This window comes from Streptomyces sp. R818 (assembly GCF_056172735.1).
Map to the genome: position 1 here is coordinate 1,417,657 of NZ_JAOCNE010000003.1, position 57,671 is coordinate 1,475,327.

A 57,671-nucleotide genomic window follows, 5' to 3' on the forward strand; every position below is an offset into this window, starting at 1 on the left:
GCGATCTTCACCTGCTTCAACCAGGCCGACGTCCTCATCTCCGACGTCTCCTCGGTCGTCTCGGACTGGCTGGCCAGCGAGAAGCCGTACGCCGTCGCCAACACCTCAGGGCTCACCGAGGCCGAGTTCCGCGCCGGTTTCCCGACGGTCAGCGCCGCGACGATCCTCGCGCCGGACGCGAAGGACGTGCCCGCCCTTCTCGCGGCCGTGCGCGGCGAGAGCGACGACGTGTACAGCGAGGCCCGTCTTGAGCTCAAGGAGCAGCTCCTGGGCCCGACGGACCCGCCCTCCATCGACCGCTTCAACGGCGCCGTGCGCGCCCTGTGCGGGCGGGCCGACGAGCGCCGCGCCCGGATGGCGGCGCGCGGCGACACGGAGATCCCCGCGCAGCGTGAGGACTCCGTCGAGGAGCAGGTCGCCGACGCGGTCGCCTCGGAGACGGCCCCGGAGTCCGAGGACGCGGACGCGCTGACCGCGTAGTACCCGCGTACGCGTACGGGAGAGGGCCCGGGGAGTTGATCTCCCCGGGCCTTCTCCCGTACGGCTGTCGGGCCCTGCTGCTGCCAGGCCCTGATACGGCTGTCAGGCCCTAGAAGGGCTTGAACTCGTCGTACGCCTGCTCCGCCTCGTCCCGCTCCGCCTGCCGGTCGCGGCGGCGCTGGGCGGCCGGACGCGGGGCCTCCATGCGGTGGTCCTCACCGCGGCGGCCGAGCATCTCGGCGCCCGCCATCATGGTGGGCTCCCAGTCGAAGACGACCGCGTTCTCCTCGGGGCCGATGGCGACGCCGTCGCCGTTGCGCGCGCCCGCCTTCATCAGCTGGTCCTCGACGCCGAGGCGGCTGAGCCGGTCGGCGAGGTAGCCGACGGCCTCGTCGTTGTTGAAGTCGGTCTGGCGCACCCAGCGCTCCGGCTTCTCGCCGCGCACACGGAACAGCGGCTCGCCGTCGACCTCCTCGCGGGTGACGGTGAAGCCGGAGTCGTCCACGGCCTTCGGGCGGATGATGATGCGGGTCGCCTCCTCCTTCGGCTTCGCGGCGCGCGCGGCGCCCACCAGCTCGGCGAGCGCGAAGGACAGCTCCTTGAGGCCCTTGTGGGCGACGGCGGAGACCTCGAAGACGCGGTAGCCGCGCTCTTCCAGGTCGGGCCTGACCATTTCGGCGAGGTCCTGGCCGTCGGGCACGTCGATCTTGTTGAGGACGACGAGGCGCGGCCGGTTCTCCAGGCCCGCGCCGTACTCGCGCAGCTCGGCCTCGATGACGTCGAGGTCGGAGACGGGGTCGCGGTCGGACTCCAGCGTCGCCGTGTCCAGGACGTGCACGAGGACGGAGCAGCGCTCGACGTGGCGCAGGAACTCCAGGCCCAGGCCCTTGCCCTGGCTGGCACCCGGGATGAGGCCGGGGACGTCGGCGATCGTGTAGACCGTCGAGCCCGCGGTGACGACGCCGAGGTTCGGGACCAGCGTCGTGAAGGGGTAGTCGGCGATCTTCGGCTTGGCGGCCGAGAGCACCGAGATCAGCGACGACTTGCCGGCGCTCGGGTAGCCCACCAGGGCGACGTCGGCGACCGTCTTCAGTTCGAGGACGACGTCGCGCAGGTCGCCCGGGATGCCGAGGAGGGCGAAGCCGGGGGCCTTGCGGCGGGCCGAGGCGAGCGCCGCGTTGCCGAGGCCGCCGCGTCCGCCCTGGGCGGCGACGAACGTCGTGCCCTGGCCGACGAGGTCCGCGAGCACGTTGCCCTGCTTGTCGAGGACGACGGTGCCGTCCGGGACGGGCAGGACCAGGTCCTCGCCGTCCTTGCCGGAGCGGTTGCCGCCCTCGCCGGGCCGGCCCGCGGTGGCCTTGCGGTGCGGCGAGTGGTGATAGTCGAGGAGCGTCGTCACCGACTGGTCCACGACCAGGATGACGTCGCCGCCACGGCCGCCGTTGCCGCCGTCCGGGCCGCCGAGCGGCTTGAACTTCTCACGGTGGACGGAGGCACAGCCGTGGCCTCCGCTACCCGCGGCGACATGCAGTTCGACGCGGTCCACGAAGGTGGTCATTGGTCAGTGCCTCCAGAAACGTACGTGGTTACTACAGCGTGCTGCATCCATGGGCAACACGCGAAAGGCGGACCCGCTTCCCCAGGGGGAAGTGAGGTCCGCCTCGCGAAAAGAACTGGTCTGCTACGCCCGTCAGGCGGCGACCGGAACGATGTTCACGACCTTGCGGCCACGGTGGGTACCGAACTCCACCGCACCGGCGTCGAGCGCGAACAGCGTGTCGTCCTTGCCACGACCCACGCCGTTGCCCGGGTGGAAGTGGGTGCCGCGCTGGCGGACCAGGATCTCACCGGCGTTGACGGTCTGGCCGCCGAAGCGCTTCACGCCGAGCCGCTGAGCATTGGAGTCGCGCCCGTTCCGAGTGGACGATGCGCCCTTCTTGTGTGCCATGTCTCAGTCCCTACCCTTACTTCGCAGCCGCGGGGATCTCAGTGACCTTGATCGCCGTGTACTGCTGGCGGTGGCCCTGACGACGGCGGTAGCCGGTCTTGTTCTTGTAGCGAAGGATGTCGATCTTCGCACCCTTGTGGTGGTCCACGACCTCGGCCTGGACCTTGATCCCGGCCAGCACCCACGGGTCGCTGGTCACGGCGTCGCCGTCGACAACGAGCAGCGTAGAGAGCTCTACGGTGTCGCCAACCTTGGCCGTGGGGATCTTGTCAACCTCAACGATGTCGTCGACAGCAACCTTGTGCTGGCGACCACCGCTGCGCACGATGGCGTACACGCGGATCTCTCTTTCGCTCGGAACGGGACTCCCGCAGTCCAGCCGCACGGGTGCGGCCTCTCCGGGGAATCCCAGGGGGATGCGCCCGGAGGAAGAAGGTTTACGGGAGTGCGGCGTATCGATGGACACGCCGACGGTCAAGATTACGGGTCCGCCCCGACAAGGGTCAAACCGGCCCTTCCGGGGAAGGGCGACGGCCCTGTACCGCGGCGGTGCGCCGCGGTACAGGGCCGTCGGCCGGCTCAGGCTTCGTCGGCCGCGGCCGAGACGGAGGGCGGCGTCTGCTGCCCGGCCGCCGCGGTCTTCTTCGCGGTCGCCTTCTTGGCGGTGGTGGTCTTCGCCGCCTTCTTGGCCGTCGTCTTCTTCGCTGCCGTCTTCTTGGCCGCGGTCTTCTTGGTGGCGGCCTTCTTCGCCGTCGCCTTCTTGGCCGTCTTGCGGGCCGTCTTCTTGGCGGCGGGCGCCTCGTCGGCGGCCTCCGTCCCCGACTCCGTCGACGGCTCGGCCTCGGCCTTCGGGGCCTCCTCCGCGGCCGACGGGACGACCAGGACGGCCGCCTCCTCGGACGCGGTGGGCGCCGTGGCCTTGCGGACGGCACGGCGGCGCGGACGCGGCGCGGGAGCCTCCTGCGCGGGCTCGGCCTGTACGGGCGCGGGCGCCTCGGCGACCGGCTCCTCGGCCTGCACCGGCTTCACGGGCTCGGTGACGGTGACCGCGGCGGCCTCCTCGGAGGACGCCTTCGGGGCACCGGCGGGCGCGGTCGCCTTGCGCGTGGCCCGACGACGCGAACGCGGCGCGGGGGCCTCTTCCTGCACGGGCTCGGGCTGTACGGGCTCGGGCTGCACGGGCTCGGGCTCCTGCGGGGCCGGGGCCTCGACGACCGGCTCGGGCGCCGGGGCCGGGGCCTCGACGGCCACCGGCTCCTTGGGCGCGCCCGCCGGGGCCGACGCGCGGCGCGTGGCACGGCGGCGCGAACGGCCACCACGGCTCGCCGCGGCCTCCGCCTCGGCGGCGCTGGAGTACAGCTCCTCGTCCGGGGCGAACTCGGGCTCGGTCAGCGCCTTGGGGGCGGCCGCCTCCGCGGCGACCTCCGCCTCGGTCTCGGCCGGCTCGGCGGTGGTCCGCGTCTCGTGCTCGTGACCCTGGTCGTGGCCGTGGTCGTGGCCGTGGTCGTGCTCGCCGCCGTTGCCACCGCGGCCGCGCTTCTTGCGCTTGCCGCCGTTGGAGCCGCCGGAGACCGGCTGCTCCATGTGGACGATGACGCCGCGCCCGTTGCAGTGCACACAGGTCTCGGAGAAGGACTCCAGGAGGCCCTGGCCGACGCGCTTACGGGTCATCTGGACCAGGCCGAGCGAGGTGACCTCGGCGACCTGGTGCTTGGTGCGGTCGCGGCCCAGGCATTCGAGCATGCGGCGCAGGACCAGGTCGCGGTTGGACTCCAGGACCATGTCGATGAAGTCGATGACGACGATGCCGCCCAGGTCGCGCAGGCGCAGCTGGCGCACGATCTCCTCGGCCGCCTCGAGGTTGTTCCTCGTCACGGTCTCTTCGAGGTTGCCGCCCTGGCCGGTGAACTTGCCGGTGTTGACGTCGATGACGATCATCGCCTCGGTCTTGTCGATCACCAGGGAGCCCCCGGAGGGCAGCCACACCTTGCGGTCGAGCGCCTTGGCGAGCTGCTCGTCGATCCGGTACGTCGCGAAGACGTCGACCTCGCTGGTCCACCGCTGCAGGCGGTCGGCCAGGTCGGGCGCCACGTGGTTGACGTAGCCGTGGATGGTCTCCCACGCGTCGTCACCGCTGACGATGACCTTGGAGAAGTCCTCGTTGAAGATGTCGCGCACGACGCGGACCGTCATGTCCGGCTCGCCGTACAGCAGGCTCGGCGACGACGTAGAGATCTGCTTGGACTTCTTCTGGATGTCCTCCCACTGGGCCTGCAGACGCTCGACGTCGCGGCGCAGCTCATCCTCGCTCGCGCCCTCGGCGGCGGTGCGCACGATGACGCCCGCGTCCTCGGGGACGATCTTCTTGAGGATGGTCTTCAGACGCGCCCGCTCGGTGTCGGGCAGCTTGCGGCTGATGCCGGTCATCGAGCCCTCGGGCACGTAGACCAGGTAGCGGCCGGGCAGCGAGATCTGGCTGGTCAGGCGGGCGCCCTTGTGGCCGATCGGGTCCTTGGTGACCTGCACGAGCACGGACTGGCCGGACTTGAGCGCGGTCTCGATGCGGCGCGGCCCGTTGGCCATGCCGAGCGCCTCGAAGTTGACCTCACCGGCGTAGAGCACGGCATTGCGGCCCTTGCCGATGTCGATGAAGGCGGCCTCCATCGACGGCAGCACGTTCTGGACCTTGCCCAGGTAGACGTTGCCGACGTACGAGGTCGACTGCTCCTTGTTGACGTAGTGCTCGACGAGGATGTCGTCCTCAAGGACGCCGATCTGGGTGCGCTCACCGTTCTGGCGGACGACCATCACGCGCTCGACGGCCTCGCGGCGCGCCAGGAACTCGGCCTCGGTGATGATCGGCACGCGGCGGCGGCCCTGCTCGCGGCCCTCGCGGCGGCGCTGCTTCTTGGCCTCAAGACGCGTGGAGCCCTTGATGGACTGCACCTCGTCCGAGGAGGTCGACGCGCGCTCGCGCTCGGCGAAGCTGTCCTTCTTGCGGGGCTCACGGACCTTGACGACCGTGCGCTCCGGGTCGTCGGCGCCGTGCTGCTCGCTCTCGGGGGCGGCGTCCCCGGCGCGACGGCGGCGGCGACGGCGACGGCGGCTGCTGCTCGACCCGGAGGCGGAGCTGTCGTCGCGCTCGTCGTGGCCGTGGTGCTCGTCCTGCCCGTCGTGGCCGTCCGCGCCGTCGGCGGCGGTGTCCCCGTCCGTGTCGGCGGAGTCGTCCTGCTCGGCGTCGTCGGAGTCCGTCTCGCCGGACTCGTCCTGCTCGTTCTCGGCGTCGGCGGACTCGCCGCGGCGACGGCGGCGGCCACCGCGGCGGCGGCGCCGGGCCGGACGGTCACCGTTGTCGGTGTCGGTGTCCTGCTCGTCGTGGTCGTCGCCCTGCTCGTCCGCCTCGGCGGGCTCGGCGGGCTCCTCGGCGGCGACCTGCGGCTCCGCCTCGACGGGCTGCTGCTCGTCGCTCGCGCGCCTGCGGCGGCGACGGCGCGGCCCCTGCTCCTCCTCGGCGGCCACGACGGCGGCACCGGCGGCGGGCTCGACGGGCGCGGGCTTCTCCTCGGCGGCCTCGGCCGCGGCAGCGGCGGCGGCGCGCTCCGGCGTCTGGAACATCGGCTCGGTGAAGACGGGCGCCTGGAAGACGGCGACGGAGGGCCGCTTCGGACGGCCCCCGCCCTCGTCCTCGCGGCCCTTCGACGCGGACCGCTGGGCCTTCGGCTCGGCGAAGCCGCCGGCGGCCTTGCGGGTGGCGCGGCGACGGCCGCGCGGCGCGGGCTCCTCGGCGGGCTCGGCCTGCGCGGCGGGCTCCGCCACCGGCTCGGCGGCCTGCGCCTCGGGGGCGGCGACGGCGCGGGTGGCACGGCGGCGGGCGCGGCGCGGCGCGGCGTCCTCGGCCGGCTCCTCGGCGGCGGGCTGCTCGGCGACCGGCTCCTGCGGCGCCTCGGCGGCCTCCTCGACCGCCGGGGCCACGGGGGCCTCGGCGGTGGCGGTGGGCGCGGAGGCCGTACGGGTGGCGCGGCGACGGCGGCGCGGCGCGGGCTCCTCGGCGGCGGGCGCGGCGGCCTCCGGCTCGGCGGCGGGCTGCTCGGCGGCCTGCTCGGCCTGGGCCTCGGCGGTGGGCGCGGACGCGGCACGCGTGGCACGGCGCCGACGCGGCGCGGGCGCCTCGGCGGCGGCCTCGGGCTCGGCGGCGGGGGCGGCCTGCTCGGCCTGCTCGGCCTGGGCCTCGGCGGTGGGCGCGGACGCGGCACGCGTGGCACGGCGACGACGCGGCGCGGGCGCCTCGGCCGCGGCTTCCGGCGCGGCGACGGGCGCGGTCCCGGCGGCGGGAGCGGCCTGCGCGGTGCTCTGCGCGTCACCGGTCTGCGCGTCACCGGTCTGCGCGTCACCGCTATGCCCCGGCTCGGCGACCGGCGTCGACACGGCGCGCGTGGAACGGCGGCGGCTGCGGCGCGGCGCCGGCTCCTCGGCCGCGGGCTCGGCGAGCTCCTGCGGGGTGGCCGCGGCGGCGACGGCCTGTACGTCTTCCTGCTCCTCGTCCGGCACGGACGCGGCGGCGGGCGCACCGGCCGGCGCGGAGGCGCGGCGGGTGGCGCGGCGGCGCGGGCGGGCGGCGGGCGCGGCGTCCTGCGCCGGGGCCTCGGAGGCGGGCGCGGCGGTCTCGGACTCGGCGTCCGCGGCGGCGGCCGGTATGGCCGGCGCGTTCTCGACAGCGGCGGCCTGACCGGCGGGCGGGCCCGCGGGGCGCGACGCGGCCCGGCGCCGACGGCGCGGGGGCAGGGTGTCGCTGGGGCTGTCCAGTTCGGGGCTGGTCGCTTCGTTCTGCTCGGGCATGCGGGTGTCTCCCGTCGGCCCCCGGGCGCCGCGCCTCATCCGGATGACCGGTGACGCCTGCGGCTCGCGCGTCTGGCGCGGTGCCGCCGGTCCGGGGCGCGGGCGCCGCACGGGGGCTCTCTGTCTGTTCTCGCCGGTTCCGGTACGCGATGTACGTACGGCCTGGCGAAAGTCCTTGGGTGGGTGCGCTGCCCGACCCAGGTGGCTCCCGAGTACGAGGGCGGCGCTACGACGACCGCCTTACGCGGGACCTTCCACGGCAGACGCCGTCGCGGTGGCAGTTCCGGCGGCCTCCGGTCGGGGGGCCTGGACTGCCTCGCGGTCGGGCGCGAGCGGGTCGGTCACCGTGCCGGTCTCTTCATCGAAAGGCCCCTGCGCCAGCCTGGTCACCGCTGCGGGGACCGGCGGCGCCAGGTCAGCCACGGCGCGGAGACCGGACAGGACGTCGTCGGGTCGTACGGCAGGCGTCACGTGCCGAACAACCAGCCGCAGTATCGCACAAGCCCCGTCACCGGGCCTATCGACCTGCGCATCGACGGCCTCGAGACTCGCTACAGCCTCCCGGGCGTCGAACGTGCGGATGCCGTTCTTCGTACGCCGCTGGACCTCGACGGTCTCGGCGGCCCGGAACGCCTCCGCGGCGCGCCCGGCCTCCTCGACGCTCACTCCGTCGAGCCGCAGCTCCCACACGGAGGCGGCGAGCCGCTCGGCGAGGCCCGAGGTGCGGGCCTCGACGGCGTCGACGATGTCGAGGCCGACGGGCATCGACTCGTCGAGCAGCTTCCTCAGCGTGTCGGGGTCGCGCTCCGCGGTGAGGGCTATCTCCAGGTACTCGGCCTCACTGCCCGTGCCGGTGGGTGCGGCATTGGCGTAGGACACCTTCGGGTGCGGCGTGAACCCCGCCGAGTACGCCATGGGCACCTCGGCGCGGCGCAGCGCCCGCTCGAAGGCGCGCTGGAAGTCTCGGTGGCTGGTGAACCGGAGGCGGCCGCGCTTGGTGTAGCGCAGTCGGATGCGCTGCACCGCGGGTGCGGGCGGCGGGCCTACGGGCTGTCGCTTGCCCAGTGTCCTGATCCTTCGTGAGTACGGTCGTGCCGCTACCAAGACTACGTCCACGTGGCCCGTCCGGTTCCCGCCGCACGGGCACTCACGCGGCCTCGTGGACGTTGACCTTCTGGAAAAGGCAAAATCAGCGCTGCAACCAGCGCCACTACGAGGGGGCTCCCCGCATGATCACGCTCACGAAGGAAGACGGCCCGGCGGACCTGGACGGGGTGACGCACCTGTCCATCGGGGTCTCGTGGGACCCCACCTCCGGGAGCAGCGGCGGCGTCATGGGCGCCCTGCGCCGCAAGCAGGGCACGGACCTGGACCTGATTGCCATCGCGATGCAGGGCGCGGACCCGGTGCGCCTGGCCGGCCTGGACTCGCTCGACCCGCTGGGCAACGGCTCGCTGGTGCACTCGGGTGACAACCAGACGGGCAAGGGCGACGGGGACGACGAGACGGTCACCGTCGAGTTCGCGCGCATCCCGCAGAACATCACGGCGATCATCTTCATCGCCGCCGCGTTCAAGAAGGGCAGCTCCTTCCAGAAGGCGCGCAACGTCAGTATCAAGGTCTACGACGCCACGGGCGGCAGCAGCCAGCAGGTCGCGGACATCTGGCCCTCCATGCTGAGCACGGACAACGGCTGCGCGGTGGCCAAGGCGGTCCGCGCCCCGGGCGGCGCCTGGAAGCTCGAGGTCATCAACACGACAGGCAAGATCAAGCAGGGCGACGAGGTCGCCCTGATGCGCTTCGCCGTGAGCAAGTAGCGATCAGGCCACAGGACCAGGGCTTCAGGGCTTACGCCGAAGGGGCGGCCGGTTGCTGGTCAACCGGCCGCCCCTCCGCGTAGCCGCTCGCGCACAGGAACGACGGTCCGGACCGTGATGGGTGCCCTTAGTACTCCTTGTTCAGATCGTCGCCCTCCGCGGCCTTGAAACAGCCGGAGACGACCGTGACAACGAGGAGCGGTTCCTTTTCTCCGGAGTCGCCGGTGATCTGCAGCGATGCGTTGACGGAGAACCGTTCGGTCGTGGAGTCCGCGGTCAGCTCCAGGTTCTTGTTGGGGCTGCTGTCGGGCCCGTAGTCGACGATCTTCCAGCCGTGGTCAGGCAGCGCGTCCTTCAGCCTCTGGAAGCCCGCTTTCAGCTCCTCAGGCGCGGCCTGGTAGATCGACCATGGGTGACGCGTCTTGTACTGATGATCCGGATCTTCGCCGCAGGTCGAGATACCAGGCCCGGGCTCTGTGACCTTGCCGTCCTTGATGGCGATCATGTCGAGGATCTGACTGGAGAGGGAGCTGGCCTTCTCGCGGGCCTCGTCCACGGGAAGCGTGGGGGGTGGCGTCGTGCTGCCGGGGTCGTCTTTCACGTCCTTGGAACATCCTGTCAACAGAAGCGGAAGGGCCACGGCGACGGCGACGGCGAGCGCGCCCCACCGAGAGCCGGAGCGGTTCCTGAGCGGATTCACGGTCATTCCTTCACGTTGCCGTACTTGCCGACCACCACAGCGGCCTGATTGTTCAAGGACACGGAACCGGCGTCCCAGTAGCCGCTGTGCCCAGAGGTGTCGACGTCCATGCGGTGGGCTCCGAAGGATTCATCGGAGGGGATCGAGATGATCGGTCCGGCGTTGTACGGGACCCCGTGCCACGTCGAGACACCCCACTTGCGACCGCCCAGAGCTTCCTGGCCCAGGAGAGGCACGGCGTCGTCCCGGGCCGCCTCCGACCACACGTGATCGCTTCCGACATCCAGTTGGGAAGCGTCGCTGACAAGCATGCCGGGACTGCCGGCGACGACCATGTCGTCGGCAGCGATATGACCCGGCATCTTCGCGGCGGCCCCGACCGTGGTGGTGCCGTAGCTGTGGCCGACGAGCGTGGTGTGGCTGGCATCCGGGCCGCCCTGGGCGGTTTGCAAGCCGTCCATCAAGCTGTTGAGCGCAGGCGCTCCCTCATAGGCGTAGTGCCGGGCGGCGGCGTTGGGAATCTGGTCGGGGGCGTCGTAGCCGATCCACGTGATCGTGGAAGTGGTCTGGCTGGGAGAAGCCGTGTTGGCAGCACGCCACAGTTCCGACATCCGATTGATGTCACCATGCGCGTTCGCCAGACTGGCCCCGGTGCCCGGCACGTAGACGGCCGTGTTGTCGGCGGTGTCCGGGTTGCCCGTGGCGACGATCGCGCGCCCGTCGCCCTCGGTACTGAAGCCCAGAAGGTATGCCTGCGGCAACCCGCTCCGGGCGTTGCTTTGCTCGTCCTTCTCGTGCAGTCCGCTCGTGTCGAGGCGACCCTGAATGGCCTGCATGCCCGTCATCCGGTCTTGGAGCGTCACCCACTTCTGCCACTCCGGGTTCACCACCGAGGAGGGCGGGTCGCCCTTCATGATGAACTGGGGTGGATTGAGCGGCAGTTGGTCCAGTTCGAGCTGGGTCTGCGCCATCGTCTGCGCGAGCACCATCCGGTTCGAGGTGTCGCGGGCGATGCTCGGGATGCCGTCGAGCGCGCCGACCTGGGCCGGATACAGCGTCACGTACTCGTCGCGCTGCTCCTGAGTGAGGTGATCCCACCAGGCCTTGTTCTCCGCCGGGCTCTTGCCGTGCGGGATGTCGCCCATGGCGACCACGTCGCCGGCGGTCCGCTGGACGGCCCGCATGTCCTTCCCCGAGTCCGCGAGCATCTCCTTGGTGACCGCCAGCCCTGCCGGGGCCTTGAGTCTGCGCAGTACTCCGGCATAGCGGCTGTCGATCTCGGTCGCATCGCTGACGGCCCTGGAGATGCGTTCCGCGATGTCCTCCGCCTTGGCCTTGTTCCCGTTGCCCTGTCCCTCGCTCATGCCCGGCAACAACGGCGGTTGTGCACCCGGCGTGGCCTTGTCGGTCCCGGGAACGAGCGGCACCGGATTGGGGTAGGTGACGGAGCCGTCGCTGTTGACCGTGAAGCCGAGTGACTCCGCGTCCTCCAGTGCGTGTGCGAGTTTGCGCTGCGGCGCGGCCAGCTCGGTGGCGAGCGCGTTGAGGGTGGTGCGGACCAGGCCGCACTCGCTGTGCAGGTACTGGTAGTTGTCGCGGAGCTGATTGAGCCGGCCGACAGCCGCGTCCGGTGTCTCGCCTCTCTGTGTGCTGCGGACAGGAATGGACATCTCCTGGTCCACGCGGACCCTGGAGGCGTCGGAGCGGCTGCTGACGTTGGACCAGCCGTCGGCGGCGTCCTCGTATTCAGTGATCTTCAGATCGCGCAGTTGCTGCCAGGTGGGCACGCAAGATCACCTGGCCCAGCCGGGCTGGCCGGGCGTGTGAACGCCGCCGACCTTTTCCTTGACCCTGTGGTCGGTCTCGCCGAACTTCTTGCCCGTCTTGCCGAGGATGCCGTGCAGATGCTCGCACTCGTCGCGGACCGCCGTCAGGCGAGCTTCCCACGTCGGCTGGATCTCCTTCAGCGCGGTCGTGGAGTCGAACCCCTCCGTGCCGCCGCCGACACCGTCGTCCGACTTCCTCAGCTCGGCCAGACCCGCATCTGTAGAACTGCGCAACTCATCGGCGACGCGAGCGGCACCGGTCCACGGGGTGTCAGTGATCAGAAGGTCGGGGCCGCCACCGCCGGTGGTCGGAGTGGTGTAGCCGCCGTCGGCCGAGGCGCTGTTGAGCTGCGTGTGAGTGGTGCGCCGTTCAGCGGCATCGGTTTTGAGCTGTTCCCATTCGTCCCACGCCACGTACTCTTCCCTCCCCGTGTCCCGAGCCCGCTCGGGACATTGCCGCACCTACCGCTTACCACACCTGACGACTTGTCCGTGACCGACGGTACGAGACTGTTGTGCCGTGTGACGTCCGTGAGGGTGCTCAGATTCGCGCTGAGTATCTGTACCTAGATGAGCGAGTCGGGCGCAGGAGGTGGCAACGGACCTTCGGCAGTGGCTCGGATCGAGTCACCGTTCGTCGTCAGGATCTCGGCCTTACGAGCTGAACGAATGGCCCTGCGACGCGACTCCGGTACCTCGATGCGCCCCAACGACGGAAAGGCGCCCGGGCCGATGCCCGAGCGCCTCTCGTTGCCTGGAACCGTCCGGCTGGGATTCAGCCGGACGGATCGCCGCACATCAAGCCGGTTTGACCACGCTCAGCGGCAGCAGCTTCTTGCCCGTCGGGCCCACCTGGATGGACGTGTCCATCGCCGGGCAGACGCCGCAGTCGAAGCAGGGGGTCCAGCGGCAGTCGTCGACCTCGGTCTCGTCGAGCGAGTCCTGCCAGTCCTCCCAGAGCCAGTCCTTGTCGAGGCCGGAGTCGAGGTGGTCCCAGGGGAGGACCTCCTCGTAGGTGCGCTCGCGCGTCGTGTACCAGTCGACGTCCACGCCGTGGGCGGGGAGCGTCTTCGCGGCGCACTCCATCCAGCGGTCGTAGCTGAAGTGCTCGCGCCAGCCGTCGAAGCGGCCGCCGTCCTCGTAGACCGCGCGGATGACGTCGCCGATGCGGCGGTCGCCGCGGGAGAGGAGGCCCTCGACGATGCCGGGCTTGCCGTCGTGGTAGCGGAAGCCGATGGAGCGGCCGTACTTCTTGTCGCCGCGGATCTTGTCGCGGAGCTTGGTGAGCCGGGCGTCCGTCTCCTCGGCCGACAGCTGCGGCGCCCACTGGAACGGGGTGTGCGGCTTGGGGACGAAGCCGCCGATCGACACCGTGCAGCGGATGTCGTTGGCGCCGGAGACCTCGCGGCCCTTCTGGATGACGTTCATCGCCATGTCGGCGATCTGCAGGACGTCCTCGTCGGTCTCGGTGGGGAGGCCGCACATGAAGTACAGCTTCACCTGGCGCCAGCCGTTGCCGTAGGCCGTGGCGACCGTGCGGATGAGGTCTTCCTCGCTGACCATCTTGTTGATGACCTTGCGCATGCGCTCACTGCCGCCCTCGGGGGCGAAGGTGAGGCCCGAGCGGCGGCCGTTGCGGGTCAGCTCGTTCGCCAGGTCCACGTTGAAGGCGTCGACGCGGGTGGAGGGGAGCGAGAGGCCGATCTTGTCTTCCTCGTAGCGGTCCGCGAGGCCCTTGGCGATGTCGCCGATCTCGGTGTGGTCGGCGGAGGAGAGCGAGAGCAGGCCGACCTCCTCGAAGCCGGTCGCCTTCAGACCCTTCTCGACCATCTCGCCGATGCCGGTGATGCTTCGCTCCCGCACGGGGCGCGTGATCATGCCGGCCTGGCAGAAGCGGCAGCCGCGGGTGCAGCCGCGGAAGATCTCGACGGACATCCGCTCGTGGACCGTCTCCGCGAGCGGGACGAGCGGCTGCTTCGGGTAGGGCCACTCGTCGAGGTCCATGACGGTGTGCTTGGAGACCCGCCACGGCACGCCCGACTTGTTCGGCACGACGCGGCCGATCCGCCCGTCGGGCAGGTACTCGACGTCGTAGAACGCCGGGACGTAGATGTTGCCCGTCCTCGCGAGGCGGAACAGGACCTCCTCGCGCCCGCCGGGCCGGCCCTCGGCCTTCCACGCGCGGATGATCTCGGTCATGTCGAGGACGGCCTGCTCGCCGTCGCCGATGACCGCCGCGTCGATGAAGTCCGCGATCGGCTCCGGGTTGAACGCCGCGTGGCCGCCCGCGAGGACGATCGGGTCGTCGAGCGTACGGTCCTTGGACTCCAGCGGAATGCCCGCCAGGTCGAGCGCGGTGAGCATGTTCGTGTAGCCGAGCTCCGTGGAGAAGCTCAGGCCGAAGACGTCGAACGCCTTGACCGGGCGGTGCGAGTCGACCGTGAACTGCGGCACCTGGTGCTCGCGCATCAGCGCTTCGAGGTCCGGCCAGACGCTGTAGGTGCGCTCGGCGAGGACGCCCTCGCGCTCGTTCAGGACCTCGTAGAGGATCATGACGCCCTGGTTGGGCAGACCGACCTCGTACGCGTCCGGGTACATCAGCGCCCAGCGGACATCGGCGGACTCCCACGGCTTGACCGTGGAGTTCAGTTCTCCGCCGACGTACTGGATCGGCTTCTGCACATGCGGGAGCAGCGCTTCGAGCTGCGGAAACACAGACTCGACCACTTGGGGTGCCGCGGCGGCGGCTTCGGCAGGCATAACCGTGGACCTTTGTGAGCTGGCAGGGGTGACCCTCAAGCCTAACCCGCCGACAAGCGCGGCTTCGCCGCCCGCTTCCACACCTCCGGCAGCGCGCGCTCCCCGTCGGCCGCCGCCGCCTGCTCCTGCCCGTACAGCACACCCCACGCGAAGGCGGTCTCGCCCGCCGCGTGCGCCTGGATCGCCAGATCGCGCAGTGCTTCGCGGGCGACGACGGAGTCCTGGTGGTCGCCGAGCAGCGACTGCACCTTCTTGACGCGCTTCGCGAACTTCTTGGACTGCTTGCCGAGGGCGGCGACGCCGGTCTCCCCGGCGTACCGGGCGCGCTTGGCGGCCTTGCGGGCGTCGTGCAGGGCGTGGTCGCGGTCGGTGCCGGGCGGCAGGGAGAGGGCGTGGTCGATGCGGGCGGCGAGCCGGGCATGGTCCTTCAGCGCCGCCTTGACCAGCACCTTCGCGGCCGGGCGGTCGGCGGCGGGCAGCAGCGGCGGGGCGGCGAGCAGCGCGTCCAGCGTTTCGAGGAGGGCCAGGTAGCGCCGGCCGTCGAGCACGGCGACGGTGTGGCGGCGCGAGCCGAGGCGGCGGGCGACGGCCCAGATCCGCAGCCGGCCGCGTACGGGGCCCAGCAGGAGGGTGCGGGGCAGCGCGTCGATCCGGGCGGTGAGCCGCTCGGTCAGCACCTCACGGTCGCGGTCGACGCCCAGCTCCCCGGCGAGCCACTTCAGCTCCTCCCCCACCGGCTCGGTCACGGCCGGGTCGAGGACCTTCTTGTACGTCTTGAACGCGCTGCGCAGGCGCCGGGTCGCGACCCGCATCTGGTGCACGGCGTCGGGCAGGTCCCGGCGGACGGCGGGGTCGAGCTCGACGAGGGCGTCGCGCTGTTCGCGGAGCCGGGCGAGGACGTGGTCCCCTGCGGTGACGGGCTTTCGCTCAGCGGATGTCCCGGGGCTGCGGATCCCGGTCTCGTCCATGGCGCGGGCCAGCTTCGAGGGGGAGGCGGAGCGCTCGACCCCGGCCTTGCGGAGCCGCTTCTCGACCTTGCCGAGGAAAGCGGGGTCGCCGTCGTCGGCCAACTCGACCTCGATCTCCGTCCACTCGGTGGACCGCTCGGCCTGCTCGCCGCCGATCCGCTCCGCGCGTACGGCGTCGACGCAGACCTCGGCGAGTACGGTGCCGTCGGCGTCGGCCAGATGGGTGACGTCCCGGGACGAGCGCAGCCGCACCACGGGGACGAGCTGCGCGCCCCGCACCCGGGACCGCACGAGGCCCGTCAGCGCGCGCGGCACCTCGTCGGAGAGCGGCGCCCGCACCTCGTCCCGTACCCCGTCGGCGACCGCGACCGGCAGCTTCAGGTGCCATCCGGCGTCGTCGCCGCCGGTGCGCCGCCGCAGCGTGATCCTCTGCGCGGCGAGCCGTTGATCGGGGGTGTCGTAGTACACGGCGTCGAGCTCCACGACCCCTTTGTCGATGACCTCCGCGACGCCGGGGACCTTGTGCAGGTCGGGCAGCCGGAAGCCGTCCCCGGGGGCGTCGTACTTCCGCTCGATCTCGCGCTTCGTCTCCGCCATGATTCGAATCTAGACGGCACGTTGGGCCCCGGATAGGGGGCGTGGCGGCTCCGCCGGGAGCCGGAGAGGGTTGCGAGCGGGGCCGAGACGGGGACCCGGGTCGCGTCCGGTCCTTCGGGGGCGGTCCTTCGGGCGCGGGTCACGTCGTGGCTGGTCGCGCAGTTCCCCGCGCCCCTGAGATGTGCACTTCGTGCGCCATCTCCCCGGGGAAGGCTGCGCGCAGCGCATGCCTTCAGGGGCGCGGGGAACTGCGCGACCGGCCACGACGTGACCCGCACCCGCAAAAAGACCAGCCACCCACAACGGCGAAGAGGCGGACAGGGGCGCAGCCCCGCCCTAAAGGGGCGCGGGGAACTGCGCGACCGGCCACGACGACACCCGCACACGCCCATGAACGGTCGCGGCCAACGGCGCGCAGGCGGACAGGGGCGCAGCCCCGCCCTGAAGGGGCGCGGGGAACTGCGCGACCGGCCACGACGAGATCCGCACACGCCCGACACCTCGCCCCCCTACTGCGAGCAGGCGCATCGGGGCGCAGCCCCGACCCGGAGAACGGCTACGCCGACAGAGGCCGTTGCACACGGATCGACTGCAACAACCCCACCGCCACCCACACGGCGAACATCGACGACCCTCCGTAGGAGACGAAGGGCAGCGGCAGCCCCGCGACCGGCATGATGCCGAGCGTCATCCCGATGTTCTCGAACGCCTGGAAGGCGAACCAGGCGATGATGCCGGCGGCGACGATCGTGCCGTACAGCTCCGTCGTCTCGCGGGCGATCCGGCAGGCGCGCCAGAGCACGACACCGAGCAGCAAGATGATCGCGCCCGCTCCGACGAAGCCGAGCTCCTCACCGGCCACGGTGAAGACGAAGTCGGTCTGTTGTTCCGGGACGAACTGGCCCGTGGTCTGCGAGCCGTGGAAGAGGCCCGCCCCGGACAGCCCGCCCGACCCGATCGCGATACGCGCCTGGTTGGTGTTGTAGCCGACCCCGGCCGGGTCAAGCGCCGGATTGGCGAAGGCGGCGAACCGGGCGATCTGGTAGTCGTCGAGGACGCCGAGCTGCCACACGGCCACGGCGCCCGCCGCGCCGACCCCGATGAGCCCGAGCACCCACCGGTTGGACGCGCCGGAGGAGAGCAGCACGCCGAGCACGATCATCACCATGACCATGACGGACCCGAGGTCCGGCATCAGCATGACGACGGCCATGGGGACGGCGGCGAGCCCGAGCGCCTGGAGGACGGTCCGGTGGTCGGGGTAGTCCCGGTCACCGGCGTCGACGCGCGCGGCGAGCAGCATCGCCATGCCCAGAATGATCGTGATCTTGACGAACTCGGAGGGCTGGAGCGAGAAGCCGCCGCCGATGATGATCCAGGCGTGCGCCCCGTTGACGGTCGCGCCGAGCGGGGTGAGGACGAGCAGCACCAGGAAGACGGAGATGCCGTAGAGGATCGGGACGGCGCCGCGCAGCGTGCGGTGGCCGAGCCAGATCGTCCCCGCCATCAGGAACAGCCCTATGCCGGTGTTGAGGAGGTGGCGCAGGAGGAAGTAGTACGGGTCGCCCTGGTTGAGCTCGGTGCGGTTGCGCGTCGCCGAGTAGACGAGCGCCGCGCCGATCATCGACAGGGCGAGGGCGGAGAACAGTATCGGCCAGTCGAGGCGCCGCACCAGCGAGTCGCGGGCGAGCAGCCGCGACAGGGTGGAGCGCTGGGGACCGTACCCGGAGACGGAGAAGCCATTGGTGCCGGCCATGCGGGTCAGTCCCTTCTGCCGTAGGCGTTCGCGGGCAGGGAGCCCGCCAGTTGCTGCTGCTCGGGCTGTACCGGCTTCTGCGGCTTGTAGGGCTTGATCTCGGGCGCGTCGATCGAACCGTCCCGGTCGATCTTCGGCAGGGCGGTCTGCGGCTTGGGCAGCAGCGCCTTCTTGAGGTCCTGCTTGCCGTTGCTGTCGAGCCCGTACATCGCGTCGTAGATCTTGCGGACGGCGGGCCCGGAGGCGCCGGAGCCGGTACCGCCCTGGGAGATCGTCATGACGATCGAGTAGTCCTTGGTGTACGTGGCGAACCACGAGGTCGTCTGCTTGCCGTAGACCTCGGCCGTACCGGTCTTGGCGTGCATGGGGATCTTGTCCTGCGGCCAGTTCTGGAAGCGCCAGGCGGCCGTTCCGCGGGTCGCCACTCCCGCCAGTGCCTGGTCTATCTGGTTGCGGGTCTTGCGGCTCACAGGCAGCTTGCCGCTGGTCTTCGGCTTGATCTCGCTGACCTGCTTGCCGTCGGCGCTGACGACGGCCTTGCCGACCTCGGGCCGGTGCAGGGTGCCGCCGTTGGAGATGGCCGCGTAGATCGACGCCATCTGTATCGGCGTGACGAGGGTGTCGCCCTGGCCGATGGAGTAGTTGACGGCGTCACCGGCGCGCATGAGGTTGCCTTCGAGGCAGTTCTCGTAGTTCAGCTTCTGGACGTAGTCGCCGTCCTTCTTGCCGGCCTTGCACCAGGAGTCCTTGTTGGCCTTCCAGAACCGCTGCTTCCACTGGCGGTCGGGGACCCGGCCGGTGACCTCGTTGGGCAGGTCGATGCCGGTCTCCTTGCCGAGGCCGAACTGGTGGGCGGTCTTGTAGAACCAGTCCTGGGTGTCCTTGTTGCCCTTGAGGCCGCCGTCCTTCTTCCACTCGTTGTGCGCGAGTCCGTAGAAGACGGTGTCGCAGGAGACCTCCAGGGCCTGACCGAGGTTGATCGACCCGTGGTCCGCCGACTCGAAGTTCTTGAAGACCTGGCCCCCGATCGAGTACGAGCTGGTGCACGGGTAGCTGCCGTCGAACGCGTAACCGGCCTTGACCGCCGCCGCCGTCGAGATGACCTTGAAGATCGAGCCGGGGGCGGCCTGGCCCTGGATGGCCCGGTTGAGCAGCGGGTAGTTGGACTTCTTGCCGGTGAGGTCGGCGTAGTCCTTGCCGGAGATGCCGCCGACCCAGGCGTTCGGGTCGTAGGACGGGTTGGAGGCCATGGCGACGACGCGGCCGGTCTTGGCCTCCATGACCACGACGGCGCCGGAGTCGGCCTTGTAGTTCGTCCCGGTGTTCTTGTCGAACCCCTTGCGGGCTTCCTTCATCGCCTCGTTCAGCTCGTACTCGGCGACGGACTGCACGCGCGCGTCTATCGACGTGACGACGTTCGCCCCGGACTCCGCCTTGTCGCTGTCGGCGCGGCCGATGACGCGGCCGAGGTTGTCGACCTCGTACCGGGTGACGCCCGCCTTGCCGCGCAGCTCCTTGTCATAGGTGCGTTCGAGACCCGAGCGCCCCACCTGGTCGGAGCGGAGGTACGGCGAGTCGCTGTCCTTGGCCTTCTCGATCTCCGCGTCGGTGACCGGGGAGAGGTAGCCGAGGACCTGCGCGGTGTTGGAGCCGCCGGGGCCCGCGTAGCGGCGCACGGCGGTCGGCTCGGCGGTGATGCCCGGGAAGTCCTCGCCGCGCTCGCGGATCTGCAGCGCCTGCTTGGGCGTGGCCTCGTCGGTGATCGGGATGGGCTGGTACGGGGACCCGTTCCAGCAGGGCTGCGGCGTCTTGGCGTCGCACAGCCGGACCTTCTCCTCGACCTCCTTGGCCTTCATCCCGAGGACTTTGGCGAGCTTGGCGAGGACCGCCTTGCCGTCGTCGTCCATCTTCATCAGGTCGGTGCGGGAGGCGGAGACCACGAGCCGGGTCTCGTTGTCCGCGATGGGCACGCCGCGGGCGTCGAGGATCGAGCCGCGCACGGCGGGCGTGACGACCTGCTGCACGTGGTTGCCGGAGGCTTCCTTCGCGTACTCGTCGCCGTTGCGGATCTGGAGGTACCAGAGGCGGCCGCCGAGGGTCAGCAGGAGGGAGAGGACGAGGATCTGCAGGACGATGAGCCGGATCTGGACGCGCGGCGTCCGGCCCGTCTCGGGGATGTTGGTCACGGTGGCGGGCTCCCCCTCTCAGTACGACGTGTACGCGTACGGGTACGTGTACACGTGGAAGCTGTGCGCCGACAGCACCGGCCGCGCCAACGGGGCCGGCTGCGTCGACGGGCCGGTGCTCACAGGCGCTTGACCCCCTTGATGCGCCCGGCGCGGGCGGCGCGCGCCTTGGCGGTCTTCATCCGCAGTCCGCCGCGCTGGTTGCCGATCTTCAGCCCGGTGCCGGTGGAGAGCCAGCCGGCGGAGACGTCGGCGGCCTTGGCGGAGCCGGTGGAGGTGTCGGCGAGCGGATCGTGGTCGACGCGTCTGGCGAGCGCCATCACGCCGGGGACGACGAAGGGCGCGAGCAGCAGGTCGTAGAGCGCGGCGGTGAACAGCAGCGAGCCGAGGCCGACGTGGCGGGCGGCGGTGTCGCCGACGAGGGCGCCGACGCCCGCGTAGAGCAGGGTCGTGCCGACAGCCGCGCCGACGACGACGAGCATGGGGCCCGCGGCCGAGCGCAGCTTGCCGTTGTCGGGCTTGGCGAGACCGGCGAGGTAGCCGATGACGCAGAGCACGAGGGCGTAGCGCCCGGCGGCGTGGTCGGCGGGCGGGGCGAGGTCGGCGAGCAGACCGGCCCCGAAGCCGACGAGGGCACCGCCCACATGGCCGTAGACCAGGGCGAGACCGAGGACGGTCAGGAGCAGCAGGTCCGGTACGGCGCCGGGCAGTTGGAGTCTGGCGAGGACGCAGACCTGGATGACGAGGGCGACGACGACGAGTCCGGCGGAGAGCAGCATCCGGTTGAAGCGCATGGGTTTTGCTCCTCCTGACTACTGCTGGTAGCCGTTGTCGGCGGTGCCGCCCGCGGGCGCGGACGGAGTGACGGTGACGGTGACCGTCGGCGCGGGCCTGGGCTTGGCGGGCTTGGACGGCAGGACCGTGTCGCGCGGGTCGGTGCGCGGGGGCTGCACGACGACGCCGACGATGTCGAGCTTGGTGAACCCGACGTAGGGCTGGACGTAGACCGTACGGGTCAGGTCGCCGCCGGACGGATCGACGCGGACGACGGTGCCGACGGGCACGCCGGGCACGAACGGCTTGTCGGCCTGGGAGCCGAAGGTGACGAGCCGGTCGCCCTTCTTGACCTTGGCCTTGCCGTTGAGGAGCTGGACGCGGAGCGGGCGGTCGCCCTGCCCGGAGGTGAAGCCCAGCTCGTCGGTCTTCTCCATGCGGGTGCCGACGGTGAAGTCCGGGTCGTTGGCGAGCAGCACCGTGGCCGTGTCGGGGCCGACGGTGGTGACGCGGCCGACGAGCCCGTCCCCGTTGAGCACCGTCATGTCGCGCTTGAGGCCGTCGTTGGCGCCCGCGTCGATGGTGACGGTCCAGGAGAAGCCCTGCGCCGACCCTATGGCGATGACCTGGGCGCCCTTGATGCCGTACTGGCCGGCGCCCGCCGTCCTCAGCATGGTGTCGAGCTGGCGGATCTTGCTCCGGTTGCGGTCGTCGCTGCCGAGCTTGGCCTTCAACGCGGCGTTCTCGCGCTCCAGTTGGCTGATGCGGTCGTGCCGCTCGCCGGAGTCGCGGACCGCGCCGATGGCGTTGCCGATGGGGTCGACCGCACCGGCGACACCGCTCTCCACCGGGCCGAAGACCTTGGCGGCGGCCTGGCGGGCACCGTCGACCGGCGAGTCCTCACCGCCGCGGATGTCCATCGTGATCAGTGCGAACGCGATGGCGACCAGCAGCACCAGGAGCAGCCGGCTCTCTCGTGTGTCCCTCACGTGCGGCGGCGTGCCTTCCTCGAGCGAAAATTATGGGGAGTTCTGCGGATTTATGCTCTGCCTATATATCAACGATCCGCCGCACGAAGTGGCAGGCACTCGTACGGCGGACCGCCCGATCGGGGGTATACGCCCGGCTTATCCGCTGTGTGTCCGGATCATCTGCGGGGCGAGGCGTCAAGCACCTGCTGGAGCGCCTCGAACTCCTCCACGCACTTTCCGGAGCCGAGCGCCACGCTGTCCAGCGGGTCCTCGGCGATGTGGATCGGCATGCCGGTCTCGCGGCGCAGCCGCTCGTCGAGGCCGCGCAGCAGGGCGCCGCCGCCGGTCAGCACGATGCCGCGGTCCATGACGTCGCCGGAGAGCTCCGGCGGGCACTTGTCGAGGGTGGTCTTGACCGCGTCGACGATCGCGTTGACCGGTTCCTCGATGGCCTTGCGGACCTCCGCCGCCGAGATGACGACGGTCTTCGGCAGGCCGGACACGAGGTCGCGGCCGCGGATCTCGGTGTGTTCGTCGGAGTCGAGGTCGTACGCCGAGCCGATGGTGATCTTGATCTGTTCGGCGGTGCGCTCACCGAGGAGGAGCGAGTACTCCTTCTTGATGTGCTGGATGATCGCGTTGTCCAGCTCGTCACCCGCTACGCGGATGGACTGTGCCGTGACGATTCCGCCGAGCGAGATCACGGCGACCTCGGTGGTGCCGCCGCCGATGTCCACCACCATGTTGCCCGTGGCCTCGTGGACCGGGAGGCCGGAGCCGATGGCGGCCGCCATGGGCTCCTCGATGATGTGCACCTGGCGGGCACCGGCCTGCGAGGAGGCCTCGATGACCGCGCGGCGCTCGACGCCGGTGATGCCGGACGGCACGCACACCACCACGCGGGGGCGGGCGAGGTAGCGCCGCTTGTGGATCTTCAGGATGAAGTAGCGGAGCATCCGCTCGGTGATCTCGAAGTCGGCGATCACGCCGTCCTTCAGGGGACGCACCGCCACGATGTTGCCCGGCGTACGGCCGATCATCTTCTTGGCTTCGGCGCCGACCGCGAGGATGCCACCGGTGTTGGTGTTGATCGCGACCACGGACGGCTCATTGAGCACGATTCCTCGACCCCTGACGTACACCAGCGTGTTGGCGGTCCCGAGGTCGACAGCCATGTCACGGCCGATGAACGACATTGAGTTCCCCATCAGGATTCGTCTGGCCTTCCCCAAGTGGAGCGTGTGATTGCTTGTCAGGTAGGCGAGAGGTGGACGCGTGTGGCGTGGAGGCTTCCATCGTAGTCTCGCCTGCACGGGCACGGCGCGAGGGTCTTCGCCATTGTCAGCAGATGAACCCCCGCCCCGCTAATGGGGACGTGCCGACGGAGGGTTGCGTTCCCCCGATCGGGCCGCATATGCGAAAGAGCGGCCCAATTTCTCGGGCCGCTCCAGGTCAGTCGCGACGGGCGCCTGACGAGGCGTCAGAAAGTCGTCCCCGCCGGTCTCAAGGGGCGAGACCGGGGCGCCCGACAAGGCTCAGACCAGGCCCGGGAAGAAAATCTTCAGCTCGCGCGCGGCGGACTCCTCCGAGTCCGAGGCGTGGATCAGGTTCTCCCGGACGATGACACCGAAGTCGCCGCGGATCGAGCCCGGCGCGGCGGCGATCGGGTCCGTGGGGCCCGCCAACTGGCGTACGCCCTCGATCACGCGCTCGCCCTCGACGACGAGTGCGACGACCGGGCCCGAGGACATGAACGCGACCAGCGGCTCGTAGAACGGCTTGCCCTTGTGCTCGCCGTAGTGCTGCTCCAGCGTCTCCTCGCTCAGGCTGCGCAGCTCCAGGGCGCTGATCGTCCAGCCGGCCTTGCGCTCGATACGGCCGACGATCTCGCCGATCAGGCCTCGGCGGACGGCGTCGGGCTTGAGCAGGACGAGCGTGCGCTGGGTCATTTTGGCTGGACTCCTTGTGCGGCCTGTTGGTGCGGTGCGCCTGAGATTACAGGTCACGTACCGGGGGCCTTGGGGGAGGTTGCCGGTGCGCTCCGCGCGGCCCCGGCCCCGCGCTCCCCGCGCCCCCTGAAACGCGCCCCGTCACCGGGTACGCCTCTCGCCGTGACCGCGCACGCAGTTCCCCGCGCCCCCGGGACGCGCACTGCGTGCGCCATCCCCCCTCGCCGCCAGGCGCGCCTCTCGTCGTGGTTACTCGCGCAGTTCCCCGCGCCCCCGGGACGCGCACTGCGTGCGCCATCCCCCCTCGCCGCCAGGCGCGCCTCTCGCCGTGATTACTCGCGCAGTTCCCCGCGCCCCCGGGACGCGCACTGCGTGCGCCATCCCCCCTCGCCGCCAGGCGCGCCTCTCGTCGTGGTTACTCGCGCAGTTCCCCGCGCCCCTGAGATGCGCACTGCGTGCGCCATCTCAGCGGGGCGCGTGGGATGCGCGGGTCGGAGGGTGCGCGTGATGCACCTGCACCCCCTCAGGGGTGCGCGTGGTGCGCTCCCCTCAGGGGTGCACGTGGTGCGCTCCCCTGAGGGGTGCACGTGGTGCGCGGCCTATGGGGCTGCGGCGGAGCCGCATGCCTCAGGGGCGCGGGGAACTGCGCGAGCAACCACGACGGCGGGTGCGGCGGACGCGTGCCCCATGGGGCTGCGGCGGAGCCGCATGCTTCAGGGGCGCGGGGAACTGCGCGGCCAGCCACGGCGTAGGCGCACCCCGCGATCCACCGAACCTACGCGGCGCTGGATTCCCGCCCCGCCCAGCGGGCCTTCGCCTCGTCGACCTTCCGGCCGAAATGGACCGAGGCCCACCACAGCGCGGCGAACACGACCCCCATGAAGAACATGAGCGGCACCCAGAACCCGCTCACGATCAGGGCGATCTGCAGGGCCCAGCCCAGCTGAACCCCGCCCGGCCGCGACAGCACCCCGCACAGCAGCACGCTCACCACCATGGCGACCCCGCACACGGTCCACACCACCCCGGAGGACAGCTCGGGGTCCTTCATCGCCACCAGCCCGGCGAACCCGATCAGGAAGAACTCCCCGATCAGCGTCGAGGAACACAACGTACGCACAGCGGATCAGCCCTTCCCCAGCAACAGCCTGGCCTCGCCGACCGTGATCACGGACCCGGTGACGAGCACACCCCCGCCCGCGAATTCCCCCTCTTCCTCGGCAAGAGTGATCGCGGCCTCCAACGCGTCGTCGAGCCGCGGCTCGACCTGCACCCGCTCGTCCCCGAACACCTCGACGGCGATCGCGGCCAGCTCATCCGCGTCCATCGCCCGGTGGCTGGAGTTCTGCGTGACGACGACCTCCGCGAAGATCGGCTCGAACGCTTCGAGCAGCTCCCGTACGTTCTTGTCGGCACTGGCGCCGACGACCCCGATGAGCCGGCTGAAGTCGAAGACCTCGCTGATCGCCTCGGCGGTGACCCGCGCCCCCGCCGGGTTGTGCGCGGCGTCGAGCACGACCGTCGGCGAGCGGCGCACGACCTCCAGGCGGCCCGGCGAGGTGACCGAGGCGAACGCCGTGCGGATCGTGTCGATGTCGAGCGGCCGCGCATGCTGCGAGCCGATACCGAAGAACGCCTCGACCGCGGCCAGCGCCACCGCCGCGTTGTGCGCCTGGTGCGCACCGTGCAGCGGCAGGAAGACCTCCTCGTACTCCCCGCCGAGCCCGCGCAGCGTGACGAGCTGCCCGCCGACGGCGACCTGACGGGCGACGACCCCGAACTCCAGGCCCTCGCGCGCGACCGTCGCGTCCTTCTCCACGGCCGCCTTGAGAATCACCTGCGCCGCGTCGACCGGCTGCTGCGCCATGATCACGGTCGCGTCCTGCTTGATGATCCCGGACTTCTCGCCCGCGATCTCGCCCGGCGTGGAGCCGAGCCGGTCGGTGTGGTCGAGGTCGATGGGGGTGATGACGGCGACCGAGCCGTCGATCACGTTCGTCGCGTCCCAGCTGCCGCCCATGCCGACCTCGACGACGGCTACGTCCACGGGCGCGTCGGCGAACGCCGCGTACGCCATACCCGTCAGGACCTCGAAGAAGGAGAGCCGGAACTCCTGCTGCGCGTCGACCATCTCGACGTACGGCTTGATGTCGTCGAACGTCTCGATGAAGCGCTCGTACGGGATCGGGGCGCCGTCCAGGCTGATGCGCTCGGTGACGGACTGGACGTGCGGCGACGTGTACCGGCCGGTGCGCAGATCGAAGGCGGCGAGGAGCGCCTCGATCATGCGGGCCGTGGACGTCTTGCCGTTCGTGCCCGTGATGTGGATGGCAGGGTACGCGCGCTGCGGCTCGCCAAGCACGTCCATTAGGGCGGCGATGCGGGCGACGGACGGCTCCAGCTTCGTCTCGCCCCAGCGCGTGGCGAGGTCGGCCTCGACCGCGCGCAGCGCCTTCTCCACCTCGGGGTCCTGCGGGCGCGCGGGGATGTCGTCACCCTGCGGGGCGCCGCCCCGGGCGCGCAGGGTGCGGCTGCCCGCCTCGATCACCGCGAGGTCGGGGTCGCGGTCGGTCTCGGCGCCCACGATCTCCTCGAAGGCGTCCAAGGCGTCGGGGCCGGGCTCGCCGGCGGGCTCGTCGTCGCTGCTGTCGCGCGGGGGAGGTCACTCACGTACGCCAGTCTACGGAGGGCCGCCGAGAGCACGGAGGGCACCACCCATGGCAAACTTGGCGATCATGGACATAGGCATTGATCTCGGCACCGCCAACACCCTCCTCTACGTGCGCGGTCAGGGCATCGTGCTGAACGAGCCCTCGGTCGTCGCCGTCAAGGAAGGCGGCCAGGGTGTGCTCGCCGTCGGCAGCGAGGCGAAGGAGACCATCGGCCGCACCCCCGGCAGCATCACCGCCATCCGGCCCCTGCGCGGCGGCGTCATCAGCGACTACGAGGCCGCCGAGGAGATGATCCGGCACTTCGTGCGCAAGGCCGTGAAGGGCCGCCGTCCGCGTACCCGCATGGTCGTCTGCGTACCCAGCGGGGTGACGCCCGTCGAGCGGCGCGCCATCGTGCACGCCGCCCAGCGGTCCGGGGCGCGCGCCGTGCACCTGATCGAGGAGCCGATGGCGGCGGCGATCGGCGCGGGCCTGCCCGTCGCCGACCCGCGCGGCTCGATGGTCGTCGACATCGGCGGCGGCACCACCGAGGTCGCCGTCATCTCGCTGGGCGGTGTCGTCACCGCGCAGTCGCTGCGGGTCGGCGGCGACCGGCTCGACGAGGCCATCACCGACCACGTGCGCAAGGAGCACGGGCTGCTCATCGGGGAGCGCACCGCCGAGGACGTCAAGGTCGCCATCGGCTCGGCGTGGCCCGTGCCCGGCGAAGAGGCGTTCGAGATGCGGGCGTTCACCGTGCGCGGGCGCGAGAAGGTCGCGGGGCTGCCGAAGACCGTCGACCTGACGGTGCAGGAGGTGCGGGCCGCCCTCGACGAGCCGGTGGAGGCGATCATCGCCGCCGTCCGCGCCACTTTGGAGGAGTGCCCGCCCGAGCTGTCCGGCGACATCATGGAGCACGGCATCGTCCTCACCGGCGGCGGCGCCCTGCTCCCCGGCCTCGACCTGCGGCTGACGTCCGCCACCGGCATCCCCGTCTTCGTCGCGGAGGACCCGTTGAACAGCGTCGCCATGGGCTGCGGCCGTTGCGTCGACGACTTCGACGAGCTGCAGCGGGTGATGAGCGCGGCGTAAGCACCTTCCCGGGGCCTTTTGGGGCCTTTCGGGGCCTTCCGGCGGATCTTCGCGCGGGCGTGCGGCGCGGTGACCCGTTCGGCCCGCGCCCGCGGTGTACCCATCGGGCCATGTGGTACGCACACCAACCCGGCCGCCGCGCACGGCAGATCATCGGCGACGGCGCGGCCCTGCTCTGGATCGCCCTGTGGGCGGGGGCCGCGGTGACCGCGCACCGGCTCATCGGCGTCCCCGACCGCCCCGCCCCGCGCGAGAGCGGCGGACTCCCCCTGCTCGGCCCCCGGATGACCGGCACCCTGCACGACGCCGGGGGCCGGCTCGCCGACGCGGCGCCGGCCGGGACCGCGCCCGTACAGGCCCTCGCCGTGCTCGCGGCGGCCGCCCTGTTCGTCGTCCCGGTCGGGCTGCTGCTCGCGCTGTGGCTGCCCCGGCGCATCCGCTGGACCCGGCAGGCCGCCGCCGCCCGTGAACTGGCCGCCACCGAGGACGGCCGCGAACTCCTCGCTCTGCGCGCCCTGGTCCGCCCCCTCGACGAACTCGCCCGGTTCACCGACGCGGGCCCCGGCCGCCTCGCGGAGGGGTGGCGGGAGGCGGACCCGGCGGTGCTCGCGGCGCTGGCCGATGTGGAGCTGCGGCATCTGGGGCTGAGCAGGGCCTGAGGCGGCTCGGGCACGGCTGAAGGCCCCGGAACCGTACATCCGTACGTACGGTTCCGGGGCCTTCGACTACGTAGCCACCACTGCCTACGCCTGCGGCAAGCGCTCCAGCTGCGCCTGGATGCGGGCGATGTCCTCGTCCGCCTTGGCGAGGCGGGCGCGGATGCCCTCGACGACCTTCTCGGGGGCCTTGCCGAGGAACTTCTCGTTGCCCAGCTTGCCCTCGGCCTGCGCCTTGTCCTTCTCGGCGGCGGCGAGGTCCTTGGCGAGGCGCTTGCGCTCCGCGGCCACGTCGATGGCGCCGGACAGGTCGAGCGCCACCTCGGCGCCGGCCACCGGCAGCGTCGCCGTCGCCTGGAACTTCTCGCCCTCCGGCTGGAGCTTGAGGAGCTGGCGGATGGCCGTCTCGTGCGAGGCGAGCGCCGTGCCGTCGAGCGTCAGGCGGGCCGGGACGCGCTGGCCCGCCTTGAGGCCCTGCTCGCCCTTGAAGCGGCGGACCTCGGTGACGACCCGCTGGAGCGTCTCGATCTCCCGCTCGGCGGCGTCGTCGCGGAAGCCACTGTCCTTCGGCCACTCGGCGATGACGACGGACTCGCGGCCCGTCAGCGTCGTCCACAGCGTGTCGGTGACGAACGGCACGATCGGGTGGAGAAGTCGCAGCGTCACGTCCAGGACCTCGCCGAGGACCCGGCCGGACACCTTGGCCGGCTCGCCGCCCGCCATGAACGTCGTCTTCGACAGCTCGACGTACCAGTCGAAGACCTCGTCCCACGCGTAGTGGAACAGCGCGTCCGAGACCTTGGCGAACTGGTAGTCGTCGTAGAACGCGTCGACCTCGGCGACCGTCTTGTTGAGCCGCGACAGGATCCACCGGTCGGTGGCCGTCATCTGCTCAGGGGAGGGCAGCGGGCCCTCGACCGTCGCGCCGTTCATCAGCGCGAAGCGCGTGGCGTTCCAGATCTTGTTGGCGAAGTTCCGGGACGCCTGGACCCAGTCCTCTCCGATCGGCACGTCCGTGCCCGGGTTGGCGCCGCGCGCGAGCGTGAAGCGCAGGGCGTCCGAGCCGTACTTGTCCATCCAGTCCAGCGGGTCCACCACGTTGCCGAACGACTTCGACATCTTCTTGCCGTTCTCGTCGCGGACGAGACCGGTCAGGGCGACCGTCTTGAACGGGACCTCGCCGTCCATCGCGTACAGGCCGAACATCATCATCCGGACGACCCAGAAGAAGATGATGTCGTGGCCGGTGAGCAGGACGTCGGTCGAGTAGAACTTCTCCAGGTCCGGGGTCTGCTCGGGCCAGCCGAGCGTGGAGAACGGCCACAGCCCGGAGGAGAACCAGGTGTCGAGGACGTCCTCGTCCTGCGTCCACCCCTCGGCCTCGGTGCCGGGCGGCTGCTCGTCGGGCCCGACGCAGACGACTTCACCCTCCGGCCCGTACCAGACCGGAATCCGGTGGCCCCACCACAGCTGGCGCGAGATGCACCAGTCGTTGAGGTTGTCGACCCAGTCGAAGTACCGCTTCTCCATCTCCTTGGGGTGGAGCGTGACGCGCCCGTCGCGGACGGCGTCACCGGCGGCCTTCGCCAGCGTCTCGACCTTGACCCACCACTGCAGCGACAGGCGCGGCTCGATGGTGGTCCGGCAGCGCGAGCAGTGCCCGACGGAGTGGACGTACGGGCGCTTCTCGGCGACGACACGGCCCTGCTGGCGCATGGCGTCGACGATGGCGGAGCGCGCCTCGAACCGGTCGAGTCCCTGGAACGGGCCGGGGACCGTGATGACCCCGCGCTCGTCCATGATCGTCAGCGTCTCGAGGTCGTGCCGCTGCCCGATCGCGAAGTCGTTCGGGTCGTGCGCGGGCGTCACCTTGACGGCGCCGGTCCCGAACTCCGGGTCGACGTGCGCGTCGGCGACGACCGGGATCGTGCGGTCCGTCAGCGGCAGCTTGATGCGCTTGCCGATGAGGTGCGCGTACCGCGCGTCGTCGGGGTGGACGGCGACGGCCGTGTCACCGAGCATCGTCTCGACCCGGGTGGTCGCGACGACGACGCTCTGGTCGCCCTCGCCGTACTTCAGCGAGACCAGCTCGCCGTCGTCGTCCTGGTAGTCCACCTCGATGTCCGAGATGGCGGTCAGACAGCGCGGGCACCAGTTGATGATCCGCTCGGCGCGGTAGATCAGCTCGTCGTCGTAAAGCCGCTTGAAGATGGTCTGGACGGCGCGCGACAGACCCTCGTCCATCGTGAACCGCTCACGCGACCAGTCGACGCCGTCACCGAGGCGGCGCATCTGGCCGAGGATCTTGCCGCCGTACTCGCTCTTCCACTGCCAGACGCGGTCGACGAACTCCTCACGGCCCAGGTCGTGCCGCGACTTGCCCTCCTCGGCGAGCTGCTGCTCCACCTTGTTCTGCGTCGCGATACCGGCGTGGTCCATGCCCGGCAGCCACAGCGCCTCGCACCCCTGCATGCGCTTGCGGCGCGTCAGGGCGTCCATCAGCGTGTGCTGGAAGGCGTGCCCGAGGTGGAGCGAGCCCGTGACGTTCGGCGGCGGGATGACGATCGTGTACGGCGGCTTCTCGCTCTTGGCGTCAGCGGTGAAGTAGCCGCGCTCTACCCAGCGCTCGTACAGCGCCCCCTCTACCTCGGCCGGCGCGTACTGGGTCGGCAGTTCGGAGGTGGGCGCTGGGTTCTGCTGCTGAGAGTTCTCGGTCACGGGGTCAGTTTAGAGGGGTCACAGTCCCGTACTGAAACCGATTCCGGGGGAACGAACCGCACGCGCGTACGTCAGGATGTCGGGAGCACATAAGCAGCGGGGAGGAACCCAGACGATGAGCTACAACCAGCCGGGCCCCTACGGAGGCCAGCCGCAGCAGCCCCAGCAGCCCGGGCCCTACGGCCAGCAGCCGCAGCAGCCGGGACCGTACGGCCAGCAGCCGCAGGCCCCGCAGCCCGGCTACGGGTACCCGCAGCAGGCACCGCAGCCGGGGTACGGCTACCCGCAGCAGGGCCCGCCCGGGGTCCCGCCGCAGCAGCCCTACAGCCAGCCGCAGCAGCCGGGCCCCTACGGGCAGCAGCCCGGCGACCCGTACGGCCAGTACCCGCCGGCCCCGCCGCAGGGCGGCGGCAACAAGAAGACCGGCCTGATCATCGGCGCGGTCGCCGTGGTCGCGGCGCTCGGCGTGGGCGCGTACTTCGTGTTCGGCGGGGGTGGCGGCAGCGGTGTCTCGGTCGCGGACGACGGTGCCCACAAGCTCACGGCCCCGGCGGTGGTCCTGACCGAATACAAGAAGGACGCCTCCTCGTCGGACGGCTTCAGCGACGAGGACATGAAGGACGCGGAGAAGGACGGCCTGAAGAACGGCAAGCCCGTCGACGGCTCCTACAAGGTGACGGACACCTCGAACCCCCTGGGCGGCAAGATGCTGCAGTTCCAGGGCGCGTACGGGGAGATCGAGGACCCGGGCAAGCTCGTCGACGGCATGTTCGCCAAGGCGGCCACCGAGGCGCTCAAGGACGACGGTGACGGCGACACCAAGGGCTCGCTGGTCGGTGACCCCACCAACTACAACACCGACGACGTCGTCCTGAAGTGCCAGGAAGTGAAGGTCGAGAACACCGGCAGCTCGGCCGGCAGTGCGGCCGCCCCGAAGGAGATGCACATGCCCGTGTGCATCTGGGCCGACCACAGCACCGTCGCCATGGTCATGTCCTTCCAGCTCTCGGACCTGATGGGCGGCAAGACGGCCGACCTGAAGGCGGCGTCCGACATCGCCGCCAAGCTCCGCAAGGAGATCCGCGTCCCGGTGTAAAACCGCTGACAGCGCGGAAGAGGGGCCCCGCCCGGGGCCCCTCTTCGTGTGTCTGGCGCTGTTGTCCGCCGGTGCGCGGCTACGCCGACTTCTGCTCGCCGCTGCCGCCGCCCCGCGCATCCCGCGGAATCAGCGTCGGGTTCACGTTCGAGTGGACGGCCTCCGCGGTGATGACCACGCGGGCGACGTCCTTCCTCGACGGGACCTCGTACATCACCGACTGGAGGACCTCCTCCATGATCGCCCGGAGACCACGCGCACCCGTACGCCGCAGGATCGCCTGGTCGGCGATGGCCTCCAGGGCCTCGCGCTCGAAGTCCAGCTCGACGCCGTCGAGTTCGAAGAGGCGCTGGTATTGCTTGACCAGCGCGTTGCGCGGCTCGACGAGGATCTGGAGCAGCGCTTCGCGGTCGAGGTTGTGGACCGAGGTGATGACCGGGAGGCGGCCGATGAACTCCGGGATCATCCCGAACTTCACCAGGTCCTCCGGCATGACCTCCTGGAACTGGTCCTTCTCCTCCAGCTCGCGCTTGGAGTGGATGGTCGCGCCGAAGCCGATGCCCTTGGCGCCCGCCCGCGCCTCGATGATCTTCTCCAGACCGGCGAAGGCACCGCCCACGATGAAGAGGACATTCGTGGTGTCGATCTGGATGAACTCTTGGTGCGGGTGCTTGCGGCCGCCCTGCGGCGGCACCGAGGCCGTCGTGCCTTCGAGGATCTTGAGGAGGGCCTGCTGGACGCCCTCGCCGCTCACGTCGCGCGTGATCGACGGGTTCTCCGACTTGCGGGCCACCTTGTCGATCTCGTCGATGTAGATGATCCCCGTCTCGGCCTTCTTGACGTCGTAGTCGGCGGCCTGGATGAGCTTGAGGAGGATGTTCTCGACGTCCTCGCCGACATAGCCGGCCTCCGTCAGCGCGGTGGCGTCGGCGATGGCGAACGGCACGTTCAGCATCCGGGCCAGCGTCTGTGCGAGGAGCGTCTTGCCCGAGCCGGTGGGGCCGAGGAGCAGGATGTTGGACTTCGCGAGCTCGATCGCGTCGTCACGGCCCGCCGCCCCGCCGTTCTCGCCGGCCTGGACGCGCTTGTAGTGGTTGTAGACCGCCACGGAGAGCGCCTTCTTGGCGGCCTCCTGGCCTACGACGTAGCCCTCGAGGAACTCGTAGATCTCGCGCGGCTTGGGAAGTTCTTCCCATCGCACTTCGCTGGTCTCCGCGAGCTCTTCCTCGATGATCTCGTTGCAGAGGTCGATGCACTCGTCGCAGATGTATACACCGGGGCCTGCGATGAGCTTCTTGACCTGCTTCTGGCTCTTTCCGCAGAACGAGCACTTGAGCAGATCGCCGCCGTCACCGATGCGTGCCACGAGGTGCTTCCCCTTCGCCTGGGAGACGCCACGTTCAGCGGCTCCTGGTGCCTGTATCCGACGGTACCTTGCCGGGCCCCCCGTTCGGGCCCCCCTTGGCACGGTTCACTTCTTACGTGAACCGTGCCGGGGAGTGGCAGACGATACAACGCCTTGTCAGGCGATTGCCTCGTTGTTCATCTTGCGCGTCGAGATGATCTGGTCGACCAGGCCGTACGCGAGCGCGTCCTCGGCCGTGAGGATCTTGTCACGCTCGATGTCCTCGCTGATCTTCTCCAGCGGGGTCGTCGAGTGCTTGGCCAGCATCTCTTCCAGCTGCGTACGCATCCGGAGGATCTCGTTGGCCGCGATCTCCAGGTCGGAGAGCTGCTCGCGCCCCGTGCCACCGGAGGGCTGGTGGATCAGCACGCGCGCGTTCGGCAGGGCCATGCGCTTGCCGGGGGTGCCCGCGGCGAGCAGCACGGCAGCGGCCGAGGCGGCCTGGCCCATGCAGACCGTCTGGATGTCCGGCTTCACGAACTGCATGGTGTCGTAGATGGCCGTGAGGGCCGTGAACGAGCCACCGGGGCTGTTGATGTAGATGGAGATGTCGCGGTCCGGGTCCATCGACTCCAGGCACAGGAGCTGCGCCATGACGTCGTTGGCGGACGCGTCGTCGATCTGCACGCCGAGGAAGATCACGCGCTCCTCGAAGAGCTTCGCGTACGGGTCGTACTCACGCACGCCCTGCGAGGTGCGCTCGACGAAGCGCGGGATCACGTAGCGGTTGTCGACCTGGGGGCCGGTGTAGAGGCCGCTGCCGGGGATGTTGTTCATGTCTCGGTGTTCCGTCCTGGTGAGGGAGGCAGAGGGCTTGGGGGCCGGCGCTGAGTTCGGTCGGAACCGAATCAGGCGCCCGTGCCGCCGCCGCCCGGAACACCCGTAGCGGCAGAGATGATCTCGTCGATGAGGCCGTACTCCTTGGCCTCCTCGGTGGTGAACCAGCGGTCGCGGTCGCCGTCCCGGATGATCGCCTCGACCGTCTGACCGGAGTGCCGGGCCGTGATCTCGGCCATCCGCTGCTTCGTGCGCAGCAGGTACTCGGCCTGGATCTTCACGTCCGAGGCCGTACCGCCGATGCCCGCGGAGCCCTGGTGCATCAGGATGTCGGTGTGCGGCAGCGCGAAGCGCTTGCCCGCCGTGCCGCCGGTGAGCAGGAACTGGCCCATCGAGGCCGCCATACCCATGCCGATGGTGATGACGTCGTTCGGGATGTACTGCATGGTGTCGTAGATCGCCATGCCGGCCGTCACCGAGCCACCAGGGCTGTTGATGTAGAGGTAGATGTCCTTGTCCGGGTCGGCGGCAAGGAGCAGCATCTGCGCGGTGATCTTGTTCGCGATGTCGTCGTCGACCTGCTGGCCGAGGAAGATGATCCGCTCGCCGAGCAGTCGGTTGTAGACATGGTCGCCGAGGCCACCACCGATGGACGGCTCGCCGGCGGCGGAAGGCATCAGATTCGTCACGTATCCACCTGCTCGTCTCTGACGGCCTCGTGCCGTCTCGCGTCTCTTACTGAGGCCGGGGCCCTCGCTCGGGGACTCCCCTGCCCTCGTATTCATGGACCCTAACGCGCGGGTCCCTTCGGGGAATCCCGCGAAGTCAGCTGTTCGCTGTGAGCGCAGGGTCTGCGTGCCCCGCCAGGGGCGCGGGGAACTGCGCGGCCGGCCCCCACCGGGGGCGCAGTCGCGTCTGCCACGTGAGCGCCTACGGCGGGTGCGGGTTGTACGTGGCCGGTCGCGCCGTTCCCCGCGCCCCTTCAGGGCGCGACAGGCCCCCGGGATCGATGTCCCGGGGGCCTGTCACATGGTGCTGCTGCGAGGATCAGGCCTCGGACTTCTCCTGGGCCTCACCGGAGGTCTCGGCGGCGGCCTCGGTGGCCTCGGCGGCCTCCGTGGTCTCCTCCTCGTCGTCCTCCAGGTCGACGATCTCGCCGTTCGTGTCCTTCACCGTGGCGGCCTCGACCACGACGGCCAGGGCCTTTCCGCGGGCGACCTCGCCGACGAGCATCGGGACCTGGCCGCCCTCGACGACGGCCTGGGCGAACTGGTCGGGGGACATGCCGGAGGAGGCGGCGCGACGCATGAGGTGCTCGGTGAGCTCCTCCTGGTTCACGTTCAGCTTCTCCTTGTTGACGAGCTCGTCGAGGACGAACTGCGTCTTGATGCCCTTGACCGCCTGCTCACGGGTCTCGGCGTCGAACTCCTCGGCCGTCTTGCCCTGGATCTCGAGGTACTTCTCGAGGTCGAGGCCCATCTGGCCGAGCTGGTGGTGCTCCAGGTTGTGCTTGCGTGTGTTGACCTCGTCCTCGAGCAGCTTCTCGGGGACGGGGACCTCGACCAGCTCGAGCAGCTTCTCCAGGACGCGCTCCTGGGCCTGCGTGGCCTGGTCGTACTGCTTCATGTTCTCGAGGCGCTTGCGGCTGTCGGCCTTCAGCTCGTCGAGGGTGTCGAACTCGGAGGCGAGCTGGGCGAAGTCGTCGTCCAGGGCCGGGAGTTCGCGGGCGGCGACCTGGGTGACCTTGACGGTGACCTCGGCCTCCTTGCCCTCGGCGGAGCCGCCCTTCAGCTCGGAGGTGAAGGTGGCCTCGCCACCGGCCTCCAGGCCCTTGACGGCGTCGTCGATGCCGTCGAGGAGCTCACCGGAGCCGATGGTGTAGGAGACGCCGGAGGCGACCCCGTCCTCGAGGACCTCGCCCTCGACCTTGGCCTCCAGGTCGATGGTGACGACGTCGCCGTCCTCGGCGGCGCGCTCGACCGGGGAGGTCGAGGCGAAGCGGTCGCGGAGCTGCTCCACGGACTTCTCGACGTCCTCGTCGGTGACCTCGACGGCGTCGACCTCGACCTCGATGCCGGAGTAGTCCGGGATCTCGATGGCCGGGCGGACGTCGACCTCGGCGGTGAAGTTCAGCGTCTCGCCGTCCTTCAGCTCCGTGATGTCGACCTCGGGCTGGCCGAGGACGTTGAGCTCCGCCTCGTTGACCGCGTCGGTGTAGAACTTCGGGAGCGCGTCGTTGACCGCCTCCTCCAGGACCGCACCGCGGCCGAACCGCTGGTCGATGACGCGGGCGGGGATCTTGCCCTTGCGGAAGCCCTTCACCGTGACCTGCTGGTTGATCTTCTTGTACGCCGCGTCGAGGCTGTCCTTGAGCTCCTCGAAGGGCACCTCAATGCTGAGCCGAACCCGGGTCGGGTTCAGGGTCTCGACGGCGCTCTTCACGGTTCGGTCTCCTTGGGGGCTGACTTCAGGAATCGTGCCCGGCTTTAGAGACACACGGGCATGCAGCTTGCATAGTAACGGCACGCCGGAGCACACCCACAACGCGATCATGGGGTTCGTTCCGGCGAGGACGCCCGTGGAGGATCCGCGGTCGTCGTGTCGCCGCGGCAACGCTGGTCGGGGTGGCGGGATTTGAACCCACGGCCTTCCGCTCCCAAAGCGGACGCGCTACCAAGCTGCGCCACACCCCGTCGGTGCGACACGTAGGGTACATGCCCGCAGGCAGCGCGGCTGCCGCTTTACGGCGCGGCGCGGGGCGCACTCCGGCGCGGGCGACGGGGGTGTGTGCGGGCGGGGCCACGGACCCGCTACGATGCCTAGCGTGCCGTGGGTCGACGACCTCGCCGATCCGGGTACGCGCTGTGTGCGGGCGTAGCTCAATGGTAGAGCACTAGTCTTCCAAACTAGCTACGCGGGTTCGATTCCCGTCGCCCGCTCTCATGCTTCAGGGCCAGGTCAGAGAGTTCGTTCTCTGCCTGGCCTTGAGTCTTTTACGGGTCCGCCCGCCGGCGCTCAGAATTTTATGGCGCTGATGCTGTCCGCGACGGAGTTGAGGAAGTTGTTGATCGCGGGCGCCATTCCCGTCGAGGCCAGGAAGAAGCCGAAGAGGACCGCCACCACGGCGGGCCCCGCCTTGATCGAGCCGCCGCGCATCAGCACGATGAGGACGATCGCCAACAACAGCACCACTGACAGCGAAATGGCCACACTGATCACACCCTAGGTCGGTCCGCTCTCCCGGCCCGGGGGGCTCAGCCCCACACTCCCCCCGCCAGAACCATCGTGCCACCAACGGAGCGTCTGTATGCGGTCGGTGACGTAACGTCGGCCACGCGCGCGTGGGTGCGCGCGGCTCCACTGCCCTTGCGGCACATGCCCCCCGCACGTCGGCGGGGCCGCCGACGAGGGTGCGGGGGCGCCGAAATCGGCTTGATCGTTTCCATGGCGGGGTGGGCGGCCCGCGCCCGCCGTCCGCATATCGGTCCCGGTTCTGCCGCATTTCCTCCGCATTGCGGTCACGGGAAATCCCGGGATTCGCGCGGCCGAATATGAACGTTGCGGGCCGGTGGCGGGGCCGCCGCATTCACCGAGTGGCATCTGTCCGCTTTCATGACGCTGATCACCTGTAAATGGCCTTCGGCGCTTCCATCCCACCGGGCGGTACGCGCGCGAGGCCGGGATCAGCGCGCCTGGCGCAATGCGAGGCGTGCGGGCAGGGCCGTGGCGCCCAGGCCAAGGAGCAGGGCTGCGCCCGCGAAGGACCCGTACAGCAGGGGCGGGACGTACGGGTTCTCGCCGGTGAGGCCGTTCATCATCGGGACGAGGGTCGCGAACGCGATGCCCGTGCCGAGGGCGATGCCCGCGCAGGCCACCAGGAGCGCCTCCCAGCGGATCATGCGGAGCACCTGGCGGCGGGTGGAGCCGATCAGGCGGAGCGTGCCGAGTTCGCGGCGCCGGTCGAGGACCGTCATGACCAGGGTGTTGACGGCGGCGATCGCCGCGAACCCGCCGAGGACGGCGGCCATGGTGGTGTTGGCCCAGGCGTTCAGCTCCCGGTCCAGGGACTGCGCGGTCGTGTAGTCGGCTCGGTCGAGCGGGGTGCCGAGGGCGGCGAGGGCCTCGGTCGTGCCGCCCTTCGTCCACAGTTCGGTGTCGTAGGGGTTGGTGAGGTGGCCGGTCAGGGCGGCGCGGGGCAGCGTGACGTCGGAGAGGCCGAGGCCGCGCTCGTACGTGGCCGAGACCCTCGGGGAGGCCTTCGTGCCGTCGGGCAGGCGCAGGGCGAGGCGGTCGCCGACGCCGACGTCGGCGGAGCGGGCCAGGTTCGCGTCCAGGGCCACCGTGTCCGGGTCGGCGAGGTCGATCGCGCCCTTGGTGACCTTGAGGTCCTGGACGCGGGCGAGGTCGCGGGCCGTGCCGGTGACGGCCTGCGTCGACGCCGTCTCCAGCCAGTGGTCCCCCGCGGAGCCCGCCGGGACGAGGACCGAGGTCTTGAGCAGGCCGACGGCGGACGAGACGCCGGGCGCCTCGGCGGCCCGGGCGACCGACCCGGGGGCGAGGCCCGCGTCCGATGTGACGATGTGGTCGGCCGTGATGCCCGCCTTCTGCTGGCCGGCCGCCGCGTGGTCCTCGCTCGTGTGCATGAAGACGAGGACGGAGGCGAAGGACATCGCGAGGACGATCGGGGTGATCGCGGAGGCGAGACGGCGCGCGTTGCTGCGGGAGTTGGCGGCCGCGAGCGAGGCGGCGGCGCCCGCGCCGCGCAGCGGGAGGCCGAGGAGCGCGGCGGCGAGGCGGGCCAGGAGCGGGCCGAGCAGCGCCACGGCGAGCATGAAGCACATGACGACGCCGAGCGCCGTGTTGGCCGCGTCGTCGCCGCTCAGGTTGGCGGCGAGGACGGCGAGGACGGTGCCGCCGACGGCCGCCGCGATGCCGAGGGGCGTGCGGATCCGCCCGGGGCGCAGCCGCTCGACGGACGCCTCGGCCAGGGCCTGGCCCGGCTTGATGCGGGAGGGGCGGCGGGCGGCCATGTACCCGGCGAGCAGGCCGGTCAGGACGGCGGTGCCGACGGCCGTGGCCGGCGGGATGTACGAGACGGAGAGCTGCACCGCGTCCGGGACCGCGCCCTTCGCCTGGAGCTGACCGAACCACCAGCGGGCCAGCGCGATGCCGGGCAGGCAGCCGAGCGCGCCCGCGAGCGGGGCGACGAGGAGGGTCTCGGTGGCGATGGTGCGGCGGATCTGGCGCGGGGTGGTGCCGATGGCGCGCAGGAGGGCGTACTCGCGGGCGCGCTGGCCGACGGAGAGGGCGACCGTGCCGGCGGCGGTGAAGACGGCGACGGCCGTGGCGACGCCGCCGAACGAGCCGCCGAGGGCGATCAGGGCCTCCTTGCCGTAGGCGAGCGTGGCGTCCTCGGCGGCGGCACGGTCGTCGCCGGTGTGCACCTGGGCGGCGGCGCTGCCGCTCCCGGACAGGGCCTTCTGTACGTGGGCCTTCAGGTCGGCGGTGCTGACACCGTCCTCGGGCAGGACGGCGACGGCGTCGACGCGGCCGGGGTGGCCGGAGTTCGCGAGGGCCTCGGCGTCCGTGAACCAGAGGGTCGAGGCGCCGGTGGTGGTGCCGGAGACGCGGTAGGTGTGCGGGCCCGTGGGCGTGGTGAGCGTGACGCGGTCGCCGGGGCGGGTCTGCGTGCCCGCCATGACGATCTCGCCCTGGTGCGGGGCGCGGCCCGAGGCCAGCCGCTCGCCGGTGAAGGCGGTGGAGCCCCAGTTGTGCGCGGTGACGGAGGCGCCCTTGTGGTGCACGGGGTAGGTCAGGTCGGCGACGGCCTTGCGGACGCCGGGGGCCGAGGCCGCCTTCGCGACGAGGGAGTCGGCGAGGCGGGCGTGGTCCGGCAGCGGGACCGCCGCGTCCTCGCGGTCCTCGCCGGAACCGGTGACGTAGTGGGCGCGCTGGTCGGCGGCGACCACGACGGGGGCGTTCGCGTACCGGTCGGCCGGGACCGAGGCGCGCAGGCCCGTCTCCAGGAGGATGCCGCAGGCCGCGACGATCAGGGCGGACATCATCAGGGCGACGAACGTGCCGATGAACGCCGCCGGTTTGAAGCGGACGGCGGCGCGGGCGAGGCCGTTGGGGCGGGCCATCAGGCGGCCGCCTTCGCGTAGGCGGGCGCGGGCGCGGTCAGGGTGCGCATGCGGGCGGCGATGCGGTCGGCCCCGGCGCCGTCCAGGTGGTCGACGATCGCGCCGTCCGCGAGGAACAGGACGCGGTCAGCGTGGGCGGCGGCCGCCGGGTCGTGCGTGACCATGACGACGGTGGCGCCCATCCGGTCGACGGCGGAGCGCAGCAGGTGCAGGATCTCGGCCGCCGTGGTGGTGTCCAGGGCGCCGGTCGGCTCGTCGGCGAAGATGACGTCCGGCCTGGTGACGAGGGCGCGGGCGATGGCGACGCGCTGCTGCTGGCCGCCGGAGAGCTGGCCCGGACGGCGGCCCCCCTTGTCGGCGAGGCCGACCTGGGCGAGCACCTCGGCGGCGCGGCGCCGGTCGGGGCGCAGGCCCGCGAGGCGCATCGGGAGCAGCACGTTCTGCTCGACGGTGAGGCTGGGCAGCAGGTTGAACGCCTGGAAGACGAAGCCGAGGCGGGTGCGGCGCAGGGCGGTGAGCCTGTTCTCGCTCATGCCGGTGATGGTGGTGCCGCCGAGGGCGACGGTGCCGCCGGTGGGGCGGTCGAGCCCCGCCGCGCACTGCAGGAACGTCGACTTGCCGGACCCGGAAGGGCCCATCACGGCGGTGAACGTGCCGCTGGGCAGGGCGAGGTCGATGCCGCGCAGCGCGTGCACGGTGCCCGCGCCACGGCCGTAGCTGCGGCGCACCCCGCGCAGTTCCACGGCCTGGGCCCGGGTGGCGGGCATGACGGCCGGGTCCACTGGGGGTTGGTCGTGCTGCCGCTTCTTGCGCAGGCCCATGGGGGTCCGCCCTTCGTTTCCGTGGTCGCCGAGGGGGTTGCTTCGGTGCTTCGAAGCTACGGAGAAGGGGGTCCTGGTGACCATGAGGGCGGCTGGCGGATCAAGGGTGGGGAGAACCCCACCGCGCGCGGGGTGGAGACCCCGCAGAACTGCTTTGGTAAGCTAAGTATTGACGCTTTCTTGACCTTCCCTTTGCCGTGACCTTCCCTTGCCCTGCACGACGAGAGGACCGGGCCCATCGGACACGCAGACACCTTGATCGCCATGGGGGGCGCCTTCCTGGCCGCCGCCGTCCTCGCGCGCCTCGGCGGGCGCATCGGACTCCCCACCATCCCCCTGTTCATCCTGGCCGGGATCCTCCTCGGCCCGCACACACCGGGCGTCGTGCTCGTCTCCGACCCGCACGAACTGGAGATGCTCTCCGCCCTCGGCCTGGTGCTGCTGCTCTTCTACCTCGGCCTCGAATTCCATCTGGACGATCTCAAGGCGGGCGGCCGCAAGATGGCCGTCGCCGGAGCGACGTACCTCGCGCTGAACGTCGGCGCCGGCCTCGGTTTCGGATTCGCCCTCGGCTGGGGCACCTCCGAAGCTCTGGTCCTCGCCGGGGTGCTCGGCATCTCCTCGTCCGCCATCGTCACCAAGGTCCTCGTGGACACCGGGCGGCTCGGCAACCCCGAGACCAAGCCGATCCTCGGGATCATCGTGGTCGAGGACATCTTCCTGGCGCTGTACCTGGCGGCGCTGCAGCCCATTCTGTCCGGGGCCGACTCACTGGCCGGCGCCGTCATGGACGGGGGCAAGGCGTTCGGGTTCCTGCTGCTGCTCGCGCTCGCGGCGCGGTTCGGTACGCGGATCGTCGGCAAGCTGTTCCACACCCGGGACGACGAGCTCCTCGTCATCTCCTTCCTCGGCGCGGCCGTGTTCGTCGCCGGGGTGTCGGAGTGGTTCGGGGTCGCCGACGCGATCGGGGCGTTCATGGTCGGCCTCATGCTCGGGTCCACCACGTCCGGGGAGCGCATCCTCAAGCTGGTGCATCCGCTGCGGGACGCGTTCGGCGCCATCTTCTTCTTCGCGTTCGGGCTGTCCATCGACCCCGGGGATCTGCCGACCGTGGTCTGGCCCGTCCTCGGTGCGGTCGCCGTGACGCTGGTGATGAATGTGGTGGCCGGGCTTGCGGCGGCCCGGGTGTACGGGTTCGGGGCCGGGCCCGCGGCCAATATCTCCACGACGCTGCTGGCTCGGGGGGAGTTCGCGTTGATCCTGGCCACCATGGCCGCGGGGGCCGGGCTCGATGAGCGGCTGTCGCCGTTCATCGCGGGGTATGTGCTGGTGCTTGCGGTACTTGGGCCGTTGGCGGCGGGGCGCTCCGCTTGGCTGGCCCGGTTGTTGCCCGGGGGGCGGGAGGGGGTTGCCGAGCCGGAGCTCGAGCGGCGGGTCGGGGCGGGGGTGTGACCGGCCTCCCGCCGTAGCGCCTCGCGCGCGATACCGGGTGCGACGCCGTCGTGGCTGGTCGCGCAGTTCCCCGCGCCCCTGAAATGCGCACTGCGTGCGCCATCCCAGGGGCGCGTCCGCGCGACCCACCCCCGGCCCGAGACGCGAGCGCGACCCCACCCCCGGCCCGATAAGCGAGCACGGCCCCACCCCGGCCCGAGACGCGAGCACAGCCCCACCCCCGGCCCGATAAGCGAGCACGGCCCCACCCCGGCCCGAGACGCGAGCGCGGCCCCACCCCCGGCCTGAGATGCCGCACGAAGTGCGCATCTCGGGGGCGCGGGGAACTGCGCGACCAGCCACGACGCCACCCGCACACGGCGACGCGACAGGGCATGGCAGACGCATCCCGCAGGGGCGCGGGGAACGAGGGGGGCGGCTAGTGGTCCCGGCAGATCAGCAGCAGCGCCCTGTCGTCGTTGACATCCTTGGCCACCGCCTCGATCAGATGCCAGGCGGCCCCGTGGAAGCCACCCTGGACATAGCGATCGGCCTCGCCCGTCAACCGGTCCATGCCCTCGGCGATATCACGCTCGGACGTCTCGACCAGACCGTCGGTGAACAGCATCAGGACATCACCGGGGCGCAACGTCCCCTTCGTCGCGTCGAACTCCGCCCCGTCGTAGACGCCGAGAAGAGGGCCCTCGGCCGCCTTCTCCTCCCAGCGGCCGGTACCCGCGCTCAGCTGCAGCCCCGGCGGATGACCAGCCGAGTAGAGCTCGTAGTCGCCGGACTCCAGGTCCAGGACGAGGTGGATGGAGGTGGCGAACCCCTCGTCCCAGTCCTGGCGGAGGAGGTACCCGTTGGCGGCCGGCAGGAAGGCGTGCGGGGGGAGCGAGCCGAGGAGCCCGCTGAAGGCACCCGCGAGGAGCAGCGCCCGGGACGCCGCGTCCATCCCCTTGCCCGACACATCCGTGAGGACGACCTCCAGCGTGCGCCCGTTGTGCGTGCGGGCCGCCACCACGAAGTCACCGGAGAACGACTGCCCGCCGGCCGGCCGCAGCGCCATCTCGCGGTGCCAGCCGGGCGGCAGCTTGGGCAGCCGGCTCTGGGTCCGGATCCGTTCGCGGAGGTCGAAGAGCATGGTGCCGCCGCGCCGCCACGGCACCCCGACCCGGCTGCGGAACTGCGCTATGAGCAGCCCGAAGAACCCGCAGGCGGCGACTGTAAGCACGGTGCCGGGCGTGACACCCGCCGCGCGCTGCGAGTACGGGCCGAGCTGGACGGACTCCACGATCAGCGCCGCCGCGGCGGCCGCGTACAGGCCGAGCAGGCTCGCCGGGCGCAGCACGAGGCCGCCCGCGACGATCGGCAGGACGAGGACGGTGGGCGTGCACCAGACCGGGTCGAGGATCGTGAACAGGGTGATCAACGGGATGGTGAGGAGCAGGCCCGCCAGGGCGATCCAGTCCGAGCCGTCGCCCCGGAAGTAGTCGACCCCGGATTTGCGCACGGCGGTGCGGACCCGGTGCACACGCATCTTCAACCGGGCCGGAAACGTCTCCGCCGCCGCGCGCTGTTCGCCCGCGCGCCGCTCTCGTCGTACGGCCATTGCTCGTGGACCTTATCCACCGGGCCCGGATCTGTGCACGGGTGGTCCCACTTGTCCCCCTTTTCGGGCACACCCGGGCACGGGCCGCCGCCCGGGAAATTCGCTCGCTCTTGTCCGGCTCGTCCTGGTAGGGATGGCGCATGACGACCGACTTACGGGTGCTGCGCAAGGACGAGTTCGCGGCTTGGTACGGCCGGCTCGAGCTGGCTTTCGGCGGGGTCGCCGAGTCGCCGCAGGAGCGGCGGCTGTGGGACGACCTGACGGAGCTCGACCGTTCCGTCGGGGTGTGGGACGGCGCGGAGTGCGTCGGTACGGCAGGCGCGTTCACGTTCCGGGTCGCGGTTCCGGGCGGCGCGTTCGTGGACGCGGCGGGCGTGACGATGGTGAGCGTCGCGGCGACCCACCGCAGGCGCGGCATCCTCACGTCGATGATGCGCCGCCAGCTCGACGACGTACGGGCCTGGGGCGAGCCCCTCGCCGTCCTCACCGCCTCCGAGCCCGCCATCTACGGCCGGTTCGGCTACGGCGCGGGTACCCGGCAGGCGGGCCTGACCATCGACTCCACGCGCGTGCGCATCGACGCCCCGGCCGGGGCCGACGACGTGACGCTGCGGTTCGTCGACGCCGCCGAGGCGGCCGAGCGGTGCGAGGCGGTGTACCTGCGCACGATCGGCACGCGGCCCGGGATGCTCGCGCGGACGCCCGGCTGGGAGCGGCTGCCGCTGCTCGACGCGCCGGAGGAGCGGGGCGGGGCGTCGCCGCTGCTGTGCGTCGTCGCCGAGCGGGGCGGGGAGACGGCCGGCTTCACCCGCTTCCACAACAAGCCGGAGTCGGAGTGGGCCGGGCCGAAGGGCCGCGTCCGGGTGCGGGACGTCACGGCGCTCGACCCGGCGGCGTACGCGGCGCTGTGGCGGTTCCTGTGCGACATCGACCTGACGGTCACCGTGGAGGCCCGCAACCGGCCCGTGGACGATCCGGTGCTCTCCCTCGTCTCCGACGTCCGGCGGTGCGAGGTGCGGGTGCGGGACTCGATGCACGTACGTCTGGTGGAGGTCGGGGCGGCCCTCGAAGCGCGTACGTATCTCACGCCCGTGGACGTGGTCCTCGAGGTGGAGGATCGCTTCTGTCCCTGGAACAGCGGGCGGTGGCGGCTGTCCGGTGACGCGAAGGGCGCGTCCTGCGAGCGTACGGAGGAGGCCGCCGATCTCGCCCTGTCCGTGCGGGAGCTGGGCGCCGCCTACCTCGGTGACGTGTCACTGGCCGAGCTGGCCGGGGCCGGGCGCGTGCGTGAGCTGCGTGAGGGCGCGCTGGCGGAGGCGACGGTGGCGTTCGGGTCGCCGGTCGCGCCGTGGCTCCAGCACGGGTTCTAGCGCTTGCCGGGGCCCGGCTGGCAGGCCGGGCACCAGAAGAGGTTGCGGGCCGCCAGCTCCGCCGTGCGGATCTCCGTGCCGCAGAGGTGGCAGGGGTGCGGCGCGCGCCGGTAGACGTAGACCTCGCCGCCGTGGTCGTCGACGCGCGGCGGGCGGTTCATCGCCTCGGGCGTGTGCTCGGGGCGGACCGTGTCGATGCGGTTCAGGCGGACGCCCTCGCGCATCAGGATGCGCAGGTCCTCCCAGACGGCCATGAACGCGTCGCGGGTCACGTCCTTGCCGGGGGTGTACGGGTCGATGCCGTGGCGGAAGAGGACCTCGGCCCGGTAGACGTTGCCGACGCCCGCGATCACCTTCTGGTCCATCAGCAGCGCGGCGATCGTCGTACGGCTGCGGGAGATGCGCGCGTAGGCCCTGGCCGGGTCGGCGTCCGGGCGCAGCGGGTCGGGGCCCAGGCGGTCGTGTATCGCCTGCTTCTCGGCGTCCGTGATCAGGGCGCAGGCCGTGGGGCCGCGCAGGTCCGAGAAGGACGTCTCGGTGAGCAGGCGCAGGCGGACGGTGGCCGTGGGCGGCGGGGCGGGGGTGTCGCCGAGGGTGTACTTGCCGAACAGGCCCAGGTGGATGTGGACCCAGTCGGCTTCGCCGAAGCCCAGGAACAGGTGTTTGCCGTGGGCTTCCGTGCGGGTGAGTTCTTGGCCGGTCAGGAGTGCGGCCGCGTCGGAGAACTTGCCCTGGGGGCTGCTCACCTGGATTTGCTGCCCGATGAAGCGTTCTGCGTGGTCCTGGGCCAGGCGGTGGATCGTGTGGCCCTCAGGCACGGCTTTCCTCTCGGGGCGGGCATGGTTGTCGGGCGTCGAGGTGCGGGACACGGGGCTCTGCCCCGGACCCCGCTCCTCAAGCGCCGGAGGGGCTTAATTGGGGTGGTGCGGCGGGATCGGGGGGAGTTCGCCCGTTTCCTCGTAGTGCGACAGCATGTCGATGCGGCGCTGGTGGCGTTCCTCGTTCGAGTACGGGGTGGCCAGGAAGATTTCGACGAACTTCGTCGCCTCGTCCTGGGTGTGCATCCGGCCGCCGATGGAGATCACGTTCGCGTTGTTGTGCTCGCGGCCGAGCGCGGCGGTCTGCTCGCTCCAGGCCAGCGCCGCGCGGACGCCCTTGACCTTGTTCGCGGCGATCTGCTCACCGTTGCCCGAGCCGCCGATCACGATGCCGAGGGCGTCGGGGTCCGCCGCCGTCCGCTCCGCGGCGCGGAGGCAGAACGGGGGGTAGTCGTCCACCGCGTCGTAGATGTGGGGTCCACAGTCGACGGGCTCGTGGCCGTGGGCCGTGAGCCATTCGACCAGGTGGTTCTTGAGTTCGTAGCCGGCATGATCCGAGCCGAGGTACACGCGCATGGGTCCGAGTGTGGCACGCCGGGCGCCGGGTGGCCGCGACCGGGGGCGGCAGCATGGTCACCAGGACGTGAAGGCGATGTAAGCAAGGCAACAATCCGGATTCAGGTCTTCCGTCCCGCACGTGTCCGCGCTTTGAATGCCAGGGCTCGTACCCCGAGAACCTAAGGATCCGTTCATGACCTCGCAGTCATCCCTTGCGACGGAAGACGCTCCGCCCGGCGGCCCCGACGGGTCGGGAGGTGGCGGCGGCCTGCAGGCAGGGCTGAAGAACCGCCATCTGTCGATGATCGCCATCGGTGGTGTGATCGGCGCCGGCCTCTTCGTCGGCTCCGGCTCCGGCATCGCTGCGGCCGGGCCCGCCATCCTCGTCTCGTACGCCCTCGTCGGCGCCATGGTCGTGCTGGTCATGCGGATGCTCGGCGAGATGGCCGCGGCCCGGCCGACCTCCGGCTCCTTCTCCGCCTACGCCGACCAGGCGCTCGGGCGCTGGGCCGGGTTCTCCATCGGCTGGCTGTACTGGTTCTTCTGGGTCGTGGTGCTCGCCGTGGAGGCGACCGCCGGGGCGAAGATCCTGAACGGCTGGATACCGGGCGTGCCGCAGTGGGGCTGGGCGCTGATCGTGATGGTCGTGCTCACCGCGGTGAACCTGGCTGCGGTCGGCAGCTACGGCGAGTTCGAGTTCTGGTTCGCGGGGATCAAGGTCGTCGCGATCGGCGCGTTCGTGATCGTCGGTCTGCTGGCGGTCTTCGGCGTGCTGCCCGGCTCGGACAACCCGGGCAACGGGTTCAGTCATCTCACCGACTCGGGCGGCTTCTTCCCCGAGGGGCCCGGCGCCATCCTGACCGGTGTCCTCATGGTCGTCTTCTCCTTCATGGGCAGCGAGATCGTCACGCTCGCCGCCGGTGAGTCGGAGGACCCGCAGAAAGCCGTCACCCGCGCGACCAACTCCGTCATCTGGCGCATCGGCATCTTCTACCTCGGCTCGATCTTCGTCGTGCTGACGCTGCTGCCGTGGAACGACGCCTCGATCGTCAAGGACGGCAGCTACGTCGCCGCGCTCAACTCCATCGGCATCCCGCACGCCGGGCAGGTCATGGACGTCATCGTGCTGACCGCCGTCCTGTCGTGTCTGAACTCCGGGCTCTACACCGCCTCCCGCATGGCGTTCTCGCTCGGGCAGCGCGGCGACGCGCCGAAGGCGTTCGCGCGGACGACGTCGCGGGGCGTGCCGCGTGCCGCGATCCTCGGCTCGGTCGTCTTCGGGTTCCTCGCCGTCTGGTTCAACTACCAGTGGCCGGACACCGTCTTCGACTTCCTGCTCAACTCCTCCGGCGCCGTCGCGCTGTTCGTGTGGCTCGTCATCTGCTTCACGCAGCTGCGGATGCGCGGCATCATCCTGCGCGAGCAGCCGGAGAAGCTCGTCGTGAAGATGTGGCTGTTCCCGTACCTGACCTGGGCGACGATCGCGATGATCTCGTTCGTGCTCGTCTACATGCTGACCGACGACGCCGGGCGCGAGCAGGTGGTCCTCTCGTTGCTGGTGGCCGTCTTCGTGGTCGCGTTCTCGCTCGTACGGGAACGGGTGCGGCCCCGCGTCAAGTGACGCACCGCGGCGTCAGGCGCTGGAGGGGCCGAGCACGGTGAAGGTGCGCTTCACCTGCTCGTAGACCTTCCGCGCCTGGCTCTGCGTCGCCGGGCGGTACCAGGTGCCGATCTGGTAGGACTGCGCGCCCTGTTCGAAGCCGAGGAGTTCGGCGTGCCAGCGCTCGCCCTTGAGGGTGAAGAGGTACTCCCAGACGACGGCGGGGCGGCCCCTGAACGTCGTCCGGTCCAGACGGATCTTCTCGTAGTCCTGGCCCTGGTGGGCGTTGAGCTCCGCCTTCTTCCAGGTCGCGTAGAGGTCGTCCTTGGCGAGCGCCGACTGGGCGACGAGTTCCTGGGTGCCGTCCGGTGACGTGTAGTGCACCTCGGACGCCGTCTTCACCACCCGCTCCCAGCCCTTCGGCGGCACCCACGCGTATCCGGCCTCGCGCCGTGAACCGGGGGGCAGGGACGGGGAGTTGCCCGGGGCGCGCGAGGTGCCCTCGACGGTGGGCGGCGGGGAGGTCGCCGTCGCTCCCCCGCCACCCGCCTTCCCGCCGGGTGAGTCGTTCCCCGGCAGCGTGAGCGCGAGGGCCGCGGCGACGCCCGCGGCCAGCACGCCGACGAGGGCGATGAGGGGGCCGCGGCGGCGGGGGCCCGGCCGGGCCGGGGCGGGCGGTCCGAGGAGGTCGCCGCCGTTCGGGGGCTGTGCGGGGCGGGTGGGGGCTTCGGAGGCGCCGTCCGGCACGGATCGGGTGGGGTGGGGTTCGGATCCGGGGTGGGGTTCGGACCCGGGCTGAGACTGCTCGGGCGCGGGCTGGGGCTCGACTCGCGGCTCGGGCCCGAGCTCCGCCCCGGGCACGCGCCCACCGTCCGGCCCGGGCGTCTCCGTCGGCGTCCCCCCGGACGGCCGGCGCAGGCCGATGTCGAGGGTGTGGGTCCTGGAGGGCTCGGGCGGCGGTGCGGGCGGAGGGACGGGCTGGGTCGTCGGGGTGAGCGCGTCCAGGATCGTGTCCAGGTCGGGGCGGTCCTCCGGCTCCTTGGCCAGCAGGGCCGCGAGAAGGGGCCCGAGACGGCCCGCCTCGGCCGGGAGCCGCGGCTCCTCGTAGAGGACGGCGTGGAGCGTGGCCAGGGTCGTGTCGCGGCTGAACGGGGAGCGGCCGCCGAGCGCGGCGCACAGGGTCGTGCCCAGGGACCACAGGTCGGAGGGCGGGCCCTGCGGGCGGCCCGCGACCCGTTCGGGCGCCATGTAGTCGGGCGAGCCGACGAGCATGCCGACCATGGTCAGGGCCGTCGTGTCCTGGATCGCGGCGATGCCGAAGTCGGTGAGCATGACGCGGCGCCGCCCGGCCCGCTCCAGCATCACGTTGCCCGGTTTGATGTCGCGGTGCAGGACGCCGCCCGCGTGCACCGGGACCAGCGCCTCGGCCAGGCCCCGGCCGATCTCCGCGACCGCGTCCACGCCGAGCGGGCCGTCCTCGACGAGCACCTGTTCCAGGGAGCGGCCGTCGACCAGCTCCATCACGATCCACAGGCGTTCGCCCTCGTCCACGACGTCGTAGACGCGCACCACGTTGGGGTGGTCGATGCGGGCCGTCGCGCGCGCCTCGCGCAGAGTGCGCTCGCGGCGGGTGCGCTGGTCCTCCGGGTCGAGCCCGTCGATGCGCATCTCCTTGACGGCGACGGGCCGGTCGAGCATCTCGTCGACCGCCCGCCACACGCGCCCCATTCCACCCTGGCCTATGTGTTCGTCCAGGCGGTAGCGCGCTGCCACCACCAGTCCCTGTACGCCTCCGCTCGCATTTCCTGGCAATCGACTGCACCCCCGGAACACGACACCCAGAATCGACACATCGCGCCGTCCCAGCATAGTGGGGAGAAATCTTGTGGTACCTCTTCAAGTACTGCGAATTCGGATGACCCGGGGGGGACGGACATGAATACAGGGCGTCAGGCCAAAATAACGGGGACACTGCTCACCGCGACGATCTCGACGGTGATGATCCTGCCTTTCACGGCGACCGCCGACGAGACGCCGAGCAGCAGTCAGGGCGGCAAGGCCATGGACAAGGCGCCTTCCGGCACCGAGCTGACCACGGGGCTCTCCGAGAAGATCTCGGTCGACAATGCGACCGAGGAGACGAGCGATCTCGTCGCGAGCGTCAGCAATCAGGGAACCAAGGACAGCGGCAAGGTAAATCTTCTCGTCGTCGGTTTCGACGGAATGGCGATCAAGGCGGTGCCGGGCTGCACCGCGATCGGCACGGCCGATCTCCCCGAGGGCTCGAACTCCGGATTCACCTGCCCGATCGACAATATCGCCGCCGGGAAATCGCGCTCGTACAAAGTCGCCGCGACCTTCGATCTGTCGAAAACCGGAAAGGTCTGTCTGCCGGTCGAGAGCGCGGACGGCAAGCGGCGGTACTGGCAGCAGGGTCCCGTCCCGTTCGGTACGACGAGCCCCTCGCCCAACGCGCCCGTCACCCCGCTGCTCCTCGGCACCGAGAACAAGCCCGCGTCCCCGGCCGGGGACCGGAGCGGCGGCGGCAAGGGCGACGACCAGGAGAAGACGCTGCCGTCGACGGGCGCCGGGCGCGACGTGCTGCCGCTCGGTGCGGCGGGCGCGGCGCTGATCGCCGCCGGTGGCGCCGGGTGGTGGTGGTCCTCGCGCAGGCCGACCGCCTGACCCGACCGCCCGGGTAAAACCTGACGGCGGTTGTCATGTTTCGCGGGGACAGTACGCCCCATGACGACACCGCGCCCCACCTCCGACACCGCCCGCACGCTCCGCCCCGGCGACCCTGGGTACGACGACGAACTCGCCGGGTTCCAGACGGGGTTCGCCCAGCGGCCCGACGTGATCTACGCCGCGTCCGGCCCCGACGACGTACGGGCCGCCGTCCGCCACGCGGCGGCCGGGCGGCTCCCCGTCGGCGTCCAGGCGACGGGCCACGGCCTGCCCGGCGCCGCCGACGGCGGAGTCCTCATCAGTACGCGGCGGATGGACGAGGTCACCGTGGACCCGGGAGCCCGCACCGCGCGGGTCGGCGCCGGGGCCCGCTGGGGCGCCGTCGCCGAGGCGGCCGCCGCGCACGGGCTCGCCCCGCTGAACGGGTCGGCGCCGAGCGTCGGCGTCGTCGGCTACGTCCTGGGCGGCGGGCTCGGCATCCTCGGGCGGGAGTTCGGCTACACCGCCGACCACGTGCGCTCCGTCGACGTCGTGACCGCCGACGGCACCGCCCGGCACGTCACCGCCGGCAGCGACCCCGAGCTGTTCTGGGGCCTGCTCGGCGGCGGCGCCCAGCTCGGCGCGGTCACCGCGCTGGAGGTGGGGCTCGTGCCCGTGACCCGCCTCTACGGGGGTTTCCTCGCTCACGACGGCCGGGCCACCGACCCCGCGGACCTCCTGCGCGCCTACACGGACTGGACGGCGACGGTCCCGGAGGCCCTCACCTCCTCGCTCGCCGCGCTCGTCCACCCGGACCTGCCGCAGCTCCCGCCGCATCTGCGCGGGCGGTACGTGGTCTCGGTGCGGATCGCGTTCACCGGCGGCGCGGAGGAGGGCGAGCGGCTCGTGGCGCCGCTGCGCGCCGCGCTCGGGCCCGCCGTCGCGGACACGCTGCGCGAGATGGAGTACGGCGAGAGCCACACGATCCACAACGACCCGGCCTTCCCGCACGCGTACTACGGGGACAGCGTGTTCCTGGACGATCTCGACGTCACCGCCGCCGCCGGACTGCTCGCCCTGTGCGGGCCCGCCGCCGACGCGATGCACGTCGTCCAGCTCAACCACCTCGGCGGCGCCCTCGCCCGCCCCGCGCCGAACGCGGTGCCCTACCGGGACGCGGGCTGGCTGGTGCGGATCCTGTCGCCGCTTGACGGATCGTCGAAGGAGGCGGCGCGGGCACATCACGCCCGCGCCTTCGGCACCGTCGCCCCCCACACGCTCGGGCGGTCGCTCAACTTCGCCTTCGGCGGCGGCGACCGAGGCGACGGGCTGTACGACGCGGGAACGCGGAAGAGGCTCGCCGGACTGAAGGCCGCGTACGACCCGGCGAACCTCTTCCGGAGGAACTACGACCTCGGCTGAACCGGCCGCTTACTTGTCGGCGAGCTTCCAGGCGGTGGGCAGCGCGCCCATCGCCAGGGCCGCCTTCACCGCGTCGCCGATCAGGAACGGGGTGAGGCCCGCGGCGATCGCCGCCGTCAGGCTCATGCCGGTCGAGAGGGCGAGGTAGGGGACGCCGATCGCGTAGATGATCGCCTCGCCGAGCACCATCGTGCCGACCGTGCGCAGCGCCGAGCGGTCCCCGCCGCGACGGGCCAGGGCGCCGACGACGGTCGCGGCGAGCAGCATGCCGAGCACGTAGCCGAACGACGGCATCGAGGCGCCGGAGCCGCCCTCGGCGAACCACGGCATGCCCGCCATGCCCGCGAGCGCGTACAGGGCGATGGAGAGGAAGCCGCGGCGGGCGCCGAGCGCGGTGCCGACGAGGAGCGCGGCGAAGGTCTGCCCGGTGACCGGCACCGGCGAGCCCGGCACGGGGACCGCTATCTGCGCGGCGATGCCGGTGAGCGCGGCGCCACCGACGACCAGCGCCGCACTTTTCACAACAACGGCGGACTTGGTGCGGGAAGCGGGGAGGAGATCGGCCAGGACCTTGCCCGGCCGGGCGACTGCTGCGGTGGAGGTGGCGGTGCTCATGGGGACTCCGCGTATCTGTGGGCGCCTTGCGGGCGGGCAGGGTGGGACTCCGTGACGCTATCCCAGGGCGGTCGGGCCGATCACGGTCACCGCTCGACAAAGGGTCGGGCCGCCACTTGGTGGGCTCCGTACAAAGATCCGTGCGTACACCTCGTGCGGGGTGATGCTCGTCACTGACGACATGGGTAGTCACAGGCCGTTTTGCGGTACGGGGCACCCGGCGGGGAGACTGTAGGTTCCCGCCAATTCATCCGTAAGTCCCGAGAGCCGGCCGATCACCCCATGCACGACCACGTCGCCCCTGTCGATACCGAAGAACCTCTTTCCGGCGGACTGAAGCAGCGCCATCTGACCATGCTCGGCCTCGGCGGCGTCATCGGCGCGGGCCTGTTCGTCGGGTCGGGCGCCGGGATCGCGGTCGCCGGGCCCGGGATCGTCGTCTCGTACCTGATCGCGGGCGCGCTCGCGATGTGCGTGATGCGGATGCTCGGCGAGATGTCGGCGGCGCTGCCCGCGTCCGGTTCGTTCTCGGTGCACGCGGAGCGGGCGCTCGGGCGGTGGGCCGGGTTCAGCGCGGGATGGCTGTACTGGTTCATGCTGGTGGTCGTGCTCGCCGTCGAGGCGACGGGCGCCGCGCAGATCGCGAACGGCTGGGTGCCGGGCGTACCGCAGTGGGCGTGGGTGCTGCTTTTCATGATCGTGTTCACGGCGACGAACCTGGCCGCCGTGAAGAACTTCGGCGAGTTCGAGTTCTGGTTCGCGACGCTCAAGGTCGTCGCGATCATCGCCTTCCTGGCCCTCGGCACGCTGGCGATCTTCGGGCTGCTCCCCGACACGGACGCGGTCGGCCTCTCCCATCTGACCGGCGACGGCGGGTTCCTGCCGCGCGGCTGGCAGGGCGTCGTCTCCGGGGTGCTCGCGGTCGTCTTCGCGTTCGGCGGCCTGGAGGTCGTCACGATCGCGGCGGCGGAGTCCGAGGACCCGGTGCGGTCGGTGGCGCGGGCGGTGCGCAGCGCGGTCTTCCGCATCCTGTTCTTCTACGTCGGCTCGATGCTGGTGATCGTGACGGTGCTGCCCTGGACGGCGCAGAAGGCGGGCATCAGCCCGTACGTCACCGTCCTGGACTCCGTCGGGGTGCCGTCGGCGGGGCAGATCATGAACATCGTCGTCTTCGTGGCGCTGCTCTCGGCCCTCAACGCGAACCTCTACGGCTCCTCCCGCATGATCTTCTCGCTCGCCGAGCGCGACGAGGCGCCGAAGGGGCTGCTGAAGGTGGCGGGCGGGGTGCCGCGCAGGGCGGTGCTCGCGTCGGTGGCGTTCGGGTTCGTCTCCGTGCTGCTCAATCTGGAGTGGCCGGACACCGTCTTCCTCTACATGCTCAACTCGGTCGGTGCCGTGCTGCTGTTCGTGTGGGCGCTGATCGCCGCCTCGCAGTTGCGGCTGCGGCGCCGCCTGGAGGCCGAGGCGCCCGAGCGGCTCGTGCTGAAGGTGTGGGCGTTCCCGTGGCTGACCTGGGCGGCGCTCGCGGCGATGGCCGCGGTGTTCGGGCTGATGCTGACCGACGCCACGGCGCGGCCGCAGCTGCTGTGGTCGACGGGGGCGACGGCGGTGGTGCTGGCGGTCGCGGGCGTGCGGGAGCTGCGGGCGCGGCGGCTCTGAGCACGGCGCCGGGCTCGCGGGCCGTGGCCCAGAGGGGACACCGGTGGGTCGCTCGTGGGGCGTGGTGGCCCACAGAGGCCATCGGGAGACAGGTGTCTTGACCGGCCCGCGACCCGTCGCGGAGCATCGGGCCTCACAGCTCGTGAACGTCACAGGTCGTGAACGTCCGCGTCGCTTTGTGTGAGCTTCGTGTCCGTATAACGGAAACGTGTTCCCACTGAGCGGTGCGTCCGCTCAGACTGTGGCGGTTTTATGTGGGCCTTATGGGGCCGACACCCTCCCCGTCTCAGCGACTGAACAGGGCTTATCCATGTCTCGGACGTCCGCGCAGCCACCCGCCGAAGATACGGCCGTCGCGTCGCCCGGCGCCCAGCCGACCGACGCGCCGTCGCTCTCGCCCGGCCTCAAGCAGCGCCATCTTTCCATGATCGCGCTGGGCGGCGTGATCGGCGCCGGTCTCTTCGTCGGCTCCGGCACCGCCATCGCGGCGGCCGGTCCCTCGATCATCCTCGCGTACGCGATATCGGGCGCCCTCGTCATGCTCGTGATGCGCATGCTCGGCGAGATGGCGGCGGCGTACCCGGCGTCGGGCTCGTTCTCCGTGCACTCCGAGCGGGCGATCGGGCCGTGGGCCGGGTTCACGGCGGGCTGGGCGTTCTGGTTCCTGCTGTGCGTCGCCGTCGGCCTGGAGGGGATCGGCGCGGCGGGCATCGTGCACGGCTGGATCCCGGGCGTGCCCGAGTGGGCCTGGGTCGCCGTGTTCATGGTGCTGTTCACGGGGACGAACCTGGCGGCGGTGAAGAACTTCGGCGAGTTCGAGTTCTGGTTCGCGGCGCTCAAGGTGGGCGCGATCGCGCTCTTCCTCGTCATCGGCGTCCTGGCGATCTGCGGTGTCCTGCCGGACGTCGACGCGCCCGGCATGTCCAACCTCACCGGCAACGGCGGCTTCATGCCGAACGGCACGGAGGGGCTGATCGTCGGCCTGCTCGCCTCCGTGTTCGCGTACGGCGGCCTGGAGACCGTCACCATCGCCGCCGCCGAGTCCGAGCACCCGATCCAGGGCGTCGCCAAGGCGGTCCGTACGGCGATGTGGCGGATCGCGCTGTTCTACGTCGGCTCGATGGCGGTCGTCGTGGTCCTCCTGCCGTGGACCGCGGAGGAGATCCCGACCAAGGGCCCGTACGTCGCGACCCTCGACCACCTGGGCATCCCGGGGGCCGGGCAGATCATGAACGTGGTCGTCCTCGTCGCGCTGCTCTCCGCGATGAACGCCAACATCTACGGCTCCTCGCGCATGGCCTCCTCGCTGGTCGCCCGCGGCATGGGTCCGAAGGTCATCGGCAAGGTCTCCGGCGGGGTGCCGCGCGTCGCCGTGCTGCTCTCGGCGGCGTTCGGGTTCGTGTGCGTGCTGCTCAGCTACTGGCGCCCCGACGACGTCTTCGCCTGGCTGCTCAACACCATCGGCGCGATCATCCTCGTCGTCTGGTTCTTCATCGCCTTCTCGCAGCTGATCCTGCGCCGCAAGCTGGAGCGCGAGGCGCCCGAGAAGCTCGTCGTGAAGATGTGGGCGTACCCGTACCTGACGGTCGCGGCGCTCGTCGCGATGGTCGTCGTCTTCGTCCTGATGGCCCGTGAGCACGACACGCGGGTGCAGCTGTACTACACGGGCGGCCTGACGATCGTCCTCGCCGTCATCGGCTACGTGCGTCAGCGCCAGGCCGAGAAGAAGTAGCGGCGCTCGCCTCGAAGGGCCCCGGAGCACACGCTCCGGGGCCCTTCGCGTGCGCGGCGCGGCCCAGGTCCAAGGGCTGATCAACTCCGGGGACTTCCTGCTGTTAGCCTGCACTTGCACATTGGTTGCAATAAGCTCTGCATGGCAACACCTTCAGCCGGAGGACTCGGACGACATGGCGATCTACACGCTTCCTGAACTCCCGTACGACTACGCGGCGCTCGAACCGGTCATCAATCCGCAGATCATCGAGCTGCACCACGACAAGCACCACGCGGCGTACGTGAAGGGCGCGAACGACACCCTCGAACAGCTCGCCGAGGCACGCGACAAGGAGGCGTGGGGCACGATCAACGGCCTGGAGAAGAACCTGGCCTTCCACCTCTCCGGCCACATCCTGCACTCGATCTACTGGCACAACATGAACAGCCCCAAGGACGGTGGCGGCGGCGAGCCGCTCGCCGCGGACGGGGTCGGGGACCTCGCCGACGCGATCACCGAGTCCTTCGGCTCGTTCGCCAAGTTCAAGGCGCAGCTCACGAAGGCGTCGGCGACGACGCAGGGTTCCGGCTGGGGCGTCCTCGCCTACGAGCCGCTCTCCGGGCGCCTCATCGTCGAGCAGGTCTACGACCACCAGGGCAACGTCGGCCAGGGCTCGACCCCGGTCCTCGTCTTCGACGCCTGGGAGCACGCCTTCTACCTGCAGTACAAGAACCAGAAGGTCGACTTCATCGAGGCCATGTGGCAGGTCGTCAACTGGCAGGACGTCGCGAAGCGGTACGCGGCCGCGAAGGAGCGCACGAACAGCTTGCTGCTCGCCCCCTGACGGGGGCGCGCCGCCTCATACGCCCCGCCTCGTGATCGTCTTCTCAACCTTCACGCCGGGCGGGCGGCCGAAAAGACAGCCCCCCGCGAGGACGTGACTCGCGGGGGGCTGTCGGTATGCGCGGTTCCGGTGGAATGTGTCGCCCATGACCGTCGCCTCGAAGCACTGCCCCAACTGTGGAAACAGCATCCAGAAGTTCCGCACGCTCACCGCCGACGAGCTGACGTCCGTCGCCGCCACGGTGGGGCGCGGGCGGGCGGACGCCTGGAACTACCGGCGCTGTTCGCACAAGGGCTGCCTGCGCGTCCAGCGGCACTTCAAGGCCGACGACGGTTTCAACCTGCCCGAGTCCTTCCGCTGACCCGGAGAGGCCTGATCCAGAGGGGGAGACGCCATGGCCCGCAAGATGAAGCTGCCGTGCGAGACCTGCGGGG

At 70.9% G+C, this 57,671-nt stretch carries 45 protein-coding genes, 2 tRNA genes and 1 pseudogene (1 of these 48 running past the window's edge); 16 read left to right on the plus strand and 32 right to left on the minus strand.

What is annotated here, in order from left to right; all coding sequences use genetic code 11:
* Nucleotides 1-480: pseudogene (locus N5I75_RS11575) on the plus strand (hypothetical protein); the annotation flags it as partial.
* A 109-nt stretch (nucleotides 481-589) separates the two neighbouring features.
* On the opposite strand, the gene obgE reads toward N5I75_RS11575, so the two are convergent.
* The 5 genes from obgE to N5I75_RS11600 form a co-directional block, all read right to left on the minus strand.
* Nucleotides 590-2,038: a GTPase ObgE gene (obgE, locus tag N5I75_RS11580; RefSeq protein WP_476676618.1), complete on the minus strand. Its 1,449-nt coding sequence runs from the start codon at nucleotides 2,036-2,038 to the stop codon at nucleotides 590-592.
* Nucleotides 2,039-2,170: 132 nt separating this feature from the next.
* Entirely contained in the window at nucleotides 2,171-2,428 is a 258-nt protein-coding gene (gene rpmA / locus N5I75_RS11585; RefSeq protein WP_026245994.1) for a 50S ribosomal protein L27, read from the minus strand.
* A 16-nt stretch (nucleotides 2,429-2,444) separates the two neighbouring features.
* Entirely contained in the window at nucleotides 2,445-2,765 is a 321-nt protein-coding gene (rplU, locus tag N5I75_RS11590) for a 50S ribosomal protein L21 (protein ID WP_361075264.1), read from the minus strand.
* A gap of 242 nt (nucleotides 2,766-3,007) precedes the next feature.
* Nucleotides 3,008-7,264 carry an Rne/Rng family ribonuclease gene (locus N5I75_RS11595; RefSeq protein WP_476676619.1) on the minus strand — a complete coding sequence of 1,419 codons (4,257 nt, stop codon included), beginning with the start codon at nucleotides 7,262-7,264 and terminating at the stop codon, nucleotides 3,008-3,010.
* A gap of 240 nt (nucleotides 7,265-7,504) precedes the next feature.
* Nucleotides 7,505-8,287, minus strand: a complete 783-nt coding sequence (locus N5I75_RS11600; protein WP_476676620.1) for a TIGR03936 family radical SAM-associated protein — start codon at nucleotides 8,285-8,287, stop codon at nucleotides 7,505-7,507.
* A gap of 206 nt (nucleotides 8,288-8,493) precedes the next feature.
* On the opposite strand from N5I75_RS11600, the gene N5I75_RS11605 reads away from it, so the two are divergent.
* Nucleotides 8,494-9,081 (plus strand): TerD family protein, encoded by a 588-nt coding sequence (locus N5I75_RS11605; RefSeq protein WP_476676621.1) that lies wholly within the window; start codon nucleotides 8,494-8,496, stop codon nucleotides 9,079-9,081.
* A gap of 127 nt (nucleotides 9,082-9,208) precedes the next feature.
* Here the strand turns inward: N5I75_RS11605 and N5I75_RS11610 are convergent, their stop codons facing one another.
* From N5I75_RS11610 to folC, 13 genes are all read right to left on the minus strand, one after another.
* Nucleotides 9,209-9,787, minus strand: a complete 579-nt coding sequence (locus N5I75_RS11610; protein ID WP_476676622.1) for a hypothetical protein — start codon at nucleotides 9,785-9,787, stop codon at nucleotides 9,209-9,211.
* On the minus strand, nucleotides 9,784-11,568 hold the full coding sequence (locus N5I75_RS11615; protein ID WP_476676623.1) for an alpha/beta hydrolase: 1,785 nt from the start codon (nucleotides 11,566-11,568) through the stop codon (nucleotides 9,784-9,786). The genes N5I75_RS11610 and N5I75_RS11615 overlap by 4 nt, the downstream gene beginning before the upstream one ends.
* Before the next feature lie 6 nt (nucleotides 11,569-11,574).
* Entirely contained in the window at nucleotides 11,575-12,021 is a 447-nt protein-coding gene (locus tag N5I75_RS11620) for a hypothetical protein (RefSeq protein WP_476676624.1), read from the minus strand.
* 384 nt (nucleotides 12,022-12,405) lie between these two features.
* Nucleotides 12,406-14,367 carry a TIGR03960 family B12-binding radical SAM protein gene (locus tag N5I75_RS11625; protein WP_476676625.1) on the minus strand — a complete coding sequence of 654 codons (1,962 nt, stop codon included), beginning with the start codon at nucleotides 14,365-14,367 and terminating at the stop codon, nucleotides 12,406-12,408.
* A 41-nt stretch (nucleotides 14,368-14,408) separates the two neighbouring features.
* Nucleotides 14,409-15,932 carry a CYTH and CHAD domain-containing protein gene (locus N5I75_RS11630; protein WP_476676626.1) on the minus strand — a complete coding sequence of 508 codons (1,524 nt, stop codon included), beginning with the start codon at nucleotides 15,930-15,932 and terminating at the stop codon, nucleotides 14,409-14,411.
* 556 nt (nucleotides 15,933-16,488) lie between these two features.
* A complete protein-coding gene (gene rodA, locus N5I75_RS11635; RefSeq protein WP_476676627.1) occupies nucleotides 16,489-17,688 on the minus strand; it encodes a rod shape-determining protein RodA in 1,200 nt (399 codons plus the stop codon).
* Nucleotides 17,689-17,693: 5 nt separating this feature from the next.
* On the minus strand, nucleotides 17,694-19,874 hold the full coding sequence (gene mrdA / locus N5I75_RS11640; RefSeq protein WP_476676628.1) for a penicillin-binding protein 2: 2,181 nt from the start codon (nucleotides 19,872-19,874) through the stop codon (nucleotides 17,694-17,696).
* Nucleotides 19,875-19,993: 119 nt separating this feature from the next.
* On the minus strand, nucleotides 19,994-20,668 hold the full coding sequence (gene mreD / locus N5I75_RS11645; RefSeq protein WP_476676629.1) for a rod shape-determining protein MreD: 675 nt from the start codon (nucleotides 20,666-20,668) through the stop codon (nucleotides 19,994-19,996).
* A gap of 18 nt (nucleotides 20,669-20,686) precedes the next feature.
* Complete coding sequence (gene mreC, locus N5I75_RS11650) at nucleotides 20,687-21,637, minus strand: rod shape-determining protein MreC (RefSeq protein WP_476676630.1); 951 nt, start codon at nucleotides 21,635-21,637, stop codon at nucleotides 20,687-20,689.
* 158 nt (nucleotides 21,638-21,795) lie between these two features.
* Nucleotides 21,796-22,815: a rod shape-determining protein gene (locus tag N5I75_RS11655; RefSeq protein WP_018531437.1), complete on the minus strand. Its 1,020-nt coding sequence runs from the start codon at nucleotides 22,813-22,815 to the stop codon at nucleotides 21,796-21,798.
* A gap of 339 nt (nucleotides 22,816-23,154) precedes the next feature.
* Entirely contained in the window at nucleotides 23,155-23,568 is a 414-nt protein-coding gene (gene ndk, locus N5I75_RS11660; protein ID WP_476676631.1) for a nucleoside-diphosphate kinase, read from the minus strand.
* Between the two features lie 775 nt (nucleotides 23,569-24,343).
* Nucleotides 24,344-24,688, minus strand: coding sequence for a DUF4233 domain-containing protein (locus tag N5I75_RS11665; RefSeq protein WP_476676632.1), 345 nt, complete (start codon nucleotides 24,686-24,688; stop codon nucleotides 24,344-24,346).
* 6 nt (nucleotides 24,689-24,694) lie between these two features.
* Nucleotides 24,695-26,173, minus strand: coding sequence for a bifunctional tetrahydrofolate synthase/dihydrofolate synthase (gene folC / locus N5I75_RS11670; RefSeq protein WP_476676633.1), 1,479 nt, complete (start codon nucleotides 26,171-26,173; stop codon nucleotides 24,695-24,697).
* A gap of 130 nt (nucleotides 26,174-26,303) precedes the next feature.
* On the opposite strand from folC, the gene N5I75_RS11675 reads away from it, so the two are divergent.
* Both N5I75_RS11675 and N5I75_RS11680 read left to right on the plus strand, forming a co-directional pair.
* Nucleotides 26,304-27,311: a rod shape-determining protein gene (locus N5I75_RS11675; RefSeq protein ID WP_476677021.1), complete on the plus strand. Its 1,008-nt coding sequence runs from the start codon at nucleotides 26,304-26,306 to the stop codon at nucleotides 27,309-27,311.
* A gap of 110 nt (nucleotides 27,312-27,421) precedes the next feature.
* Nucleotides 27,422-27,970, plus strand: a complete 549-nt coding sequence (locus N5I75_RS11680; RefSeq protein WP_476676634.1) for a hypothetical protein — start codon at nucleotides 27,422-27,424, stop codon at nucleotides 27,968-27,970.
* 84 nt (nucleotides 27,971-28,054) lie between these two features.
* Here the strand turns inward: N5I75_RS11680 and N5I75_RS11685 are convergent, their stop codons facing one another.
* Nucleotides 28,055-30,685, minus strand: a complete 2,631-nt coding sequence (locus tag N5I75_RS11685; RefSeq protein ID WP_476676635.1) for a valine--tRNA ligase — start codon at nucleotides 30,683-30,685, stop codon at nucleotides 28,055-28,057.
* 115 nt (nucleotides 30,686-30,800) lie between these two features.
* On the opposite strand from N5I75_RS11685, the gene N5I75_RS11690 reads away from it, so the two are divergent.
* Nucleotides 30,801-31,781 (plus strand): hypothetical protein, encoded by a 981-nt coding sequence (locus N5I75_RS11690; protein WP_476676636.1) that lies wholly within the window; start codon nucleotides 30,801-30,803, stop codon nucleotides 31,779-31,781.
* Nucleotides 31,782-31,860: 79 nt separating this feature from the next.
* On the opposite strand, the gene clpX is transcribed toward N5I75_RS11690, so the two are convergent.
* The 5 genes from clpX to N5I75_RS11715 form a co-directional block, all read right to left on the minus strand.
* The gene (gene clpX, locus N5I75_RS11695; protein WP_476676637.1) at nucleotides 31,861-33,147 is read right to left on the minus strand and encodes an ATP-dependent Clp protease ATP-binding subunit ClpX; all 1,287 of its coding nucleotides are present in this window, start codon (nucleotides 33,145-33,147) and stop codon (nucleotides 31,861-31,863) included.
* A gap of 156 nt (nucleotides 33,148-33,303) precedes the next feature.
* On the minus strand, nucleotides 33,304-33,963 hold the full coding sequence (locus N5I75_RS11700) for an ATP-dependent Clp protease proteolytic subunit (protein ID WP_164303251.1): 660 nt from the start codon (nucleotides 33,961-33,963) through the stop codon (nucleotides 33,304-33,306).
* Nucleotides 33,964-34,034: 71 nt separating this feature from the next.
* Entirely contained in the window at nucleotides 34,035-34,640 is a 606-nt protein-coding gene (locus N5I75_RS11705) for an ATP-dependent Clp protease proteolytic subunit (protein ID WP_394438312.1), read from the minus strand.
* Between the two features lie 370 nt (nucleotides 34,641-35,010).
* On the minus strand, nucleotides 35,011-36,405 hold the full coding sequence (gene tig, locus N5I75_RS11710) for a trigger factor (RefSeq protein ID WP_476676638.1): 1,395 nt from the start codon (nucleotides 36,403-36,405) through the stop codon (nucleotides 35,011-35,013).
* A 174-nt stretch (nucleotides 36,406-36,579) separates the two neighbouring features.
* Nucleotides 36,580-36,656: transfer RNA gene (locus tag N5I75_RS11715), tRNA-Pro, on the minus strand.
* Nucleotides 36,657-36,831: 175 nt separating this feature from the next.
* Here N5I75_RS11715 and N5I75_RS11720 point away from each other — a divergent pair.
* Nucleotides 36,832-36,902 (plus strand) — tRNA-Gly (locus N5I75_RS11720).
* A gap of 76 nt (nucleotides 36,903-36,978) precedes the next feature.
* Here N5I75_RS11720 and N5I75_RS11725 read toward each other — a convergent pair.
* From N5I75_RS11725 to N5I75_RS11735, 3 genes are all read right to left on the minus strand, one after another.
* The gene (locus N5I75_RS11725; protein ID WP_476676639.1) at nucleotides 36,979-37,173 is read right to left on the minus strand and encodes a hypothetical protein; all 195 of its coding nucleotides are present in this window, start codon (nucleotides 37,171-37,173) and stop codon (nucleotides 36,979-36,981) included.
* A 473-nt stretch (nucleotides 37,174-37,646) separates the two neighbouring features.
* Nucleotides 37,647-40,106 carry an ABC transporter permease gene (locus N5I75_RS11730; protein ID WP_476676640.1) on the minus strand — a complete coding sequence of 820 codons (2,460 nt, stop codon included), beginning with the start codon at nucleotides 40,104-40,106 and terminating at the stop codon, nucleotides 37,647-37,649.
* Nucleotides 40,106-40,927, minus strand: a complete 822-nt coding sequence (locus N5I75_RS11735) for an ABC transporter ATP-binding protein (protein ID WP_476676641.1) — start codon at nucleotides 40,925-40,927, stop codon at nucleotides 40,106-40,108. The genes N5I75_RS11730 and N5I75_RS11735 overlap by 1 nt, the downstream gene beginning before the upstream one ends.
* Nucleotides 40,928-41,191: 264 nt before the next feature.
* Between N5I75_RS11735 and N5I75_RS11740 the strand changes: the two genes are divergently transcribed.
* Nucleotides 41,192-42,379: a cation:proton antiporter gene (locus N5I75_RS11740; RefSeq protein ID WP_476676642.1), complete on the plus strand. Its 1,188-nt coding sequence runs from the start codon at nucleotides 41,192-41,194 to the stop codon at nucleotides 42,377-42,379.
* A 418-nt stretch (nucleotides 42,380-42,797) separates the two neighbouring features.
* On the opposite strand, the gene N5I75_RS11745 is transcribed toward N5I75_RS11740, so the two are convergent.
* Nucleotides 42,798-43,970, minus strand: a complete 1,173-nt coding sequence (locus N5I75_RS11745) for a PP2C family protein-serine/threonine phosphatase (protein WP_476676643.1) — start codon at nucleotides 43,968-43,970, stop codon at nucleotides 42,798-42,800.
* 140 nt (nucleotides 43,971-44,110) lie between these two features.
* Between N5I75_RS11745 and N5I75_RS11750 the strand changes: the two genes are divergently transcribed.
* Entirely contained in the window at nucleotides 44,111-45,340 is a 1,230-nt protein-coding gene (locus N5I75_RS11750) for a GNAT family N-acetyltransferase (RefSeq protein WP_476676644.1), read from the plus strand.
* On the opposite strand, the gene N5I75_RS11755 is transcribed toward N5I75_RS11750, so the two are convergent.
* Nucleotides 45,337-46,158 carry an Fpg/Nei family DNA glycosylase gene (locus N5I75_RS11755; RefSeq protein ID WP_476676645.1) on the minus strand — a complete coding sequence of 274 codons (822 nt, stop codon included), beginning with the start codon at nucleotides 46,156-46,158 and terminating at the stop codon, nucleotides 45,337-45,339. The genes N5I75_RS11750 and N5I75_RS11755 overlap by 4 nt on opposite strands.
* 93 nt (nucleotides 46,159-46,251) lie before the next feature.
* Nucleotides 46,252-46,734, minus strand: coding sequence for a ribose-5-phosphate isomerase (locus N5I75_RS11760; protein WP_476676646.1), 483 nt, complete (start codon nucleotides 46,732-46,734; stop codon nucleotides 46,252-46,254).
* A gap of 175 nt (nucleotides 46,735-46,909) precedes the next feature.
* Here N5I75_RS11760 and N5I75_RS11765 point away from each other — a divergent pair, with 175 nt between their 5' ends.
* Entirely contained in the window at nucleotides 46,910-48,337 is a 1,428-nt protein-coding gene (locus tag N5I75_RS11765; RefSeq protein ID WP_476676647.1) for an amino acid permease, read from the plus strand.
* 12 nt (nucleotides 48,338-48,349) lie between these two features.
* Here the strand turns inward: N5I75_RS11765 and N5I75_RS11770 are convergent, their stop codons facing one another.
* Complete coding sequence (locus N5I75_RS11770) at nucleotides 48,350-50,089, minus strand: protein kinase domain-containing protein (RefSeq protein ID WP_476676648.1); 1,740 nt, start codon at nucleotides 50,087-50,089, stop codon at nucleotides 48,350-48,352.
* 162 nt (nucleotides 50,090-50,251) lie between these two features.
* Between N5I75_RS11770 and N5I75_RS11775 the strand changes: the two genes are divergently transcribed.
* Both N5I75_RS11775 and N5I75_RS11780 read left to right on the plus strand, forming a co-directional pair.
* Nucleotides 50,252-51,001, plus strand: a complete 750-nt coding sequence (locus N5I75_RS11775) for a hypothetical protein (RefSeq protein WP_476676649.1) — start codon at nucleotides 50,252-50,254, stop codon at nucleotides 50,999-51,001.
* A gap of 60 nt (nucleotides 51,002-51,061) precedes the next feature.
* On the plus strand, nucleotides 51,062-52,405 hold the full coding sequence (locus N5I75_RS11780) for an FAD-binding oxidoreductase (RefSeq protein ID WP_476676650.1): 1,344 nt from the start codon (nucleotides 51,062-51,064) through the stop codon (nucleotides 52,403-52,405).
* Nucleotides 52,406-52,414: 9 nt separating this feature from the next.
* On the opposite strand, the gene N5I75_RS11785 is transcribed toward N5I75_RS11780, so the two are convergent.
* The gene (locus N5I75_RS11785; protein WP_476676651.1) at nucleotides 52,415-53,020 is read right to left on the minus strand and encodes a biotin transporter BioY; all 606 of its coding nucleotides are present in this window, start codon (nucleotides 53,018-53,020) and stop codon (nucleotides 52,415-52,417) included.
* 282 nt (nucleotides 53,021-53,302) lie between these two features.
* On the opposite strand from N5I75_RS11785, the gene N5I75_RS11790 reads away from it, so the two are divergent.
* The 5 genes from N5I75_RS11790 to N5I75_RS11810 all read left to right on the plus strand — a co-directional run.
* Nucleotides 53,303-54,679, plus strand: a complete 1,377-nt coding sequence (locus N5I75_RS11790; RefSeq protein ID WP_476676652.1) for an amino acid permease — start codon at nucleotides 53,303-53,305, stop codon at nucleotides 54,677-54,679.
* A 310-nt stretch (nucleotides 54,680-54,989) separates the two neighbouring features.
* Entirely contained in the window at nucleotides 54,990-56,411 is a 1,422-nt protein-coding gene (locus N5I75_RS11795) for an amino acid permease (protein ID WP_476676653.1), read from the plus strand.
* Between the two features lie 175 nt (nucleotides 56,412-56,586).
* The gene (locus tag N5I75_RS11800; protein WP_476676654.1) at nucleotides 56,587-57,237 is read left to right on the plus strand and encodes a superoxide dismutase; all 651 of its coding nucleotides are present in this window, start codon (nucleotides 56,587-56,589) and stop codon (nucleotides 57,235-57,237) included.
* A gap of 145 nt (nucleotides 57,238-57,382) precedes the next feature.
* Nucleotides 57,383-57,598, plus strand: a complete 216-nt coding sequence (locus N5I75_RS11805) for a hypothetical protein (RefSeq protein WP_476676655.1) — start codon at nucleotides 57,383-57,385, stop codon at nucleotides 57,596-57,598.
* 33 nt (nucleotides 57,599-57,631) lie between these two features.
* Nucleotides 57,632-57,671 carry the 5' end (the start) of a hypothetical protein gene (locus N5I75_RS11810; protein WP_476676656.1) on the plus strand. Its footprint extends 173 nt past the window's final position, so 40 of the gene's 213 nt are visible here — the first part of the coding sequence; its start codon is at nucleotides 57,632-57,634; its stop codon lies beyond the right edge, outside the window.

Excerpts from the sequence above, each read along its gene's own strand:
- obgE (WP_476676618.1), bottom strand. The coding sequence starts at position 2,038 with ATGACCACCTTCGTGGACCGCGTCGAACTGCATGTCGCCGCGGGTAGC.
- rpmA (WP_026245994.1), bottom strand. The coding sequence starts at position 2,428 with ATGGCACACAAGAAGGGCGCATCGTCCACTCGGAACGGGCGCGACTCC.
- N5I75_RS11595 (WP_476676619.1), bottom strand. The coding sequence starts at position 7,264 with ATGCCCGAGCAGAACGAAGCGACCAGCCCCGAACTGGACAGCCCCAGC.
- N5I75_RS11605 (WP_476676621.1), top strand. The coding sequence starts at position 8,494 with ATGATCACGCTCACGAAGGAAGACGGCCCGGCGGACCTGGACGGGGTG.
- N5I75_RS11610 (WP_476676622.1), bottom strand. The coding sequence starts at position 9,787 with ATGACCGTGAATCCGCTCAGGAACCGCTCCGGCTCTCGGTGGGGCGCG.
- N5I75_RS11625 (WP_476676625.1), bottom strand. The coding sequence starts at position 14,367 with ATGCCTGCCGAAGCCGCCGCCGCGGCACCCCAAGTGGTCGAGTCTGTG.
- N5I75_RS11630 (WP_476676626.1), bottom strand. The coding sequence starts at position 15,932 with ATGGCGGAGACGAAGCGCGAGATCGAGCGGAAGTACGACGCCCCCGGG.
- rodA (WP_476676627.1), bottom strand. The coding sequence starts at position 17,688 with ATGGCCGGCACCAATGGCTTCTCCGTCTCCGGGTACGGTCCCCAGCGC.
- mreD (WP_476676629.1), bottom strand. The coding sequence starts at position 20,668 with ATGCGCTTCAACCGGATGCTGCTCTCCGCCGGACTCGTCGTCGTCGCC.
- N5I75_RS11655 (WP_018531437.1), bottom strand. The coding sequence starts at position 22,815 with ATGTCGTTCATCGGCCGTGACATGGCTGTCGACCTCGGGACCGCCAAC.
- ndk (WP_476676631.1), bottom strand. The coding sequence starts at position 23,568 with ATGACCCAGCGCACGCTCGTCCTGCTCAAGCCCGACGCCGTCCGCCGA.
- N5I75_RS11675 (WP_476677021.1), top strand. The coding sequence starts at position 26,304 with ATGGACATAGGCATTGATCTCGGCACCGCCAACACCCTCCTCTACGTG.
- N5I75_RS11680 (WP_476676634.1), top strand. The coding sequence starts at position 27,422 with ATGTGGTACGCACACCAACCCGGCCGCCGCGCACGGCAGATCATCGGC.
- N5I75_RS11690 (WP_476676636.1), top strand. The coding sequence starts at position 30,801 with ATGAGCTACAACCAGCCGGGCCCCTACGGAGGCCAGCCGCAGCAGCCC.
- N5I75_RS11700 (WP_164303251.1), bottom strand. The coding sequence starts at position 33,963 with ATGAACAACATCCCCGGCAGCGGCCTCTACACCGGCCCCCAGGTCGAC.
- N5I75_RS11705 (WP_394438312.1), bottom strand. The coding sequence starts at position 34,640 with ATGCCTTCCGCCGCCGGCGAGCCGTCCATCGGTGGTGGCCTCGGCGAC.
- N5I75_RS11730 (WP_476676640.1), bottom strand. The coding sequence starts at position 40,106 with ATGGCCCGCCCCAACGGCCTCGCCCGCGCCGCCGTCCGCTTCAAACCG.
- N5I75_RS11735 (WP_476676641.1), bottom strand. The coding sequence starts at position 40,927 with ATGGGCCTGCGCAAGAAGCGGCAGCACGACCAACCCCCAGTGGACCCG.
- N5I75_RS11740 (WP_476676642.1), top strand. The coding sequence starts at position 41,192 with ATGGGGGGCGCCTTCCTGGCCGCCGCCGTCCTCGCGCGCCTCGGCGGG.
- N5I75_RS11745 (WP_476676643.1), bottom strand. The coding sequence starts at position 43,970 with ATGGCCGTACGACGAGAGCGGCGCGCGGGCGAACAGCGCGCGGCGGCG.
- N5I75_RS11750 (WP_476676644.1), top strand. The coding sequence starts at position 44,111 with ATGACGACCGACTTACGGGTGCTGCGCAAGGACGAGTTCGCGGCTTGG.
- N5I75_RS11760 (WP_476676646.1), bottom strand. The coding sequence starts at position 46,734 with ATGCGCGTGTACCTCGGCTCGGATCATGCCGGCTACGAACTCAAGAAC.
- N5I75_RS11765 (WP_476676647.1), top strand. The coding sequence starts at position 46,910 with ATGACCTCGCAGTCATCCCTTGCGACGGAAGACGCTCCGCCCGGCGGC.
- N5I75_RS11775 (WP_476676649.1), top strand. The coding sequence starts at position 50,252 with ATGAATACAGGGCGTCAGGCCAAAATAACGGGGACACTGCTCACCGCG.
- N5I75_RS11780 (WP_476676650.1), top strand. The coding sequence starts at position 51,062 with ATGACGACACCGCGCCCCACCTCCGACACCGCCCGCACGCTCCGCCCC.
- N5I75_RS11785 (WP_476676651.1), bottom strand. The coding sequence starts at position 53,020 with ATGAGCACCGCCACCTCCACCGCAGCAGTCGCCCGGCCGGGCAAGGTC.
- N5I75_RS11790 (WP_476676652.1), top strand. The coding sequence starts at position 53,303 with ATGCACGACCACGTCGCCCCTGTCGATACCGAAGAACCTCTTTCCGGC.
- N5I75_RS11795 (WP_476676653.1), top strand. The coding sequence starts at position 54,990 with ATGTCTCGGACGTCCGCGCAGCCACCCGCCGAAGATACGGCCGTCGCG.
- N5I75_RS11800 (WP_476676654.1), top strand. The coding sequence starts at position 56,587 with ATGGCGATCTACACGCTTCCTGAACTCCCGTACGACTACGCGGCGCTC.
- N5I75_RS11805 (WP_476676655.1), top strand. The coding sequence starts at position 57,383 with ATGACCGTCGCCTCGAAGCACTGCCCCAACTGTGGAAACAGCATCCAG.